This is a genomic window from Myroides profundi, from assembly GCF_000833025.1.
Classification (GTDB): domain Bacteria; phylum Bacteroidota; class Bacteroidia; order Flavobacteriales; family Flavobacteriaceae; genus Flavobacterium; species Flavobacterium profundi_A.
This window is the reverse complement of sequence record NZ_CP010817.1, coordinates 1,384,114-1,441,784: the sequence shown is the minus strand read 5'-3', so window position 1 is coordinate 1,441,784 and position 57,671 is coordinate 1,384,114. Positions and strand designations below refer to the sequence as shown.

The following is a 57,671-nucleotide window of genomic DNA, read 5'->3' as shown; positions in this document are numbered from 1 at the left end:
AGTAATAGTATCTTTTAATATACTTAACTCTATAGCTCCTTCATTTTTTTTTTGTGAGTATCCCGTAAAAATAGTAAACACAGTGATTACTAAAATAAACATTTTATTCATTTTAAAAACTCCAATTATTATCATCAAACTGTTTTTTAAAATTTAAATAAGTGGTATTATAATTTATAATACCTCCCCATATTTGCTCCAATTCATAAGCTTTTACTTCAGTAATAGCTAATGAAGCCTCTTTTCCATAAGCATTAAACCACTTTTGTCTGGCTCCTGATACAATATCTATTACATGACTAAATTCATGTAATATAGTTAAAGCGGTCTGTCTATATGTATTAAAAATCGTTGTATTTATTTTAATTATCCCATTATAAGTATACACTCCATTTTCACTTATCAAACTACCTTGTACTTGTCCATCTAAAGCCTGTCCACCCTTTGTTACTAAGTTTTCAGTAATAACTAATTCTGGCCCATTAGCTGCTTCATAGTATTCAGGTAACACTTTTTTCGCAAATTCATTAACTAATTTAGAGCTTTTATCTCTAAATAAATCATAAGCTGGATCATCTGGGTTATACCCTTTCTCTTTTAATCTACTGTCTATTTTAGAAATTTCTATTTGTTCTGTTATTAAATGAGCTACATGATTCAACCCACTAGTAATTAATCCCTGTTGCATTCCTTTCCAAAAATCCCCTCCTGCTATAGAAGAAGATATTCCTCCTGATACCCCACCTGCAACCAACATGGTAGCTTTTAACTGTTGTTTATTTAATTTAATATTACTAGTAGGCTTTCCAAGTTTCTCTACTCCACTTGATATTAATGAACTAACAATTCCACTTGCTAAACCTGTAATAAACTTCCCTCCTTGTATCTCACTCATCGCACCACTAGTTACTCCATGAAGCCCAGCTTGTACAATTGAATTAGTAACTAAACTTCCTATTCCAAACGATATAGCTCCACTAATACCTCCCATTACACCAGCTTTTCCTGCTCCATAAAAGAAAGGTACTTTATTAACAGAATTCATAATTCCATTCATCACGATTCCGACACCAATACCAATTAAAATTGGAATAATCTCTCCACTTGGATCTGTATAAAGTAAAGGATTATTTAATACATACCCATATCTATTATAACTTTGAGTATTAGTATTATCCTGTACAAAATTATCAGGAGACATAAACCTTCTTAATTGAGGATCATATATTCTCCCATTCATATGAATCAGTCCTACTGTATATAAATGTTCATGACCTGTATATCCTCTATCTAATAATAGGCTAGTAGCCCAACCAAATTGATTTATCTTTACATCTGTTCCACCTATCTTAGCACCTTTTAAATTACCCCATGCGTCAAAAAACCTTTGCTCAACAATATTACCATTAATATCACTAATACCTATGATAGATTGTAAATTGTCTCTATGAAGGTAATAATTTTTGGGACTTGCATCTATTACTCCAGATTTTACTTCATCAATCTGAATATAATTTGCACTATAAGCATCTCCTGTTATATAAGAAACAATTTGCGTCTTATCCTTTGAAATTATAATCTCTATTGCTTTATCAGATGAATAATACTTCTGAATAGGTTGTTTATCTTTTGATTCTAAACTACCATAATAACTAGCAAACCTACCTTTTAAAATAGAAAAATCATATTCAATTTTAGTTTTCTTATCTAAAATCAATTCATATGGAGATTTAAAGGCATTGTATTTCACATTAACAAATCCTCTCGCTTGTAACATTTTACTTCCTTTTTCGTTGAAGTTTATGTTTTCAAGACGGTAATCTGTATCATTATAATTATACTTCCCTACCTCAGTATTTGAAGTAACTCTGCCTCTAAAATCATATGTATATTCATTGATTACAGATCCATTTGTTGTTTCTTTTAATAAACGGTCTAAATCATCATAAGTAAATTGTTCATTCTTTCCAAATAATTTTGAATTTCTTTGACTTAAAGTTCCTCTTTTAGCGTCGTAATTATAATCTATATCAACAATAATCTTACTTTGATATTTCTGCTTTATACTAGTTAAATAATCATTAACATCATACTGATTATCAATAACAAACCCATTACCTAAAGTCAATTTTTTACTTGCTCCAAATGCAGTTTGTTCGTTTAATCTCCAAATAGCTTTATCATTAGTAATATCCCTTTGCTCTACTAACAATCCTCCACTGTTCTTATCATAGATATTTTTAATAGTAGAACTTGCAATCCCACTTACACCTAATACATTAGTTGCTATTTTGGTTTGAGAAACCCTACCTTCTTTGTCATATACAAACGATTTTGTGTAAGTAAACTTAGGAGTTGTCTCAACTATACTTTCTATGTTATAGAACTGATTTTGATTATAATTAGTTTTATAACTAAATTTTGCACCATTATAATTTCCCTTTATCTCTGTAGGTAATTGAGTTGCTTTATCATAAACATATTCTATATCAATATTTGTTTTTTCATCACTACCACCATCTGTTTTTTCTTTTTTAAGATTACCTACTTCATCATACTCATATATAGTTTTACCACCTCTTGGTGTAGTTGTTTGAACTACTCTATTTAAATTATCATACTTATATGTATAAGTCCCTGCTGAAGGGTCAATTAATTTTATCTTGTTTCCCCATCCATCAATTTCAATCTTAGTAAAAATCCCTTCGTAATTTGATTGCTTTAAACTTCCATTTGCATGATATGAATTCTCAATAACACCTCCTTGGTCTTGAGTTTTTAAAACAAGACCTTGTGCATCTACCCACTTAGCTATTTTTTTATGTCCATCTTGAACAGTTACTTTGTTCTTTTCATACTCAGTTTTAATGGACTTTCCTCTATAATCAACAACTTCTATTGGCCTATTTAATCTATCATACAACGTATAATTCCATTTTACAGTTTCTCCTTGATAATAAGGTTGGCTTTCTCTAACTACATTACCATAAACATCGTACTCAGTACTTGTAAATACCCACTTCCCATTTAATGATTTAGTTTTAGTGCCTAAAACCCTATCTAAAACATCATAATATGTAAATGTTTGACTTCCTGTGTTACTACTTACTTCAATACTATATTTACTTCCTTGAACTAAATCTTTAGTAGATTTTGAAGTTATTATTTTATTTTTTAAATAATCAATAACCGTATTAGCATTTCCCCAGCTATCATAAATATACTTAGTCTCCCTACCAAGAGCATCTTTCTGAGTTAATACTCTACCTATAATATCATAAGTAGTACTTGTTTTTAATGCATTAGGAGCAACTGTAGAGATAACAAATCTTTTAGTCCCATCGTAAGTAAAACTTGTAACTAATGGAGAGATATTATCCGAATAAGTCTTCTCTGAAGCAATCCCGCCAAAAGGCATATAAGTATATTCTGTTGTTAAAGCTGATAATGTCCCATTACCAAACTTTTTACTAACTAATACTCCTCCTTGAGCAGAATAAGTATTTTCTTCTCTACTAGTAAAAACATCACTACCTCTTGTTGAAGTCTTTTTAATTGATTTAAACTTACCATAGAAGAACCCCCCTTCATTACCAAATTTAAATTCTGGTGTATAAGTGTACTCTTCTGTTATTTTACCTGTTAATTTATATCCTTGCCCATTATCATTAGGTGAGTAATATTCTGTATCAGATTTTGTTAGAAGAATATCTACTGATGTATCAAATGTAAAGTTTTTAATACTTTTAAACCCATTAAGATAATCTACAAATTCTTCTTTTGTTGTCTCAATGAAGTATCTATTCTTTGTTTTATCAAAACGTTTATTAGTATATAAAGTCTTTTGTAAAAAGTTACTTTCATCTAAACTTCCATATGTTGACGAGACTAAAGCATTATCCATTAAAGGATCTTTCATCTCAACAGTCCAAAAGACTCCTCTATACATATCTTTTAGTAAATGTGTCCCTTTATCTGTTTGAACACTCTCATAGATATCACTTGTAATTGTTTTTTGAAATCCCATAAATCCTTTCCCTTGTAAGTGCTGAATGGCATTATGATATCTATATTCTTTAGTTAATGTCTTACCATCAAATTTGGTATTTACCTTATGAACCAAATAATACATTCCGTTTGCCTTATGTACATAATAAGGAAAAGGCAAGTTTAAATCACTATAAGTGTAAATCTTTTCTTGAACTGTATTATAATCTTCTGAAAGTGGTCTATATTCAATAACTTGTTTAGCTCCACTATTATTATCAATCTCTGATATTTGAGTTTCTAAAAAATTATCTTGGCTAAAAATATATTTTGTTTCTAATTTGGTAACAGGATCATTTATTACCAAACCTGTTTTATACTTATTCAAATCATTATAATCTGAGCGACTATATACAAAAGAGAACAGAGAAATTTTGGTATTATATAACGAAACTGTTGTCTCTCCCCATAAATTCACATCTCCTTTTAAAGGTTGAGCTTTTACTAAAAAATCTTGATTTGAATCGTTTTTTACCTGAAAAACACGAATTCCGTCAAAAAGAGATGTCCCTTCAGAATCTTTTAATTTAGCATTTAATAAATTCTTACTTTTTAAATCATATTCGATAGCTCCCATTTTCTGGAACGAAACAATATCAGTAATTCCATCACCATCAACATCCATAGCCATAATATTAGACGCCCCATATTCAGTATAAGAATATTTGTCCATTTTCCCTGACCAAACTTTATCCCAAGTATTATACCTACGAAGTACATTTTTTTGAGACGGGTTTATATAAACTAATCTTTGCTTTGTAAAATCTTTATCTTTAACAATAAAGTTACTTCCTGTTGAAGTATAAGAATACCATAAATGCTGATGGTCTCTAATCCCATTAAAAACCTTATTAACGCCATCACTCTCAACGTCATAAACCCTTTTCGGATAGATAATATCGGTTAATCCATCACCATTAAAATCACCAAAAACTAAAGGTGTTTTTTCTGTATATCCTTTAAACTCCTTTATAGGGGTATTTAATACATTTAGAGATTTATTTTCAATATCTAATTTAGCAATACTAAACTTCCCACTGTTATTCACAAATAAAAATTCAGGAAGTCCATCTCCATCAAACTCTATAGTAAAAACCTTAGTTCCTAAGTCTTTAACTAAGTCTCCTGATACTTTTAAATTTGTTAATTGAATTGTTTGATTATTTCTCTGCTGTTTTCCAATTTCACAAAAATAGACTCCAAAAGAAGCATAGTAATTATTTGGTTGAAATATTAAAAGATCAACTAGTCCATCATTATTAAAATCACCAAAAAGATAACGTCGATTTTCTTTATCTGGAACTAAATCTTGATTATGTGGATATATGGGTATCTCATCTCTATCCATATATTCATCATCTCTAATCTTAGGTCTATCATCTACATAAATCACTCCTTCTTTAGCCTTTTTAGCTAAAGTTGTTAATTCAAATTTTATTGTCTTTTGATCACTATCAACACCGCTTTGATTACTTAAATCTTTAAAGTACAGAGTAAATCTATCTTTACCATAATTAGTATCAGCATAATCAATTCCCATTTGGATAAGAAGATCTCCTTTAGACACTACACTTTGCGTTTTACCATTTAGTGTTCTATTTACTAAAGCCTTTCCATTAAAAAGAAGTCTACTTTTTGTATAAGATGAAGAGCTACCTTTATCATTAGAAGCCCATAATGTTACTTTTTCTTTATCTTCTGTTGCTTCATTTTCAATAGATTCATATATTGGATAAAGTTGTCCATTTCCTGAGAAATCACCAATAGACACAGAACCTATTTTGAATGTTGTTTTGGGAGTGCCAATATTTTTGGATTCTATATGAGTAACTATAGTATTCTCAGAAGAATTATATTTAAATTTTAGTGGATTTAATTTCTCTTTTTTATCATTTTCTATATCAACCTGAATAAGTCTTTCTTTTGTATCTTGATGTATATAATCATAACTCAATTTATAAAGCCTATACAGTTGTAAAGATGAACCATTCTTGTACTCAATTTTAATATTATCAACAACTTTAGAACTAGTTACTTTTTGCCCACGATAATACTTACTTAACTGAACTTTGGTATTTTTATAATTTACAGACACAAAGAAAGGAGCATCTGTCTTATTTGTGCCTCCATAAGAAATCTTAGTTAAATAAATCTTATTTGATTCAACTAAATAATCGTAATACACTCTATTATTATAAGAATCACTTATTTGAGTTATCATATAGCTACCAGCTACTAGCTCTGTATACCAAGCAATTTTCCCATTAGGATACCTTACAATAAACTCTTTGTTATTCGCTAATTTTTCTATCTTAATTTTAGAAAAAAGTTGAGTAGTATAGTTTTTATTATCATCACTAAGAAGTCTTTGCCCATCTAAATAATATGGATCTTTTCCATCAAACTGTACTCCTCTTACAACGCCATCTACTTCTTCACTTTTTCCACCTACATTAATTGAAGATAGTCCAAGTAAACTCCATCCTATACCTGCAATTCCATCAGAGCTTTGACTATTATATGTTAGCCCAAGATTTGGTGAAAAATTATTAACTCCTTTTATAACATCAATTGCAATAGTATAGTTTAAACCTCCTTGACCATTTACGCTTAATTCTCCTAAAACAGAAGGTAAAGTATCTGTTGGTGAACTAGTCACTGCAGCACTAAATGCCATTGCCATTGGGCTTTTTGTTTGATTTTCTTTGTAACCTGAAGTATCCATTTGTAAAGGGATACTTTGAGTTTGTGCTTTAATTGTGATGCTGAATATAGAAAACAGCAACAGTATAATATAAGTATTCTTTAACATATTATCTCTTTAATATATTTACATTAAATGAAGTATTCGAAATCAGTTTAAACTTTACAATATAAACTCCTGTAGGATAATTTGATATATCATAACTTACACTAGTGTCCTTTTTTGTGATTATTGATGATTTAACTAAAGCTCCTGTCATACTAAACACTTCCACTTCAGCTATCTTACCTTGTATTTCCTTTTCAAAAACTACATTAAATACTCCGTCTGTAGGATTAGGATACACTATAACATGTTTCTTAATTTCCTCTATTGATAAATTATCTAAAGTCATTTGGTCATGTAATTGAGTATTTTTCATCGCCATAGCACTTGCCTTACTAGCTACATTGCAAGGTTTTGCACCTATCATATTACCTGATGTATCATACACAAAACATATTTGCTCTTTATTAAAAGTTCCCTTTGGGGTTTGCTGTATTTTGGGGATTGATGTTTTGGTTATATAATTAACTAACTCTTGAACATGCATTCCCCAATCAATATTTGCAATATTAATCCTAAAACCATTGGCTAAAGGTGTGTCTAAAATAGAGCGTATCTTTGGTAAATAACCAGAAGTAAACGGAGTCGCTTTTATCTCACTATATTTTTTATCAGCAACCAATTGAAGTGAGTTATGAGCATAGAAATTTCTATCACCTAAAACTTTATAATTCGTATCTTGATAAGCGTTACTCCATGGACTTCTTTGGGAAGTTGTTGGTTTAAACAACCAAGAAACCTGATCTACTTTTATTAAGTTTTTAGAACGATAACCAAATTTAGGATCTTTAAAATCTAAATCTAAAAACTTACTTGAATAAAGAGTTAATACTTCACCTGTATTATTAAGTATAATAGCATCTTGATAAATTATTTTAGACTCTTTCCCTTTAGTTGTAGGAAAAAAAATAGGAAAATAATTACCTATATCAGGTTTATTTTTCAAATCTCTATAAGCTAAGACTAAAAAATCTCCAGACTTAATAACTATATTTTTAGGAAATTCAAAAGCCCCCTCATCATCCATTAAAACCCAACCATCCATTGATATATCACTTGTTGTGTAATTATACAATTCAATAAACTCTCCTAAATGATGTGCTTTTTGTTTATATTTAATTGTTTTTTTTCCATTTTCTGTAACTCTTATAAGATCGAATTCTTCATCGAAAGGAGTATCGTAATAAACCTCTGTAATAGCTATTTGACCAAAAGTCTTATTAATAGTAAAAAGAAGAATTACAAAAGTTATGATAGAAAGAAAAGTAATTTTTCTCATGACTATTATGAATTTAAAAGTTTATCTCTTAATTGTAGTATACTCTTATCCTGTTCTGTATCTGATATTCTGAACTCAGAGAGTGCTTCAATAAGACTTAATAATTGATTATCATTATCTTGCTCTAGTAAATCTGATTTCAAAACAAGATTTAATGTCATAATCGAATAATGTCTCATTTTTTTATTCTCAAAATAATAGACACATTCACGTATGAATCTATCTACTTTATAAGCTTTACTTATTCCAACTAGCTCACCACCTACCTCCAACAACTTTTGTTCAGGTGATTGATTAGAAAGAACACTTAATCTAATTTCTCTGAATTTAATTTCATATTTCTCCCTATTTAGTCTACCAGAATCCTTTAATTTTTCTATTAGGTCAGCAATCTCTGAATAATTCTTTTTATTGTTTACTTCAACTCGCTTAAGTAACACATCTATTAATGAAAGTTTTGCCCAAAAAGAATTTTGATGCTTTTGATTTTCTCTTTCAATTGTTTCTAATAAATCAAACCTCTTATTTTTTTTAAGAGTTATTCGAACCAATTTAAGCCCATCAATATCTTTAGGATTTCTTGTATAGTATTGAACAGCTTGCTCTACTGAATCTTTAAACTTTTTCTCCTTTTGTAGAGTTCTAATGTATCTTTTCTCTGTAATTAATTGATCCTTTTTTCTATCTAGATTAGACATTCTTTTTTTTATTTTAGATAGTTGCTTCCTAAGCTGAGTACTATCTAATGCTGCTATCTCCTGTCTTCTTTGAATCCTTAAGTCTTTTGTTCTTTGTTTGATTTGCTTGTTAACCCTACAATCACTAGAAAAAAAGCCTAAAGAACTAAGTTCTTCTAACTTGTCTAATTGAATGCTTATTTGATTATTATCTTGATCTAGTTCTTTTGCAGATTCTAAAAACATTTTTATAGATTTCAACAAATCTTTGGGATTATTATATGGCGTAGGAAGGTCTTTTAAAACACTTTTATTTCCAGATAAAACTCTATAGTATTCTTTTGCTAATCTCTCTTTTAATAGAGCATGATTAGTTAAATTTTCAGCTCCTTGGCGATACATTTCAATAACCTTACGATTATCTTGCCCTTCTTGTAAAATAAGCTTTCGCTTACCATTATATGCCCTTATTTCAGATGGAGTGTCCTCTAAAATTTGATCATATATCGTATAAACATTAGAAACACCACTATTAGGACTAGAAAAAAACATACGCCTAGACATAAGATTCCTAGCTTTAGTACTCTCTAAACGTTTATTTCTTAAATCAGCAGCTTGTTTAAGTAGAAGATTAATATTTAAACTATTTGAAGTTTGGTAGAGCCTTGCATCTGTTAAAGTTGCAGACCTTAAAAAGTTAATTCCTAAAAAAAAAAGGAACTTGTTAGTAAGAATTTCTTTCTATTCATAATATGAAAGATTGTATAAAATAATAAAAAAAAGAGGAAGGTGGGGTTCGAACCCACATGGATTTCACACCTATATATGCAATGAATTATCTAATTTATTCGACTTCCTCTTTGTGTACAGCAAATATAGATTGACTTTTTTACATACAAATGACCGAAACACGTACTTTATAAAAATAGAAGCTTTTAACTTCATATTTGTTAAAATACAAAAAATCAATATAAGTTTACACTCCAAACAATCTAAAAATCTTACATATTCTCCAAAAAAAGACTTAACATCTATATATAACACCACTATTTAACAGTTTAAAACAACATTACATATATTAATCAATACACTACTTTTTAAAATATTCAAAAATAAAAAATGTATATCCATTATTTGTCATGAGCGGTAATATTGGTAATAATAAACCTATCAAAGAGCTTTTTCCAAAGTAACTTCTATTAATTTTATAAACGAATTCATCTAAGTACGCTTGAAGATTTAGCATTAATATTGGTATAGATTTACGTTTTGTATAGGACAAGCAAAAATATACTTTTCAAGATTAATTAATTACTTATCCTATGCAATACGACAGGTACTTCATTAATTTACTATTGCTAAAAAAACAGGTTGAATTAGATAACTTAGAGATATAGAATATGTTGTAAAAACCACTTGTTTTTTCATTGAGAATTATTCAACAAAAACAGTAATGCTTTCACTTTAATCTGTTAAAAAAACATAGTTGATTTTCGTTTGAATTATTTTGAAAAAAGTGTTGTGTAAAAGCAAGCAAAATCGGCGTAAACCCCTATGAATGCTAGGATCTGAATTATTGTATCGGAAAGTAAAAAAATAAAAGCGTTATATATCCTATAACGCTTTTATACCTTTTGTAATTCAAACATCATGCTGATCTGTTTATCTTTTAAGAAAGAAGGAGCAAATCGAAAAGCCATATTTCGAACAGAAGTGATGAGTGGATTACTAAACTGGGATACTTGTCCCATACGCCAACTATCACGAACAATCTGAATTACTTTCTCACGGCGAATAGAAGTAAATTTATGAAAGGCTTCAACTAAAGAATGCTTCTCTAATAGTTTGCTGATAATATATACATCCTCTATCGCTTGACAAGCACCTTGTCCAAGATTCGGTGTAGTAGCATGTGCAGCATCTCCTATTATACACACTTTATTCTTAGACCACTCCTGGATAAGAGGCAAATCATATATCTTATTTAAAAAGATATCAGCCTCAGCAGTCTGCATAATCATATCCTTAACTAACGGACTACAATCTTTAATAAGAACAGAAAGGTCTTGATTTTTAAGATACTTATCCTCATTGACTAGAAAATACCAATACACCTGTTTTCCTTCAAGTTTGACAAAGCCAAAGCGTTCTCCCCTTCCCCATCCTTCTAATGCAATATGGTCGTAATCCGTAGATAAATCAATATCTAATACACCACGCCAACATACCTGTTTAGCATCTCTCAAAGGATAATCACCAAATATATTTTGTCTTACTTGAGAGCGAAGACCATCAGCACCTACTACATATTCATGAGTTGCAGTACTTCCATCTGTAAACCGAAGTGTATAAAGTCCTCCTTCATCCAAACTAATATCTTCTAAGCGCTTATTTAATACAATATGCTCCATTCCCACCTCTTCTAACAAAACATGGTGCAAATCGCTTCTATGTATTGCAATATTAACCAACTGATATTTCTGTTCAAAAGCAATCAAATCTGATTGTGTCAGTATATTCAAATTCATATCCGTTAATCTCACTTTAGAAATACGCGTACCTTTCTGAGTTAATTGATCAGACACTCCTAAGTGTCTATAAACCTGCATGGCATTATTAGCGATAGCGATACCCGCTCCTACAGGCTTAATTCTCTCTGTAGACTCGTAGATAACAAAGGGAATATTAGCCTTTTTAAAAGCTATCCCCATAGTCAGTCCAGCTATACCTGCTCCTACTATTGCTACTTTCATATCTTCCATAGTTGCTTATACTTTATCTAACGAATATACAGAAACACTACTTAATTACCTCTATATACCACCTTAAAAAACAAAAGCACTGAGTTATTTCAGTGCTTTTATATATCATCTACATTTAATTCTTTTTCTCTGGTTGTTCCTTCACATACTTTGGTGGAACTGTAGAGTCTTCTCCATCTACTACACGATTTATACTATAGTGAGGAGCGACCATCTCAATATTATTTTCTGCAAAAACATCTTGTGCATGTTGACGCAAATCAGAATATACCTTTGCTGATAACTTCGCCTCTTTGATATACACATTCAATTGATAATCAACATAAAAATCCCTAAACTGATCTTGCAAGATAAATGGTTTTTGGCGTTTTAACACATGCTCTGTTCTATTTGCTACCTCATATAACATTTCATGAACCTTTTGCCATGGTACATGATAACCAGCCCCTATTGTCAAATAAAGAATCAACCCATGCTCTTTAGCTGACTGCGTATAGTTAACCGTTTGAGCAGACATAATATTAGAGTTCGGAATTGTGATTACCTCATTCTTAGGAGTCTTGATTCTTGTCACTAATGCTGTCTTTTCTAATACATCCCCAGTGAACTCACCCAACTTAATTCTATCCCCTAATTTAAAAGGTCTCATATAAGTAATCACTAGACCTGCAACTAAGTTTCCTATAACAGAAGTAGACCCTAGAGATAACATAATACCAGCAAATACAGACACCCCTTGGAATATCTGAGAGTCAGAATTTGGCAGATAAGGGAATATCAGGATAAACATAAAAATAAACAACAGTCCACTAATCAGATTATAAGTCGGAAAAGCCCAATCAGGATAAAACCCTTTTATCGTAATCTTATTAGTAGCTATCTTTTCTGCTAAAGATCTAACGAACTTCTGCACATACTTAAATATTGCAACAATAACGATAATAGTAAACAGTTTTGGCATATAAGCCTTAACACTCTTTCCTACTGCCTTTAGAGGAGTTAATACATATTCTAACAATTGATCAGAAATATGTTTGGTATACGGGAATAACTTAAATACTGCTAACAGACCAATATATAAGAAAATCAACACTACAATTAGCTTAATAACTTTCGCTATTGAGATAGTCGTTAGCATTGCTCTTTGGTCATCTATGATACCAAATATTCCTTTTATTTTCTTACCTCTCTGTCTCCAGATAGCTACTTTGCAACGTCTATATACATATCGTATCCCTTTAAGAATAAAATACTCTACAATGATAATAGCTATTGTCCCCGCTACTTGTATTAAGATTTGCTGCCAACTAGTATTGTGTTGTTGTAATTCTACAGCAGAGATAATCTGCTTTTTATAGTACTGCGCAGCTTCTAATTTACTTTTGCTTTCTTGGGCTGCTTGTATACTATCCACACTCATCAGAATCTCATTTTGATACATCAGATTAAGATAGTTTCCAGTATCAGCTAATTTGATAGAATCTCCTTCGAATAAATAATCTTCAGCTAACATAGCGATCTTTCCTTCTATTGATTTAGCACGTTGCTTAGAAGTAAAAGAACCTATATTACCATAAACATTAAATAAAGTATCATTAAAGTTAATCACTGGTGTTTTCTCCATCACTACGACAACAGTACGAACAGTCTCGACTGGTTCAGGAGTTTTAGAAGAGGGCTTCTTATTTTTAGCCCAAGTAGACCCACCCATAATAAGGGCTGTCAATAGTATAAACAAGCGAATGTTCATCATATAAAATCGCATAAAAACAATCTATAAAAGTTAAAGTAAATTTAACTTTTAAAATAACAAAAACTATACCGTAGCGAAAATATTGTTTTCTTTATTTTAATAACAAAAAGAGTACTCCTAACAAAAAAGTTAACTGAACAAAAAAAGGATGCTCTACAGCATCCTTACTAGTATATCTATCTACACTTATTTATTCTTTTTTCTCTTTAGAAATTAATTTGACTAACACATATTCAAAATTAGTATCCATCAACTCTTTATTATGAGTTCTTGTAATATCTAATACGTACATATATCCTTCTTCATATTTAAATCCTTCTATAGATGGTGTATAATCTAAAATCTCACCAGACATGGTATATAATATTAAATGCTCCACATCTTGCCCTTTAAAAGGCTCTATAGGTTTCATCATAGTATAAGATTCTACTTTTACACGTTTATTCTCTCTTGTGATAGATGAATTATCATCATTGCTACAAGCAGCCAAAAAGCTCATCAATAAAGTACATATCGCAAAATACTGTACTATTTTCTTTAATTTCATTTTTTAATAATTAGTTGATTGGGTTTCGGCTAAAATAAACAATTTACTAAAGAATAGGATTCCTTATTTTTACACAGCATAATTCAGAATAACAATGGAGTTCGAACAACAGTATAGCCTAGACAAACATATAAAAGAGTACCAAAGTGGAAAGAAATCTAAATACATCTTCTTTTGGGGACATCAGAAAAGCAAAAGTGGAGAGATTACAGCAGCGTGCTTTAGCCAATGGTGGCCTAGTCGATTTGAGGTCAATGGACAGTCTTATGCTTCGACAGAACATTGGATGATGGCACAAAAAGCATTGTTGTTCAATGATCAAGAAATCTATAAACGCATTATGAATGCCAAAAGTCCTATGGAGATGAAAGCCCTAGGAAGAGAAGTACGAGGTTTTCGAGAAGATATTTGGGTAACTAATCGTTATCGTATCGTGGTAGAAGGTAACTATCATAAATTCAGTCAAAACAAAGAACTTCAAACCTTTCTAATCAATACTAAAAAAAGAGTATTAGTAGAAGCTAGTCCAGTAGATTCCATATGGGGAGTAGGTTTAGCAGCGGATAATGAAAAAATAAATATTCCTGTCAAATGGAATGGACTAAACTTACTCGGTTTTGCCTTAATGGAAGTAAGAGAAATGATAATGAGTAAATAAAATAACAAAGGATGCTGTATAGCATCCTTTGTTATTAATATCTCCACGCTAAAATGCGGCTTATCTTATTTCCTTGTTCCATATTTATAATACGAACCTCTTTAGTTTCACTTCGTTTTAATAATGACTGTAGAGGTTTAAGGTTATCTTTATTAGACACTAAAGTGGTGAACCATACTGCCTGTCTTTTAAAATGCTTACTCTCATAAATGTAATTAGTGATAAAGGCAAGTTCTCCACCATCACACCACAACTCGTTGTTCTGCCCACTGAAGTTCTGTACTGGTTTACCCACCACTTCTTTACCTAGGTTTCTCAACTTCTGTGTAGTCTTAGCCAACACCTCAGCTCTTGACTTAAAGAAAGGAGGGTTACATATCACTACATCGAAGTATTCCTTCTCTCCTATTATATTCTTTAATATATTTCGCTTAGTAGGTTGCTGACGGATACTGATATGACTCTTTAGATGAGGGTTGTTCTCTACGATATGACTAGCCGTCTTCACAGACACTACATCTACTTCAGACCCCACAAATTCCCATCCATACTCAGCCACCCCTATAATAGGATATATCACATTAGCTCCTATTCCTAGATCTAATATCTTCACTCCCTTACCTATAGGTACTTTTCCATTGTTTCCCTCTGCTAGTAGATCTGCTATATAGTGGATATAATCAGCTCTTCCTGGGATAGGAGGACATAGATTCGTCTTAGGCATCTCCCAATACGTCATCTTATAGTCCTTCATCAGAATAGCTTTATTCAATAAAACAACTGCTTCAGGTTTTGCAAAATCAATTGTATCTATCCCTGACGGATTCTTGATAATAAAAGTTGCCAACTCAGGCACCACTTGTTTTAACTTATCAAAGTCATATAAATCCTGATGTTTATTACGTGGGTGTAGTTTCTTCTGCGTTTTCTTTGCTTCTTTCATTATCTTGATATTTCATGCAAAATTAGGGTATTTAAGTGGGTTCTACTACATAAAATCTCAATACTCTAAACTTTATTAAACTTGTCATTTTAGCTTTCTTCATTCTCTTTGGTACAGTCTCTATTGTTCTTCCTTTTTCTAAACTAACTATATCGTAAAAACACTATAATCTTTTATAAACATAAAAACTATGTATTAATAACATTAAACCAATAACATAGCATTATTACATAAATTTTATTCAATTTAGTTAGTTATTTCTAACAAATGACTTTAATTTTACCCTTCATTTAAATTAGTAAAGATTATGAAAGTCGGAATAGATAGTATTGCATACTTTATCCCTAAAATTCACTTACCTATAGAAACATTAGCTATCGAGCGAAATATCGAACCTTTAAAATTAACTAAGGGGCTTGGATTACAAAAGATGGCTTTATTAGATACTTACCAAGATGTAATCACAATGGCTGCTAATGCTGCGTATAGCTTACTAAAAGACAATCCTGCTATCGCTCCTCAAGACATTGCTAAAATATACGTAGGTACAGAGAGCGGATTAGACAACTCTAAACCTATTGCTTCTTATGCCTTAGGATTATTAGAGCAAATCTATGGACAAGGTACTTTTAAAAACTGTGATGCTGTAGATCATACTTTCGCTTGTATAGGTGCAGTAGATGCTATGCAGAATGCTATTGACTTCATAAAAGCTAATCCTACAAAAAAAGCTATTGTTATCGCAACAGACTACGCTAAGTATGACTTAGCTTCTACAGGAGAATACACACAAGGAGCTGGAGCTATTGCTTTATTAATTAGTGCTAATCCACGTATGCTAGCTTTCACAGGGCAGACTGGAGTAGCTACAGAAAGTGTATTTGACTTCTTTAAACCGCATCGTTCGATAGAGAAACAAAGCATTACAGGAAGCTCTACTAATGAGGCATGGCATGGTATAGAAGAAGCTGAAATTTCTATACACAAAGATCAACCTGTATTCGAAGGACAATACTCTAACGAATGCTATATCAATAGAATCACAGAAGCGTACACTCACTTCAAAGAGTTAAACAATAAAAAAGACAAGAAAGTATACCAAGATTGGAAAGCTGTCTTAATGCATTTACCTTATTGCTTCCAAGGACGTAGAACTTTCCATGAAATAGTATTACAAGAGAATCCTGAACTAGTAGATAAAACAGCTGCTGATGCAAAAGACCAAATCAAAGCATTTGCTAAGTCAGAAGCGTATATGGAATTAGTGAATAATAAGATTGCTCCATCAGAGATAGCTTCTGGTGAAGTAGGTAATATCTATACAGGATCTATATTCTTAGGTTTGTTATCGACCCTATCTCATTTTAACGATACAAAAGAAAGTTTAGTAGATACTACACTAGGATTTATTGCTTATGGTTCAGGGTCTAAATCTAAAGTATTCGAAGCTGAGGTACAGAGTACATGGCAAGAAGGTATGCCTAAAGTATCTATCTTCGAAACTTTAAAACAATCTACAGCGATAGACTTCGATACTTACATTGCCCTTCATAAGAAAGAGCAAAAAACACCCGTACTGCCTGCTAATAATGAATTTATAATAGACTATATCGAGTCGTCAATACCTCATCTAATAGGAGCACGCTACTATAAGTTTGTAAAATAATATGATAACAAATGACTTTCATTGTTAATGAAAGTCATTTTTATTTTAACCCAAAATCGCAAATGACTTTACAGTATTTGGTTAATGCGATTGGGTTTACTCCCACTCCGCTATAGTTGTAATACCACTCTGAGCGATATCTCCTAACTTTACTTTAATCTTAGCATCCAAAGGTAATAGTAGATCAACTCTAGAGCCGAACTTAATAAATCCCATTTCCTCACTTTGTTTAGCGATCTTACCTATCGTAAGATAATTGACAATACGGTTGGCTAAGGCACCTGCTATCTGTTTAGCCAAGACCTCTCTTCCACTCTTATGCTTATACACCACAGTATGACGTTCATTAGCTGTTGAAGACTTCGGATGCCAAGCCACTAGGTGTTTCCCTTTGTGGTACATACTATATAACACCTCCCCTTCTATTGGGTTTCTATTGACATGTACATTCAATACACTCATAAAAATAGAAACTTGAATACGCTTATCTTTAAAATACTCATCTGCTTCTACTTCTTCTATTACAACCACTTTTCCATCACAAGGAGCTAAGACCAAATTGTCGTCTTGTATCAACACTCTCGACGGGATTCTAAAGAAAGAAATAACCAATGTTATAAGAATTAATGTGACTATAAAAATAACTAATTGCAGAAACCAAAAACGAGGACTAATCAATTCATAAGACAGTATATTAATCATAATAAAAGTACAGACCCCTATCAGGATAGACCCTTTCCCTTCTTTGTGTATTTTCATAAGTATATTGATTTTTAGAATTGATATAATTATTTTTTTTATAAAAAGTACTTGACTACCCAACACTGTAGTCAAGTACATAACTTCACTTGCGATTAGTAATAATAAAGTTGTAAAGAAAAAGATGAGATAGTTATCCCTTTAAAAAAATCATCTTATTTATGCTAGTAAACTGTTTTTAAATAAATACACCTTCATTCCACAAGTAAAATTCAATAATCAGAGAACTAGTATTGTACTAGTCACAACATAACTAATTCACTAATTGACAAAACATGTTCTATTATTGAGTTGAGGTTCTGACTGGATTCGAACCAATCTAATGACTATTGCGTAGTCATGCCTATCCTCTCGGCCACAGAACCTTTTGTTTAACCTCTTATATTGAGGTTCCGACTGGATTCGAACCAATCTAATGACTATTGCGTAGTCATGCCTATCCTCTCGGCCACAGAACCTTTTGTTTATCCTCTTATATTGAGGTTCTGACTGGATTCGAACCAATCTAATGACTATTGCGTAGTCATGCCTATCCTCTCGGCCACAGAACCTTTTGTTTATCGTCTTATATTGAGGTTCCGACTGGATTCGAACCAATCTAATGACCATTGCGTAGTCATGCCTATCCTCTCGGCCACAGAACCTTTGATACTATCTAAGTATTTTATTTTCTCTTTAATTTTTCAACTACTCCTAATACTCCTTCAATTATAAATACTAATTCTTCGTCAGTCAACTCCGTATGTATAGGTAATGACAACACCCTAGAAGTTAAATATTCGGTATTAGGTAGATTATACTCTCTATCCTTTAATCCTTTAAACATCTCTTGTTCATGACAAGGTACAGGATAGTATATCATACTAGGAATACCTAACCTTGCTAATTCTTCATGAACCTCATCTCTATTCACCCCTTCTAGAATCATCGTATATTGATGAAAAACATGGTGACTATAATCTGGTACATAAGGGGTAATGATATTAGAACTCGCCTTAAAAGCTTGGTTATAATAAGCAGCTACTTCTCTCCTTTTATTGCAGTAGTCATCTAGATACTTTAATTTCACATTTAGAACTGCTGCCTGAATAGAGTCTAAACGACTATTCACCCCTACTATTTCATGATAATAACGTCTCTCTGATCCATGATTACAAATCTTACGCATAGTATGAGCTAAAGAATCATCATTAGTCATAATCACTCCACCATCACCGTAAGCACCTAAGTTTTTAGAAGGGAAAAAAGAAATACAACTGATTGTTCCCATTGTTCCTGTTTTATAAGAAGTATTTTCTTTTTTATAACTTCCTCCTATACTCTGAGCGTTATCCTCTATCACCGCAAGATTATACTTATCTGCTATCGGCATAATCTCTCCCATATTAGAACATTGGCCATACAGATGAACAGGTATAATAGCTTTCGTTCTCTCAGTTATCGCTCCTTCCAAGCTCTCTTTATTGATGGTAAATGTATCTTTATCTACATCTACGAATACTGGTGTTAATCCTAATAGAGCAACTACTTCTACCGTTGCAACAAAAGTAAAAGAAGGTGTTATTACTTCGTCACCAGGCTTTAACCCTAATGCCATCAGGGCGATTTGTAATGCATCTGTACCATTAGCACACGGGATTACATGCTTCACACCTGTATAAGTTGCCAGATTATCTGTAAACTCTTTCACAGCTGGGCCATTGATAAAAGTACTAGTTCTAATCACTTGCTCAATTCCCTTATCTATCTCTCCCTTTATTTTTTCATATTGACGTTGTAAGTCAACCATTTGTATAGCATTCATACTTATCTTCTTACAGCTCTTATCCTAATTTTCTTCATTAGGATTCTAAGTCTTATTCTGTGATACAAATGTATATTGATAATAACAGATCCACCTAGTCCAGTTTTTATAAATACTCCCTATATTCTATCTCTTTGTTTCTATAGAGTTTTAGGCTAGATGACCCGTCCTAAAAAAACTGTACAGTTTTTAAAACATTAAAAGATGGGAAGAGAACCAAAAAACAAAGAGCGTTATCATTTAAAATTCATAGAACAAATAGTTCAAGAAATAGAGAATGGAGCAAGTCAAAATTCGGTAATTCGCGAGTATAGCCTAAATAAATCTACGCTAAATCGTTGGGTTAAGAAATATGCAAGTCCCGAGTATCATGCTACACGTAAGAATAAAGTTTATTCAGAAAGCCTTAAACGTCAAGTAGTTCATAGTATTACAGAACACCATATGACAGCACAAGAAGCCTGTATAATGTATGGTGTAGAAAGTATAAGTACAATAAATAACTGGTTGTTAGTTAATTATAATAAAAACATAGATATTTGTAATGAAATTGTTATTCCGTCACTTATGGAAGAAAAAACATCCAATACAGAATCTTTAGAAATTAAAGCTTTAAAAAAGGCTTTATCAGAGGCACAATTTAAGATAGTAGCTTTAAATACATTGATAGATGTAGCAGAGAAAAGTTTGGATATTGATATCAGAAAAAAGTCTGGTTCCAAGCAGTTGAAGAAGTAAAACTCTTATACCCTAATAAGGGAATAAAAAAAATATGTCAACTGTTTGGTAAAACTCGAAGTGCTTATTATCAGTCAATAGACAGATACGCAAGTCAATCTATTAAAGATGAGATTATTCTTCAAGAAGTTTTAAATATTAGAGCTACTCTACCAAGAGTAGGTACTCGAAAACTTCAACATATGTTACAAGAACGCTTAGGTTCGCACAATATAAGCGTAGGAAGAGATTATCTGTTTGATTTATTAGACAGTCATAAAATGTTGGTTAGGCAACGAAGGCGCAAAGCATATACAACAGACTCCAGAGCTTGGAGAGGACAGTATTTAGACTTGTATAATGGAGTAAAAGTTACTAGACCAGAACAATTTTGGGTAAGTGACATCACCTATATCAGGTTAAATAATACTTGGGGCTATTTAAGTTTAATCACAGATGCTTATTCTCATAAAATAATGGGCTATAGTTTTAGTTTAGATTTAACTACTAATGGATGCTTACAAGCCTTGAAAATGGCATTAAAGAACAGGATTTATACAGAGAAACTTATTCATCATTCAGATCGAGGATGTCAATACTGCAGTAGTGTTTATACTAAAATACTGATAGAAAACAACATATCTATTAGTACAACACAAGGTGGTGAACCAAGAGATAATGCAATAGCTGAGCGTGTAAATGGTATAATTAAAGGTGAATTTGATTTAAACTATTCAAGTTTAGGTTATCAAAAAACGATTGATAAAATTAAGAATAGTATAGAAGCTTATAACCAAATTAGACCTCATGATAGTTGTGATAGGTTAACTCCAAATCAAGCTCATTTAAAGACAGGTATTCTAACTAAGAGATGGAAGAATTATTACAAGACTAATAAACAAAAACAACAACCTGTACAGTAATAAAAGGATTAATAAAAATCTGTACAGTATTAAGTAGGATTATTAACTATAACTGTACAGTTATAGTAGGACGAGACAAGGACGAGACAGGATAAGTCCGTAGTGAGTCCGTTATGAGTCCGTAGTAAGTCCGTTATTTTGTTTAAAATAACGGACTATGTACTGATTCATCTCTTTACCAATTCACTATTATACAAAACAATACTTCTGCAAAATACTAACAACACAGAATCATCGAATGACTACTGTCGACCTCATCTACTTAGCGTAAGCATCAATATTCTGATACTACACCACTTTACTTTACCTACTTCCTTACATAAAAACCTAATTTGATTACAATTCTTCAAAGCTTAATTACACTCTATCTCCTTCTCATTGGATAATAACAAATCTTTGTCTTGTTAATTCTAAATCTTTAATGATGGCTACTACCAACAATATAAGTTCTATTTGGGTGAATAATCGTGATAAAAGAACTCTACTAGATTTCTTTATGTTCTGGAAAAAAAGACCTTGTCCTCATGTGAAACTCCCTACTCCTCTACACCTGATAGAATCGTGTAAAGGGTTAGTGTTAAACAATGTGAAGGTCAAGTCCATTCTATTTTCTACAGATATTGCCTTAATAGAGAACAATGATGCAGATGCTATTCTTGCTGTGTACCCATTTGCTCCTTCACAGAACATTATTAAAACTCTAATTGAATTCTCTAAGAAACCTGTTATTTGTGGAATCGGTGGAGGTATTACCCAAGGGGACTTTGCCATTACAATGGCTAAAAAAGCAGAAGCTTTAGGCGCTGCTGCTGTCATAGTCAATCAGCCGTTTAAAAATGAAGATATCGCTGAGGTAAAGAAGCATATCAGTATACCTATCATATCTAGCGTATCAACGCTTAATTTTGATTTTAAATCACGTATTGAGGCAGGGGTTAGCTGTTTTAATGTGACAGGTGGACCAGATACTCTAAAAATAGTAGATTATATTAAAACGAACTACCCTAATATAGCTGTAATCTCTACTGGAGGGAAAACAAATGAATCACTTCAAAATATAGCACAAAAAAAGGTCAATGCCATCATTCTTACTCCACCATCTAATGGAGAGTTATTTCGCTCTATTATGGATGGTTATAGAGAACAGTGATTATTGTGATAGATGAAGTACATAGACCTGTTCTCCGTCTTTTACTACACCTGTATTGATAAAGCCACAAGAAGTATACAGTTGGATTGCTCTCACATTGCTCTCATCTAATCCGAGATAAAGCTCTTGGACATGCTCTCTAAGTCGCATTTGTTGTAAAAAAGCTTCAAACGCTTTCTTCCCATATCCCTTACCTTGATATTGGTAATCAATCATAAATCGCATGATCCAATAATTGTCATGGTCACGATCATAAGGTCCTGACATAATAAAACCTATTAACTCTTCATCGCTATAAATAGCTTGTGGCTCTAAATTAGGGTAAAACTTAGACTCTGCCATAGATACAGCATTGCCACAGATATACTCCTCATCGAAGGTAGGTTTACCGTCTTTATTAGTCGTTAGCAGGCCTACTTCATAGTAGTTATCTGCTGTTATTTCTCTTAATATGATTCGCATATATATGGTCTTCTATACTGTAATTATTCCTTCACTAAAGATGACAGCACAACTCTTAATAATCACTTTGTCCTCTGTCAATTCTACTTCCATACTTCCAGTTCTTTCAGAACACTGGAATGCTTTCAATACCTTTTTGTCTAATCGGATGTACCAATACGGTGCTAAAAAACTCTGAACAGCCCCAGTCACAGGATCTTCATCTGTACCTGACCATGGCCAGAAATATCTATACTCATAATCATATCCCTCTATACAAGAGCTCGCAGTGACTACCACTCCATTAATCCCTGTATCAATATTTCTTAATCTATTAAAATCAGGAGACAAGGCTGCTAGTTCTACACCATCTTGTATCTCTACCATAACGATATTATGTTCTTTATTATATCCACAGCTCAACACTTCTTTTATACCTAGTGCATCTACTACCTCTTTTGATAAAGTCGTGTTCTCTACCTCTAGAAGCGGAAAAGACATTTCTATATTCACTCCTTGCTTGCGCACTTCTACTGTATAGCCTGAGTGTGTATTAAATATGATCGTATGTAACTGCTCTTCTCCACTAAAAAGAGCCTTAGCAGAAGCCATAGTGGCATGTCCACACAATGGAATCTCCATCTTAGGAGAAAAATAACGAATGCTATACTTATTATCTGTAAGAGGCATTACAAATGCCGTCTCTGAAAAACCAAATTCTTTAGCGATAAGGATCATTTTTTCCTCAGAAATAGGCTGTTCTAATAAACATACTCCAGCTTGGTTTCCTTTAAAAAGTTCTGTTGTAAATGCGTCTACTATAAATGATTTTATTTTCATGAATATTGTACTTTCGATAATTAACTTAAAAAGAGGCAGTAGAGATAAAACGCTTCTCTAAGCTCCTTTCTCCAATAACGCTCATTATACAACGAAAGTATAAAGTTTCTATTATTCTATATACTAAAAGCTACTGAGTCAACTAAAAAGCTGATTCAATAAGCTTATTGAGTACCTCAAAAAGTCAAAAGTCAAGCAGAGATAACAGGAATAGTCTTGTTATAGAAACAAAGTTCATTAACCTCAACTCTTTCTATACTCATTAGGTGTCTGCCCGATATATCGTTTAAAGTATCTACAGAACAAGGATGCATCTGCAAATTCTAACTGATCACTAATCTGTTTAACAGATAGAGAAGTAGTGTTTAAATACTCTTTAGCTTTGTTTATAACTGTAAAACCTATCCATGACTTAACTGACTTACCCGTTCTCTTCTTGATTAGTGAACTTAGATATTGTGGTGTTAGGTGTAGATGTGTGGCATAAAAAGAAACATTGCGCTCTACCACTCCATATTCATCGAGAAGTTCAAAAAAACAATCCATAATATCATTGACTCTATTCTTCTGTAAGTTTTCTTTTAATGTCAAGGAATAATATGACTTTGACACTACTGTAATCAAGGAGTAAATAAGGTACTGTAGCATCTGTTCTAACAAGTAAGTCTTAGGTAGACTATACTGTTTTCTGATCAGTAAAGACAACTCTTCGATCAGTTCACTATCTTGTTTATTAGGATAAATAATAGGCGTATCTAGGACCTCTGTATTACTAATAAACTCAGGTAGTATAGTATACTTCTCTATAAAGTCATAGTCCATCACAAAAACTATTACTTCACAATCTTCACTATATGATATAGGTTCAATCCACATCTCTGGCAATATAGTAAGTGTAGCTCCTTTAGATACACTATACGGTAGATTATTAATCTTAAGATGTAACTCACCACTTTTACAGAATAATAAAGTCAACCCACCAAACTGATGTTTTAATTGAAAGTAGGAACTATACATAGGATCGGTAATATCCATAATCAATAATCCTCCCATACGGATAGGATAATCAACTTTATATTCTCTCTGAAAATCAGCAACCCTAAAGAAGTCCATTGTTTTTTCTTGTAAAAATATAAAACCAATAGGACTGTATCAGTTAAATAGAGAAGATAATTTATAGAATATTTAAAATGGAATATAAAAGCCTTAAAATGGAATATCACTACTCTACTTCGAAACTCTAATTTCGCTCCAAACAATAATATCGTACCGTATATCATGTCATCAATTACTAAACACACACGCAACAGAATGAGGCTCGCTATAGCGTTATTCTTTTTCGCTCATGGGCTAATACTGTCCTCTTGGGCGAGTAGAATCCCTTCTATCAAGACGTATCTAAGCATATCAGAAGCAGAACTAGGTACTTTATTACTCCTTATGCCTATTGGTCAGATAAGCACCATGCCTACAGCAGCCAAACTAGTGAACCGCCTTGGAAGTAAAAAAGTAGTTCAATACGGCTTTCTCTTCTATCCACTTATTTTACTACTTATAGGAGTATCAACTACCTATATACAACTAGCGGTTTGCTTATTTCTTTTTGGAGTAGCAGGTAATCTATGTAATATTTCTATCAACACTCAAGGTGTAGAACTAGAATCTATCATGAATAAGCCTATGATGTCTTCCTTTCATGGAGCGTGGAGTATATCAGGTTTTGCAGGGGCCTTATTAGGACTTCTTGTACTAAGTCTAAATATGACTACTTCTATTCACTTTCTTATTGTATTTGTTCTGATTCTTATTATTTGGTTGTTTAATACTAAACTGCTAATTCCTACTATCACCAATCAACAAAAAGACAAAGAAAAAGGCTCTATCTTTAAACACCTTGACAAAACACTAATCCAGTTAGGCATAATAGGCTTTATGAGCATGGCTATTGAAGGAGCTATGTTTGACTGGAGTGGCGTCTATTTTCAAGAGATAGTAAAAGCCCCAGAACAATTTGTTATTCTAGGATACACATCCTTTGTATTAATGATGGCAATAGGAAGGTTCTTAGGTGATTATCTTATTGTCAAATTAGGTAGAAAAAGAGTAGTTCAGCTCTCAGGCTTATTGATGAGTAGTGGCCTAATTATCGCAGTACTCTTTCCTAATCTCTGGGTATGTACACTTTCATTTATGATTGTAGGTTTAGGAGGTTCATGTAGTGTACCTACAGTATTTGGAGTAGCAGGTAAGCATGGCCAAGTAAGTCCTAGTATATCTTTGACCTTAATCTCTACAATCGCCTTTTTAGGCTTCTTGATAGGTCCGCCTGTTATTGGTTTTATAGCAGAGGTTTTTGACTTGAGGTATTCTTATTTATTATTCTCTGTATTTGGGATCATTATGGTCGTTCTAGCTAGTCGATCTAAAATTTTAAAAGATCATTAAAAGAAAAAATTACCAAGGGGTTATAAGAAACCTCCTTGGTGATTACTCCTCTTTATAAATCAAATTACGACTTTACTATTGATAATTTGTACTTTGCTATCACTCTCTAATCTTTTTAAGGTACGAATAACTGTTTCTACTCTTAACCCAGTCAAATCTGCAATTTGTTGCCTTGTCAGATCAATGGTCAGTGGACTAGATGTTTCTTCTACAGCTTGTTGATGAGACTTTAGATAGTTTAGCAATGTCATAATACGATTATCAGGGTCTTGTGAAGCGATATCAGGTGCCATAATAGACTTATAATATAAGCGTCTAGACAAGCTCTTATTCATAGCTAAAGACACCTCATTATTTTGTCTCATCATTTCATAAAAATCACCTTTAGGCAATTGAATAATCTTCGCATTACTCACAGCTATTGCATTGGCAGGATAGCGTTCTTCTATAAATAGAGGTGGCTCTCCGAAACTCTGTCCAGATGTAAAAATATTCTGTATAAACTCCCTCCCATCAGCACTAAAGTTATTCATCTTTACTTTACCTGAAACAACTTGATAATAGTGGCTAGGGTAATTCCCTTCTTGAAAGATAATTTCATTCTTCTTCACTTCTCTTATTTCAGCTCCATATTTCGTTAACAATTCTATCGTAATCATATTGCCTTTTAAATATCTACCTTATATACGTATATTGATATCCAAAGCTACTAATAAACTATAGATGCAAACGCTAAAAAAAAGCGAAAATACACTTAGTATTTTCGCTTAAAAAAATATAGACTTACATCCAATATTGTCAATCAAGTATTTCGGGTTAAACAGATGCTGGTGTAAACTCTTCATAGAAGATCTGATCTGCACTGATATTTAGAGCTTTTAAATCACGAAGTTGTTTCTCTAAGAAAGGATGTGGTCCACATAAGTAGTAATCAGCCTCATTCGTAAACTCATATCCCTTAATCGTAGATAAGTCAACAATACCTTGATAAGCTTCTATATCTTCAGCGACTTGATCTAGACTGTCATAAAAGAAGATTGGTTTCACCTGAGAACAGTTATTCGTGATATAACTTAGTTTATTTCTAAATGCCTGTACCTCTTGATTTCTACACCCATGAATCCATACAATATTATGATTTACTACTCCACTTAATTCTAATGCCTCTAGCATCGATAATAAAGGTGTCTGCCCTATTCCTCCACTGATAAACACTTTATCTCTCTGGTTCTCTTTTAGCACAAAGTTTCCTGACGGAGAACTAATTTCTACTGTATCACCTTCATTAATATGGTCATGCAGATGATTACTAATCATACCATTCATATCAATCTCTTTCCCTAGTTCACGTTTGATAGATATTCTATAGTACTCGTTGTTAGGAGCACATGATATAGAATATTGTCTGATCTGCTCTAGGCCTATTCGTTCTAGAAAGACTTTAATACTGATATATTGTCCTGGTTGATGCTGTACGACAGCACTCCCATCAGCTGGTACCAAATAAAAAGAAGTGATTTCTCCAGACTCTACTACCTTGCTCTTCACAGTGAATGCTTTCCATCCTGTCCAGTTATTCGCTTCATTCTCCTTTGCTTGATAAATCTTATGTTCGTGCCCTATCATAATATCTGCCAATTGTTGATAAGCCACTGCCCAGGCTTGTACGATATCCTCTGTCGCTGCCTCACCTAGCACTTCTTTTATAGATGCTAGTAGATGAGTCCCTACTATTTCATACTGTTCTGGCTGTATTGATAAGCTGGCGTGCTTATGTCCTATTAGATCCACTACGGGCATTAATCGCTCTGGCTGTGAAATATTTTCTGCATAGCCAAGTACTGCCATTGCTAAAGCCATTTGTTGTTTGCCAGCACGTTGATTCCCCATATTAAATACATTCTTTAATTCTGGGTGATATTCGAACATTCTCAAATAAAAATGTTTTGTCAGTTCTAATCCCTTCTCTCTTAGCAAAGGTACTGTTGCCAAGATTAATTGTTTTTGCTCACCTGTTAACATGTCTTCGTTGTTTTATAATGTTACAGCCAAATATAGAAGCTTACCTACTACGCATTTTATGACTGCAGTCATAAGAAATAGAGTTTATTCTTTATCTTCTAAAAATAGAGTTGGTAGAGAATATTTAAAGAATGAATAGTATATAATCTATGGTTAATCCCTACTCATTTGACATAAAAAGACAATAGCGACTCATTTTTATGAATTATTTAATTTACAAAGCCATATAATAGAATAATTCTAAATAATATAACTTTATTTAGAATCACTATAATTAAATAGCTATATATTAATTATTCATCCCTCAAATTAGTTAAGGAAAACAACACTACTAACTATCAACACATTAACCAAAAGACGCACAGCCCTGCTATTTAACTAAATTTTATATACTGATATAATATATACATTTGCACCACTATTTAAATTAAGTCCAAATAATGAAACTACTATCTAATGTAGAAAAGTCGCTCTCACATCACTTTATCTACATATTTCTTCTTTTACTAGCAGGAAATAGTGTCGCCCAGAGTTCTAAAATATTTAAAGGAACTGTTGTTGATTCTAATAATCAACCTTTAGAATTCGCTACAGTTATATTAGATAACAATGAAGTTTACTACACGAATAATCAAGGAACATTCTCTTTTTCTACTAAAAAAGACTTTGAGCCATTCACGATTAACTACGCCAATAAGAAGTCTATTTACATTAAAGACCTCAAAACTTTTACTACTTACAATAATCGTTTTCTATTAGTTGATTTATCTATTACACTAGACGAGATTAATATAACAGCACCTATACTTAAAGCACAGTCTGGATCGAACTCAGCAATAGTAATAGACAAAGAAAAAATTAGTGAAGTACAAGCGTTCAGTTTAAAAGATGTATTAAATACATTACCTGGTCATGCTACTGTAGCACCAAACCTGAATACCGCACAGACTATAAACCTTAGAGGAGCTAGCTTTGATAAATTAACAGGAGGAACACTTCAGCAAATGAATAACTCTTTTGGAGTAGCTATTATCGTAGATGATGTAACTATCTCCAACGATGCTAATATGCAAACGCGTAGTTTGAATCAATTTGGATTAACAAATTCTTCTAATACAGGTAGTATTGCGAATCTTACTTATCAAGGGGTTGACTTACGCGAAATTCCAGTAGAAAATATTGAAAGTATAGAAGTAGTACAAGGTGTTGCCTCAGCTAAATATGGGGAATTAACTGACGGAGCTATTATCATCAATAAACAAGCTGGGAAAACACCTTATAGTTTTACAACTAACATTAATAGAGGAGCCACTTCATATAGCCTATCTAAAGGTTTTGGACTTCCTAACAAATGGGGGGCTTTAAATCTATCTATGAATTACTCTAAAAGTAACAATGATCCTAGAGATAACATTAAAGAATATAATCGAATCAATCAAAGTATTCTTTGGACTAAATCATTCTCACCACGTGTCAAAAACAATTTAAGTCTAAGCTTCAGCAAACGACTAGACGGTGTTAGAGAAGATCCTGATGATCAACAAAGCCGAAAACTAAAAGCAACAGATGAGTTCTTTAGATGGTCTAATAGAACGAATATACAATTCAATTCTAGAGTTATTAAATCTCTTAACCTCAATATCAATGGTTCTTATGGAATAAGTAATACTTACAACCAAGAAAGAATAAACAAAGGACCTTTTCCTATAGCCAACAGAGATACTACAGGTGTGTATGAAGGCTACTATGTAGATGGTAGATATATTGCTATTGAAGAAATACAAGGAAGACCTCTTAGTTTAGGATCTACCTTAAACATATCCTCTGATGCTTTTGGAAACAAATTTGAACACTTAATTACAGCAGGGGTATCTATTAACTATCATGATAACTTGGGTAAAGGAACTATTTATAAAGCTGATCAGCCTAGATGGTTTCAAAATAACAACCAGAACGAACGTCCTTATGATTTCAGAAAAAATGAAGGTCAAGCTAACTATGGAGCCTACATTATGGACAACTTTAAATGGTATTTATTCGATAAACCATTAGAAGGGAATCTTGGATTCCGTATGGATGTACAAAATAGCAAAGCTAGTTATCAACCTAGAATAAACTTAGCATATCAAGTTTCTCCTAACAGCAGAATTACAATGGGATATGGAATAGCTACTAAGGCACCATCTCTAGCGCACCGCTATCCTGCTCCAATCTGGTTAGACTTCCCGCTGTTAAACTTCTTTGATGATTCTAATATCAACAATAGTTTATACTTGGTTAAAACAGTAAAAATAGAAAATAATAACAATCACCTTAAACCATCACAGTCTACACAGTTCGAATTAGGATATACCTTTAGTAATAAATTCTTAACCAATAGCTTCTTTGGGTATTTTAAGGATAATAAAAATGGTTTTGGAGTTAAAAAGGAATACTTCCCTATCGATGTACCTGAATACAAAATAATTGGAGAATTAGAGAAAGGAAAACCTATTCAATATGAAGCTACAGGAAACTATAAAACCTTAACAAACTATAGTGTCCGTCATATGACTAATAGCGTACGCTCTAAGTCTTATGGTTTTGATTGGACTATTGCGACTCAAAAGATCAAACCCTTAAATATGTATTTGTCTTTATCTAACAGTCTTTCTTATAGTGAGTATTATGATCAAAACCCAACTTACAACGAAGTCTCTGAAGAAAGCTACCAACAAGATTATGGAGTATATTACACTGTTTTTTATCCTGCGAAAACAAAATCGCTATCCTTAATGAGCAAATTAAGGTTGACTTACCACATTCCTAAAATAGGTTTTATAGTAACGATGAACAGTGATATTTTCTGGTTTAGGAAAAGCTTAAATACAGAACAAAAATACGCTAATGAATATTTAGACATTGCTATGCAACCTATCCAAGTAGAGCTACCTGAAGATATTAAACAGACTATTTCTACTGCTGGTAGCAACTATGAACAGCCTACATTTTATGTGATTAATCTAAATGCTACAAAAGAAATACGCAAAAACATAAGAATAGGAATCAATACCTATAACTTCTTTAATATCAGAATCAATAAAGAAAAAAAGTTATCTGATGGAACAAGGTCTATTATTAACTATAACGCTCCATTCAGTATAACAGGATCGATATCAATTAAATTTTAAACAAAATGAGAAATACTTTACTTTTAATCATCTCCTTAATCTGCACCCTATTCACAGTTGGCTGTAGTAAAGATGACAACTCTAGTGACTTTGCTAATACTCTTAATGTTAAATTTGTCGCTTCAGTATCACAAGAAAACACCAATCTTAATATTCCTTTAGAAGGTACTACAATAGAGTTTACCAATAGAGCTAATGGGAATAAAAACACAGTAACACTAGACAATCAAGGTATTGCAACAGCAAACTTAAGAGTAGGAAATTATAACATCATCGCTAAACTAACGATGAGTAAACAAGCATATAATCAATTAATCGACTCTTCTCAAAGCAATGAGGAAAAAATAGAAGAAGATTCTATTACTTTCACTGCTAATATTGATAATCTAGCAGTAACTGATACTAACGATATCAAAATAGAATTACAGATGAACAAGACCAGTCAATCTGGTCTAATCTTTAAACAAATATTCTACGCTGGTTCAAGTTTACAAGATGGCTCTGGATATAGAGATCAATTTTTAGAAATCTATAATAACAGTACCGAAACCTTATATGCTGATGGAATATTATTAGTAATGCTTCACAATACTACTAACAGTCAAGCTACAGGTCCTGATGATTCAAGCTACTTACCTTCTCGTCAATACGACTGGACAAAAGCAGCTGAAAACACAGGAAAAGGAGATTTAAACAAGGACTATGTATATGCTAAAAAAGTACTTCAATTTCCTGGAGGAGGTTCTCAATATCCTATAGAGCCAGGTAAAAGTATGATTATTGCTTCTACAGCTATTGACCACACTAAAAACTTCATCATTGGTAAGCCATCAGAGTTTGTAGATCCTAATAAAACTGTAGATTTAAGCAAGGCTGATTTTGATGTTTATGTTTTAGATTATTTACAAAAAGAATATGGCATTGATATTACACAAGCGAAGTATCGCTATAATCTTAATACTATAGGTATTGCTAAAATGAAAGTCATTAAAGCTCAAAATAGTGACTTAGCTATGCGTTTTGCTACTGATGATGGAATATTACTAGTACAGTTACCAAAAGATATAGCAGTAGAATCATTCCCTACAGTCAAAGCTCCTAAAAAGAATGACTCGACACAGTGCCTAAGAATTCCTGTTGAATACATTATTGACGGAGTACAGGTTAGACACTCTAAAGACAGTCGTGTAGCTCCACGTAAAGTACCTGAATCTGTAGATAAAGGAAGTACTTTCGTACCAAACGGAACTTACTCTAGTCAATCTTTATTGAGAAAAACGAGATATAAATTAAAGAATGGTCGTCGTGTACTGCAAGACACTGATAACTCTACAGAAGATTTCGTAGTGATAGAAAAACCAATAGTATCTAAAGGAGAAGACTCTTTTACTAATTAATCCCATGAGAAAATTATCAATCTTTATAAGTCTATTTTTTAGTCAGATTTTAAGTGCTCAGAATCATTCTGAGCACTTAGATCTTTGGTATATTCAGAAGAATCAACGTGCTTATGTCCCTAAACACATACTTTTCTTAAATAATCAAGCAGAAGAATTTGGAAAGTTAGCCTTAGACTACAACAAGACAAAAGGTGACTATAGAAAAAGTCAAGAAGCAGAAGATAGTAAAGACTTTAAGTTCTCAGCAGAAGGATTTACAGATATTCATAGATTTAAAGTATATGGCAACTTTGCTTATGGCAAAAATTTTGAAAATCACTTAGCGAATGACCTTAGGGGAAAAAAAGAAGGGTTTAATCCCTTTTACTTCTACGCTAATCACCCTAATAATTTTCAGAATCAACAGTATTTAGCCAATACAATGATGAGCTATGAACTAGTCAGACAAAAACTATTCATTGGGTTTGGATTAGACTTTGATTACAATTGGACTACAGGTAATAATGACCCTAGACCAGATGTAGTGAACTATTTTATTCGTTATAAAGCGGATATAGCTTGGCACCTACACAAACATGCTTTTGGTATGGGTCTCTCTTATGGAAAGATGACAGAGGAGAACAATATCATGTATAAAAACAATGAATACAAGAGTAGTAACAAATACAAAGAACGCTTTCTTAATATCAGTTTAGGATATGGAGATATTGTACTTAGTGATCAGAATCTTCTGTTAGATCGAAAAGCAAAAGAAAATATTTACAAGTTTGCTTATCAATATTCTGGGGAAAAAGTAAAAATAGCAGCATTAGCCCAAAAAAGTTATTATGACGAGAATGCAGAGCTTAATAAATATAAACAAGGGTTTAATGTAACAAATAGATTTAAACAAGAGCAATTACTTCTACAAGGAATGTTAACTTATACTGCTTCAGTTAAAAATCAGTATCAAGTCAATCTAAAATACAATAACTATGATGGAAAAAACTTGAGGCGAATAGAAGGGCTAAATTACAAAGTAGATCACTACAATATCAATGCTCAATTTATAGGTTCATTCTCTAATCTTTGGAAAGATACAGATTTACAAGTAGGATTAGATCACACATTATACACTACAGTCCGTAAAGACTATGCTATCGGTGTCTATAGAGATGAGAAACAATTATTAAACAAGGTAATACTAAACACCATATTCAATCAACACAAACATTTCTATCAAGTTAATATTAGCCCTTTATACAGATTCAAACTAACCAATGACTTAACCATCCCCGATACACAACACACTAATTTTACAGATCAGGTAATCATTCCTGATTATCACTATTACAATAATAATGCTTGGGGAGTACAAGGAGAATTAGGCTATGGAAATAGAACCTTGTTGAACCAATACAGTTTATATTTTGCTATTTCAGGTCACTTTTTAAAATCAAATGACAGAGATCGTAACAGTATTAATCTAAGTTTAAAATTATATTTATAATGAATAAGGCTATCTATCTAGCTACACTACTACTGACTATTTTATTCTTAAGTTTTCATCGTTTAGACACATCATCTTCTACTTACCACTCTATTGAAGAGTTGCGTCATGCTTATGAGCGTCATGCTTCTCTTTGGCCCACTCCTACTCTTGACAGTACAGCTGTATTTACAGAACTAGGTGCTCTCCTACCCCCTCCTCTGATTGATAAAAAAGATCAAAATAAAGTCGAGTTAGGGAAACTTCTTTTTTATGACCCTAGACTATCTTCTTCTAATAAAATAGCCTGTGCTACCTGCCATATAGATTCGGAACATTGGGCAGATAAAGAAACTTTAGCTATAGGCCATGAAGGATTAGTCGGAACTAGAAATACTCCTACTATAGAAAATGTATGGATACAAAAAGAACTGTTTTGGGATGGAAGAGCTAATAGTTTACAAGAACAACAGATGATGTCTATTGAGAATCATGTTGAAATGTTTCAAGACATAGACTCTTTGCCTGTCAAAATAGCAACTATAAAAGGATATCAAAAATATTTTAAGAAAGCCTATGGTACAACCGTTATCACTAAAGACAGAATATTGGATGCTATTGCTCTATTTCAAAAGACTATTGTTTCTACCCCGACACCCTTTGACAACTTTGTAAATGGTGATTATAAAAGTTTATCTGACCAACAAGTACGTGGATTACATCTATTTCGAACCAAAGCAAGATGTATTAATTGTCACAATGGACCATACTTTACAGATTTACAATACCACAATGAAGGTTTTACTTTTTATAAGAGAAAAAGAGAAGATTTAGGGAGGTACAATGTAACTCATAAAGCTGCTGATGTTGGTAAGCTGAAAACACCTGGTCTTCGCAATGTCTTACATACAGGACCTTGGTTTCATCAAGGTATATTTCCTACTATAGAGAGTTTGATAGGAATGTATAATGCTGGAATGAATACTCCCTACAGAAGAGAAGAATACAAGAATGACTCATTATTCCCTATTACATCCCCTTTAATCAAAAGATTAGGATTGACGAAAGAAGAACAACTTGCCATCATCTCATTTTTAGAAGCCTTATCTTCCAAACCTATGTTGATAGAGAAACCTAAATTACCTGAGAAATAGATTTTATTTTTTCATTATCTCAATAAATCAATATCCCTACAACAGCTGTAACAAAAAGAATAAGGATTGGATGTATTTTAAACCTGATAGAACAAATAAGAGCCAAAATAAACAAGCCTATACTGTAATAATCAGAGAAACTCTCTCGATCTATTAGTGATACAGCTGCTAGGGCAATCAAAGCTATACTCAATGGCTTAATCCCCATTAAGGCATATGAAAAATACTTATTAGATCGAAACTTTAAATAGAAATATGAAATCAAACAAATCATCATAAAAGAAGGTAGACAAAGGGCAATAGTAGCAATGACAGACCCGAGTATAGCTACCATAGGAGGATATCCCACACCATGTAATGCACTATAACCAACATAAGTAGCCGAATTAATCCCTATAGGACCAGGTGTCATCTGAGAGACAGCTATAAGGTCTGTAAACTCTCCTCTACTGATCCACTGATTCTTTTCTACTACTTCTTCCTGAATAAGAGATAACATAGCATATCCTCCACCAAACCCAAAAGTGCCTATTTTTATGAATACCCAAAACAATTTTAAAAATATCATATCTTATGCTTTACTCTTTTCTTTTATACTATAATATATGATCCCTCCCACACAACCTCCTATTACAATCCAAATAGGGGACACACCTAATCCCCACATCATGCCTAGAGCTACTAAGGGAAACATCAACGTCTTTGCTGTCATTTTATTGGCTTGAATAGCAGTATAACACGGTGCCGAGATGAGAGCTACTACTACAGGTCTGAGCGCTTTAAACGCCTTTATCACATAAACATTTTCTTGAAATCGACTAAAAAAAACTGCTATGAGAAGTATAATAGTAAAGGGAGCTAATATAGTGCCTAAAGCAGCGACTACTCCCCCTTTTACTCCGCTAATCTTAAACCCCACTAAGGCAGCTATATTTGTAGCAAACACACCAGGAAGAGACTCGGTTATAGCTAAGAGTTCATAGAACTCATCTTGGGTTAACCAGTCTCGAGAAACTATTTCTTTTTCGATCAGCGGAATTACGGCATACCCTCCACCAATGGTAAAAAGTCCTATTTTAGTAAAGAGATAAAATAATTTGAAAAGCATAGTAGCAAATAAGTATTTTTAATGCGAAAAACTAAACATACAAGATACAAAATCTCTCCTTTTTGACCTAATTAAACAGTCCTAAATCTATTCTAAAAACCACATTTATTTAAGAAACAATTCCTTTTTATTACCTTAAATACAGAATAATGACATCCTTCCTATTCTGTGTATAAAGTGTAAAAAACACAACATAAAAGCCATTCATCAAAATAAAATTACAGTTTACAGTATTTTTAAGCATATTGCTAAAATTTGACATTTCTTATTTTGAAATTTTTCGTAATTTGCCGACAAACAAAAGAACACATGAAAACACACTTCCATTATATACTATTTTTTATTTTATTAAGTGTTGGTACCTATGCCCAAAAGCTTGAGTTATATACCAATGATGGTAAAGAAGAATATCTAGGTTGCCTAAACTGTGATGCCAAAGAAGCTAACTCGATATGGAATACTTATGGAACGTATGGAAACTTATACAGCCAAAAGTCTATCTGGAATAAATATGGTATCTACGGAGACCAGACTAGTAGCTATTCTCCTTGGAATATACATGCAGATAAACCTCCTATCGTAAAAAAAGACGGAATCGTAAATGGATATTTTACTACGAATAAACACTTTATAGGCAAACGCGTAGAAGTAGAGCTAACCAAAATGCTCTATGAATACTACCTAGACTTAAAAGAAGACCCATCTAAATGGACAAAAGCTAAAGAAGTAGTAAAGTCTAAAGAAGTACAAACGCAAAAAGAAATTACCAAGAAATAACAAAAAAGCGATGAAGATATCTTCATCGCTTTTTTGTTTTAATTTCTCTCTTATATTATCTAATTCTCCTTTACCTAAAAGCTAAATATGAATACAAACAAAGAACACTGCTTTAAACACAATTAATCAAACAAATATTTACCTCCTAGTAACCTCTACATAACAACAAATTAACACGTCAGCTTTTAATCATCTACACACTGACTGTATATTTATATATATCCATCTGATATACTATACTTTATATAATAATTTAAGTTAATACATGTTTGTTATGGTTAAAAAATTATTTTCTCTGTTGTGCATTCTACTGTGCCTTTTTTCACAACGTTCTTATAGTAATATCTATTCAAAACTGGATAATTCCTCCTCCCAAACAAATAACTCTAATAACAAATATTACAATTTCGTTTTTAAAGAAAAAACTGTTACCTATACAGGAGAGACTTTTTATCATGAACCAACTAATGTTCCTCATAATATAACAGTTAAATACGATAAGAATGGCTTCGTTAATGCTGGTTCATATATGGTAAAAGCTTACTTCTATAATGAAAATAATATCTTAATTACAACAAAGTCTGCTAGACTAAATATTACAAAAGCTAGAATTACAGGTATTACTTTACGAAAAAAAGAAGTTGTATATGATGGCACTAAACATTCTCTTGAAATAATTGGAGAATTACCTGTAGGTGTTACTGCTACTTACAAAAACAACTCTCATACCAATGCGGGAATATATAAAATGAGTGTACGACTAGCAGGTAAAAATCATATTACTAGTACTCGTTCAAACACTCTTACCATACTCCCTATAGATATATCAAATAAATATACCCTAACTAGTCAAATGTTTGTTTATGATGGACAACCAAAGTCTATTTTTCTAAACCAAAATCTCCCTTCTGGTCTTTCAATATCTTATAAAGGTAATAATCAATCAGAAATAGGTTTCCATTTAGTAACTGCTACAATAACAGGTAGTAAAAACTACACACCTATTCCTCTAGAAATCAAAGCAACAATAACAATTACTAAAGAGGAAATATCAGAAGAACTTCCAACTATAGAAAATATCACTTTTGAAAACCTTACTACCCCATATACTGGATCAGCTATACCCATATTAGCTAACAATATACCTAATAATATTACTGTAAAATACAGTAAAAACGACTATCAAGAAGTTGGTAACTATCAAATAAAAGCTTCTTTTTACTATAAAAATATTCTTATTGGTACCAAAACTGCTTTTCTAACAATCGAAAAGGCGCGAATTACAGGAGTTACATTTAATAAAACATCTGTTTTATATAATGGCGAACCACATACACTATTACTAAAAGGAGAACTACCTAAAGGAGTGACTGCTATTTACTCTAATAATAAACATACCAATGCTGGTACTTATAAAGCTACTGTAAAACTTACAGGAGACAATTATATTACAAGTACGAGATCAAACACCTTAACAATCTCTCCTATTGACTTAACCCAAATTATTGAATTTAAAAGTCAAACATTTAAATATGATGGAATTATTAGATTTTTAAAAATCACCTCTCCTTTACCTAAGGAATTAAAAGTATCTTATAAAAATAATGGGCAAAATACTATAGGAAACCATAAAGTTGAAGCTACTATTACAGGTAGTGATAACTATGCTCCGATGCCATATAGAGTATCTGCAACTTTGTCTATTACTGAAGGACAAGAAGAACTACCACCCCTAGATAATGTAATCTTTGAACACAAAACTGAAACGTACACTGGAGATATTATTTCAATCGAAGCAACGAACCTTCCTAACTTAGTTACTGTAAAATACAATCAAAATGAGTACATCAACACTGGTATTTACCAAGTCATAGCTTCATTCTATTTCAAGGATATCTTATTAGGTACAAAATCAGCAACTCTTACGATTGAAAAAGCACGTATCACAGGAGTCAAGTTTAGTAAGAAAGAAGTAACTTATAATGGCAAAGAGCACGAACTTCTACTAGAGGGCGAATTACCTCTAGGCGTAACCGCTACTTATAAAAACAATATCCATAAGAATGCTGGTACTTATAAAGCTTCAGTTACCTTAGCAGGAGACAACTATATCACAAGTACTAGATCAAATGAGCTAATCATATTACCTGCTGATATCACTCAACTTGTTGTGCTAAAAAGTGAGTCATTTATATATGATGTAAACCGAAATCACTAGCCATTACAGGCGAAGTACCTCAAGAACTAACGCTTACTTATGCTAACAATACACATACAGAAGTAGGTAATCACACAGTAACAGCAACATTAAGTGGTAGTTCAAACTATACACCAATGCCTTATACACTATCCGCAACTTTGTCTATTACTAAGAAGCAAGAAGAGTTACCTTCTTTAGACAAAGTAATCTTTGAACACAAAACAGAAACATATACAGGAGAGGTCATCTCAATAGAAGCAACAAACCTTCCTAATAACGTAAGAGTAACTTACGATAAGAATCAATATACTGATGCTGGTGTTTACCAAGTCATAGCATCATTCTATTTCAAGGATATTTTGCTAGGTACTAAGTCTGCTACACTAACTATCGAGAAAGCACGCATCACTGGAGTTAAGTTTAATAAAAAAGAAGTAACCTATGATGGTAAAGAACATGAGTTACTATTAGAGGGTGAACTACCTCTAGGAGTAACCGCTACTTATAAAAACAATAGAGCGACTAACGCAGGTATTTATAAAGCTTCAGTTACCTTAACCGATGACAACTATATCACAAGTACCAGATCAAATGAGTTAATAATACTTCCCGCTGATATCACTCAATTAGTGGAACTAAAAAGTGAGTCGTTTATATATGACGGTAAGCCAAAGTCATTAGCCATTACAGGTGAAGTACCTAAAGAACTTACACTTACTTATACTAACAATACACACACAGCAATAGGGAACCATAAAGTAACAGCGACATTAAGTGGTAGTAGTAATTATACACCAATGCCTTATACCCTATCTGCTACACTATCCATTACTAAAAAGCAAGAAGAATTACCATTACTTGATAATGTATTATTTGAACACAAAACAGAGACGTATACAGGAGACATCATCTCAATTGAAGCTACTAACCTTCCTAATAACGTAAAAGTCTCTTATGATAAAAACCAATATACTGATGCTGGTGTTTACCAAATCATAGCATCATTCTATTTCAAGGATATTTTGCTAGGTACAAAGTCTGCAACTCTTACGATTGAAAAAGCACGTATCACGGGAGTCAAGTTTAGTAAGAAAGAAGTAACTTATAATGGCAAAGAACATAAACTTCTATTAGAAGGAGAACTGCCTTTAGGTATAACCGCAACTTATAAGAACAATACTGGAACTAACGCAGGTACTTATAAAACTTCAGTAAAATTAGAAGGAGACAATTATATCACAAGTACCAGATCAAATGAGCTAATCATACTACCTGCCGATATCACTCAATTAGTCGAACTAAAAAGCCATTCGTTTATATATGATGGTAAGCCAAAGTCATTAGCCATTACAGGTGAAGTCCCTCAAGAACTAACACTTACTTATACTAATAATACACATACAGAGGTAGGCAATCATAAAGTAACAGCAACATTAAGTGGTAGTAGTAATTATACACCAATGCCTTATACCCTATCCGCAACTTTGTCTATTACTAAGAAGCAAGAAGAGTTACCATCACTTGATAAAGTATTATTTGAACATAAAACAGAAACCTATACAGGAGAGGTTATTTCAATAGAAGCAACAAACCTACCTAATAACGTAAAAGTCTCTTATGATAAGAACCAGTATACTGATGCTGGTGTTTACCAAGTCATAGCGTCATTCTATTTCAAGGACATCCTACTAGGAACTAAATCCGCTACACTAACTATCGAAAAAGCACGTATCACTGGAGTCAAGTTTAGTAAGAAGGAAGTAACCTACAATGGCAAGGAGCATGAACTACTACTAGAAGGAGAACTGCCTCTAGGCGTAACAGCAACTTATAAGAACAATACTGGAACTAACGCAGGTACTTCAATCAAAATGAGTACATCAACACTGGTATTTACCAAGTCATAGCTTCATTCTATTTCAAGGATATCTTATTAGGTACAAAAGGTTATTTCAATAGAAGCAACAAACCTACCTAATAACGTAAAAGTCTCTTATGATAAGAACCAGTATACTGATGCTGGTGTTTACCAAGTCATAGCGTCATTCTATTTCAAGGACATCCTACTAGGAACTAAATCCGCTACACTAACTATCGAAAAAGCACGTATTTAGTAAGAAAGAAGTAACTTATAATGGCAAAGAGCACGAACTTCTACTAGAGGGCGAATTACCTCTAGGCGTAACCGCTACTTATAAAAACAATCACCGATGCCTTATACACTATCCGCAACTTTGTCTATCACTAAGAAGCAAGAAGAATTACCTTCTTTAGACAAAGTAATCTTTGAATATAAAACAGAAACCTATACAGGAGAGGTTATTTCAATTGAAGCAACAAACCTGCCTAATAACGTAAGAGTAACTTATGATAAAAACCAATATACTGATGCTGGTATTTACCAAGTCATAGCGTCATTCTACTTTAAAGATATCCTACTAGGAACTAAGTCTGCTACACTGACTATCGAGAAAGCACGTATCACAGGGGTCAAGTTTAGTAAAAAAGAAGTAACTTATGATGGTAAAGAACATGAACTTCTATTAGAAGGAGAACTACCTATAGGGGTAACCGCTACTTATAAAAACAATATCCATAAGAATGCAGGTACTTATAAAGTTTCTGTAAAATTAGAAGGAGAGAACTATATCACAAGTACCAGATCAAACGAGCTAATCATACTTCCTGCTGATATCACAAAACTTGTCGAGCTAAAGAGTCAATCGTTTATATATGACGGTAAGCCGAAATCACTAGCTATTATAGGTGAAGTCCCTAAAGAGCTAACACTTACTTATACTAATAATACACACACAGAAGTAGGGAACCACACGGTAACAGCAACACTTAGTGGTAGTTCCAACTACACACCAATACCATATACTCTATCTGCTACGCTATCAATTACACAAAAAGAGGAAGAATTACCATCACTTGATAATGTGATCTTTGAACACAAGACTGAAACCTATACAGGAGAATTCATCTCGATTGACGCAACAAACCTGCCTAATAACGTAAGAGTAACTTATGATAAAAACCAATATACTGACGCTGGTATTTACCAAGTCATAGCTTCCTTCTACTTTAAAGATATCTTATTAGGTACAAAATCAGCAACTCTTACGATTGAAAAAGCACGTATCACTGGAGTCAAGTTTAGTAAGAAGGAAGTAACCTACGTAGGGAACCATAAAGTAACAGCGACATTAAGTGGTAGTAGTAATTATACACCGATGCATAACAGCAACTTATAAGAACAATACTGGAACTAACGCAGGTACTTATAAAGCTTCAGTTACCTTAGCAGGAGACAATTATATCACAAGTACAAGATCAAATGAGCTAATCATACTTCCTGCTGATATCACAAAACTTGTCGAGCTAAAGAGTCAATCGTTTATATATGACGGTAAGCCAAAGTCACTAGCCATTACAGGCGAAATACCACAAGAGCTAACACTTACTTATACTGCAACTCTTACGATTGAAAAAGCACGTATCACTGGAGTCAAGTTTAGTAAGAAGGAAGTAACCTACGTAGGGAACCATAAAGTAACAGCGACATTAAGTGGTAGTAGTAATTATACACCGATGCATAACAGCAACTTATAAGAACAATACTGGAACTAACGCAGGTACTTATAAAGCTTCAGTTACCTTAGCAGGAGACAATTATATCACAAGTACAAGATCAAATGAGCTAATCATACTTCCTGCTGATATCACAAAACTTGTCGAGCTAAAGAGTCAATCGTTTATATATGACGGTAAGCCAAAGTCACTAGCCATTACAGGCGAAATACCACAAGAGCTAACACTTACTTATACTGCAACTCTTACGATTGAAAAAGCACGTATCACTGGAGTCAAGTTTAGTAAGAAGGAAGTAACCTACGTAGGGAACCATAAAGTAACAGCGACATTAAGTGGTAGTAGTAATTATACACCGATGCATAACAGCAACTTATAAGAACAATACTGGAACTAACGCAGGTACTTATAAAGCTTCAGTTACCTTAGCAGGAGACAATTATATCACAAGTACAAGATCAAATGAGCTAATCATACTTCCTGCTGATATCACAAAACTTGTCGAGCTAAAGAGTCAATCGTTTATATATGACGGTAAGCCAAAGTCACTAGCCATTACAGGCGAAATACCACAAGAGCTAACACTTACTTATACTGCAACTCTTACGATTGAAAAAGCACGTATCACTGGAGTCAAGTTTAGTAAGAAGGAAGTAACCTACGTAGGGAACCATAAAGTAACAGCGACATTAAGTGGTAGTAGTAATTATACACCGATGCCTTATACACTATCCGCAACTTTGTCTATCACTAAGAAGCAAGAAGAATTACCTTCTTTAGACAACGTGATATTTGAGCACAAAACAGAGACGTATACAGGAGAGGTTATCTCGATTGAAGCTACTAATTTACCTAACTTAGTTACTGTAAAATACAATCAAAATGAGTACATCAACACTGGTGTTTACCAAGTCATAGCGTCATTCTATTTCAAGGATATCTTATTAGGTACAAAATCAGCAACTCTTACGATTGAAAAAGCACGTATCACTGGAGTCAAGTTTAGTAAGAAAGAAGTAACTTATAATGGCAAAGAACATGAACTTCTATTAGAAGGAGAATTACCTCTAGGCTTAACAGCAACTTATAAAAATAACAGAGCTACTTACGCAGGTACTTACAAAGCTTCTGTAAAATTAGAGGGAGACAATTATATCACAAGTACAAGATCAAATGAGCTAATCATATTACCTGCTGATATCACCAAACTTGTCGAGCTAAAAAGTAAGTCGTTTATATATGATGGTAAGCCAAAGTCACTAGCCGTTACAGGCGAAGTACCTCAAGAACTAACGCTTACTTATACTAATAATACACATACAGCAATAGGAAACCATGGTAAAGAACATGAACTTCTATTAGAAGGAGAACTGCCTCTAGGCGAATATACTGATGCTGGTATTTACCAAGTCATAGCGTCATTCTATTTCAAGGATATCTTATTAGGTACAAAATCAGCAACTCTTACGATTGAAAAAGCACGTATCACTGGAGTCAAGTTTAGTAAGAAGGAAGTAACCTACAATGGCAAGGAGCATGAACTACTACTAGAAGGAGAACTGCCTTTAGGTGTAACGGGTACCTATAAAAACAACAGAGCTACTAACGCAGGTACTTATAAAGCTTCTGTAAAATTAGAGGGAGACAATTATATCACAAGTACAAGATCAAATGAGCTAATCATATTACCTGCTGATATCACCAAACTTGTCGAGCTAAAAAATAAGTCGTTTATATATGATGGTAAGCCAAAGTCACTAGCCGTTACAGGCGAAGTACCTCAAGAACTAACGCTTACTTATACTAATAATACACATACAGCAATAGGAAACCATGGTAAAGAACATGAACTTCTATTAGAAGGAGAACTGCCTCTAGGCGAATATACTGATGCTGGTATTTACCAAGTCATAGCGTCATTCTATTTCAAGGATATCTTATTAGGTACAAAATCAGCAACTCTTACGATTGAAAAAGCACGTATCACTGGAGTCAAGTTTAGTAAGAAGGAAGTAACCTACAATGGCAAGGAGCATGAACTACTACTAGAAGGAGAACTGCCTTTAGGTGTAACGGGTACCTATAAAAACAACAGAGCTACTAACGCAGGTACTTATAAAGCTTCTGTAAAATTAGAGGGAGACAACTATATCACAAGTACCAGGTCAAATGAGCTTAAGAATTACCTTCTCTTGATAATGTAATCTTTGAACACAAAACTGAAACGTACACTGGAGATATTATTTCAATCGAAGCAACGAACCTTCCTAATCTAGTTACTGTAAAATACAACCAAAATGAATACATCAACACCGGTGCTTACCACATCATAGCGTCATTCTACTTTAAAGATATCCTACTAGGAACTAAGTCTGCTACACTGACTATCGAGAAAGCACGTATCACTGGAGTCAAGTTTAGTAAGAAAGAAGTAACCTACGACGGTAAGGAACATGAGTTACTATTAGAAGGAGAACTACCTATAGGGGTAACCGCTACTTATAAAAACAATATCCATAAGAATGCAGGTACTTATAAAGTTTCTGTAAAATTAGAAGGAGAGAACTATATCACAAGTACCAGATCAAACGAGCTAATCATATTACCTGCTGATATCACCAAGCTTGTTGAGCTAAAAAGTGAGTCGTTTATATATGATGGTAAAGCGAAGTCACTAATAATTATAGGTAAAGTCCCTCAGGAACTAACGCTTACTTATGCTAACAATACACATACAGCAATAGGGAACCACAAAGTAACAGCAACACTTAGTGGTAGCTCTAACTATACACCAATGCCTTATACCCTTTCAGCGACTTTATCCATTACACAAAAAGAGGAAGAATTACCATCACTTGATAAAGTATTATTTGAACATAAAACAGAAACCTATACAGGAGAGGTTATTTCAATAGAAGCAACAAACCTACCTAATAACGTAAAAGTCTTTTATGATAAGAACCAGTATACTGATGCTGGTGTTTACCAAGTCATAGCGTCATTCTATTTCAAGGACATCCTACTAGGAACTAAATCAGCTACACTAACTATCGAGAAAGCACGTATCACTAGAGTCAAGTTTAGTAAGAAGGAAGTAACCTACAATGGCAAGGAGCATGAACTACTACTAGAAGGAGAACTGCCTTTAGGTGTAACGGTTACCTATAAAAACAACAGAGCTACTAACGCAGGTACGTATAAAGCATCTGTAAAATTAGAAGGAGATAACTATATCACAAGTACCAGATCAAACGAACTAATCATATTACCTGCTGATATCACCAAACTTGTCGAGCTAAAAAGTAAGTCGTTTATATATGATGGTAAGCCAAAGTCACTAGCCGTTACAGGCGAAGTACCTCAAGAACTAACGCTTACTTATACTAATAATACACATACAGCAATAGGGAATCACACAGTAACAGCAACACTTAGTGGTAGTTCAAATTATACTCCAATACCTTATACCCTGTCTGCGACTTTATCCATTACTAAAAAGCAAGAAGAACTACCTTCTTTAGACAAAGTAATCTTTGAACATAAAACTGAAACCTATACAGGAGACATCATCTCAATTGACGCAACAAATTTGCCTAATAACGTAAGAGTAACTTATGATAAAAACCAATATACTGATGCTGGTGTTTACCAAGTAATAGCGTCATTCTATTTCAAGGAAATTTTACTAGGAACTAAGTCAGCTACACTAACTATCGAGAAAGCACGTATCACTGGAGTCAAGTTTAGTAAGAAAGAAGTAACCTATGATGGCGAAGAGCATGAACTACTACTAGAAGGAGAACTGCCTCTAGGCGTAACAGCAGTTTATAAAAACAACAGAGCTACTAACGCAGGTACTTATAAAGCTTCTGTAAAATTAGAGGGAGACAACTATATCACAAGTACCAGGTCAAATGAGCTTATCATACTACCAGCTGATATCACAAAGCTTGTCGAGCTAAAAAGTGAGTCGTTTATATATGATGGTAAGCCAAAGTCACTAGCCGTTACAGGTGAAGTCCCTCAAGAACTAACACTTAATTATACTAATAATACGCATACAGCAATAGGAAACCATAAAGTAACAGCTACACTTAGTGGCAGTACTAACTATACACCGATGCCTTATACAATATCAGCAACTTTGTCCATTACTGAAGAACAGGAAGAGCTCCCTTCATTAGATAAAGTAATTTTTAAAGATATAATTGCTATTTACAGTGGTCAACCATACAAAATTATTGCTACAAACCTTCCTAAGGATGTAACTGTAAAGTACAGTGATAACTCCTTTACTAATTCAGGTATTTATGTCATCACTGCAGACTTCTATTATCAAGAGATTTTATTAGGACATAAAAGAGCAACGCTTACTATAGAGAAAGCCACCATCACAGGTGTACAGTTCAGTAAAAAAGAAGTTAGCTATACTGGTACAGCCCATCAGCTTTTATTAGAAGGAGATTTACCTCAAGGGGTAAAAGCAACCTATCAAAACAATAAACACATTGACGCAGGAAAATATAAAGCTTCTGTAAAACTAGAAGGAGACAATTATATCACGAGTACTCGTACAAATCTATTGATCATTAGACCAGCAGATCTTACTAGATTAGTGAGCTTAAAGAATCAATCGTTCAAATACGATGGACAGCCAAAATCTTTAAATATAGAAGGTCATATACCTCAAGGACTACGTATTACTTATCTAAACAATACGCATACAGACATTGGTCACTATATGGTTACAGCCACATTAGAGGGAAGTAGTAACTACACTCCTATGCCTCATACAATGACAGCGATATTGTCAATAAGCCACGAAGGCGAAACCCTACCAAACTTAGACAACGTTATTTTTGAAGATAAATCTGTTATTTACAATGGTAATTCTCATAAACTAGAAGCATACAATATTCCTAATGAAGTCAATGTAGAATATGACAGAAACTACTATGACAACGCAGGAGAATATAGTATAAAAGCTTCTTTCTATTATAAATCAATACTTATTGGTACCAAAACAGCCAAGTTAACAATAGAGAAAGCTAAACTAACCAATATCACATTTAGCAAACTTACAGTGGATTATACAGGTAAACCTCAGAAGATCTTAATCAAAGGAAAACTGCCTAAAGGCGTAACTGCCACTTACGAAAATAATATCCATACAGAAGCAGGGATTTATAAAGCTAGTGTTACACTAGAAGGCGATAATTATATCACTAGCAAACGTACAGCTAATCTTACCATCAAGCCACTTGATATACACAAATTCATTTCATTTCCTAACCAAGCTTTTGTATATGACGGACAACCTAAAACACTTACCTTGACAGGAAACTTACCCCATCCTCTAAAAGTGACTTATGAAAACAATACACATACAGAGATAGGGAAATATCAAGTAAAAGCTACCATTGAAGGAAGTAGTAATTATGCTCCAATGCCTTATGTAATAACAGCAACTTTGGTCATCAGAAGTGATGATGAAGCAGCCGATATAGTTGAACTATCTATTAATGAACAAGTATTTAAAAACCCAACTAGTAAGATAACATACATCTTGCCTTGTGGAGAAAAATATGCTCGAATAGAATTTAATGAATTAAGTGCAGGAGCTTTTATCACTAACAACATAAAAGAGGAATACTTATTACATTATTCAGGTACGTTTACAATTCCCGTAACAGTTAAATCTGAATCACAGACACTTACTAGAGAATACACAATAGAACTAATCAGACCTGTACCTTTCGAAAAAGTAGCGATAATGAAGCCAGATAATTCTTTTGTCATAAATATGAACTCAGCCACAAATGGAGGTTTTAACTTCACCTCATTTAATTGGTATAGAGATGATATGCTAGTGAGTACAAATAACTATTATATAGCAGGAGCGCACAGTGATATCAATAACAATAATCAAGTCCAACATCACTTAATACTGACAACGGATAAAGGAGAAAAAGTCTATACCTGTAAACAAATTATAGAGATCAATAATACAAACAAGGTCAAACTATTCCCAAATCCAGTAGATCAAAACAAAATAGTCAATATTGTTTTTGATATGGAAAGAACCTCTTTTAGTCCTGCTAGGCTAGAAATATATTCTATTCTAGGAAACAAAGTATTAGAGGCTGAACTACCCAACCGAGAGAACAGTATTCACCTCCTACCTCATTTACAAAGTGGTAAATACATCGCAGTTATTCTAATCAATAACGAAAAGAAAATTATCAACTTCATCATCAAATAATTTTTCACTTTCTGTTTATACTTCCGAAAGGTTGAATCTCATCACTGAGTTCAACCTTTCTTTTTTAATAATCCTAGTAAACCCAACTCTCCAGTGCCACAGGTTTATAATTCATTACTTACACTACTACACCTCTGTTATAATTCTGAGCTTGCGAAGAATCCCCTCTCTAATTTCTCTTTTTTCCTTCTCTTATATCCACTTAGAGAAGGGCAATCTTAGTAAAAGGTTACTTTTTTCTAAATTTTTTAATTACATAAAAACATTATAGCCTGTATATCAATCATTTATTAAAAATAAGAATTATATCAACCATTTGATAAAGTCAGTAAAACTGAACCATAAGAGCCTTTTCTTGGACAATACTAGGAGAATACTAGGACTATAACGGGGTTAGTTTAACTTTTGCCCAAGAATACTCCTTTTATACTTCTTCTATTCTTCTTTTATGAAAACGATAGATGACCATACAGTATTCAAAATAAGCTCTCTAGAAGGCGAAATCATTCGCTTTGATATTCTTCATTTGATGTTCTCATTTTTATAAAGTGTGATGTACACTAGGACAACTTCTTTTATCGATTGTTTGAACAGTTAAATAATAATATATCAGCATTTTATATATTGTAACAACCAAAAAATGAGATAATCATGGCAGAAATCAAAGAAGGAATATTAGGTGCTGTAGTAGGAAAGGTAGGAACCGTAGTGGGCGTACTCTGGAGAGGTAGAAATATACTCCGTGCTAAGCCCCTAAAGTCAAGTAAAAAAGCGACAGAGGCTCAGTTAAAGCAATGGGATAAGATGAGTCTTGTATCTACCTTTGCTAGTAAATTCAAGGATTTTGTCAATGCGCATTGCCCTGCAGTGTACAATGGGGAGAAATGGATTACAGGAAAAGAACAAATGATTTCTAGGCTGATGAAACAAGGCATCACAATGCATGAAGGAGAGCAATATGTACAAATAGACAAGGTACTACTCTCTATCGGAACCCTGGCTCCTGCTGTGATAAAGAAAATAAGCACCCTCAAAACAGGTAAGCTAAAAGTACAATGGGATAATCATCTAATCAATCCCTTGACACTAGATACAGACGTACTGACGATCATGGCGTACCACGAAGAATTAGATAAATTCACGACCATCTCTACTATCGGACAACGCAAAGATAGATATACTCACTTTGCTCTACCAAAAGACTGGCAAGAGGGGAAAGTCTATCTGTGGAGTATGTGGAAAGCACAAGACGGTAGTGTACATAGCACAAGTTGTTTTCACGGGATCTTAGAAGCAGAAAATGGGGAACAGATAACCGAAAACAGAGAGCAGAAAACAGGAAATGAGGGAACGGAGAATGAGAATAAGGGAACTGGGAACCGTGGAACAAGTAACAAGGGAACGGAGAATGAGGAAACTGAGAACAGAGAAACAGATAACGTGGAAACTGGAAATGAGGGAATACTTGTGCCTGCAACGGATAGTGTAACTGAATCATCACTTCCTATCTCTCTTATGGAAGAAGAGCCCATAACTAAAAAAGAACTACCACCTGGACTCATTCGTCAAGTCAGAAAGAAAATCATAAAAGAAATAAAGTCAAGAGAGTATTCTACTAGAGATAATAAGCATGAAGGGATTATTAATGGAGCACGGTCTGTCTTAGAAGCACTGAAGGCTGAGGAGGAACAGAGAGAGTGAAATACCAGAGGTTAATTCACAACACGTTATTCTTGAAATCTAGTAGAATATATCACAATAATTTTAAGGCGCTTACGCATTATCTTAATAGCGAATATCTTTTAAATTAGTACTCGCTATTTAAACCATTCTTACATATATAAAGTCACTTATGAACTGGGAGGATAAACTAAACAAATTGGGAGGGATAGGAATACTATCCACTTTTATAAAACCGAATGATCATGCTTTGGATATAGCACAGTATATTAAAAATAATAATTTACAGTTACCTAAAGCATATCTTACATTCTCCACTCGTTATGGTTATGGTATATTTAACAATGATAGCGTTGTCAAAAGTACTGATAGAATCCCTGTAGGCTATAGCGATAATACAATCCCTATATCTTTCATTTATGGTTGGGGATCAGATGACGAATCTCTACAAAACACAAGAAAAGCATTATTAGATCAGATTGACAAACATTATTTTGTGTTTGCTGAAGGAAACCCTGGAGATTATATCTTAATCAATATGTCCAATGGAAGTATTTATTATTATGCTCATGATGATTTGCCTTCTAGTAGTTTATATCTGATAGCGAATAGTTTTGAAGACTTTATAGATAGACTTCAACTCAATACGAATACAATGCATGATGAGGATGAAGATGATGATCTAGAAGAAGAGTGGTTTGCTGATGATTTTTAAAATTACATCATATTGAATTGCTATAAATTAGATTTTGTATTAATATGATTTCTTGTTCTAATTTAGAAATCTTTATTACTAGAGGTTTTACAATCTCTCTCCTCACCTACTCCTTAAAAATCAGAAGTGACAAACTTTAACTAATTCCAGCACTTAGAGGTAGATTATTTATAAATAAGTGTCAGAGTTTATCTATAATTATTATTTATATTTGTAGCGAGTTATAACAATATGTATTAAAAAGAAATAGAATGAATACAGACGAAAAGTTTCACGACGAAATGGGAGACAACCACATCGCATCTAGTGATGCAACTCCACTTAGAAGTGATGCATTTGACCGCACAGATGACGAAAAAATAGAATTGATAAAAAAAGATGTAGAAAACATTCTTAACACTTTAGGATTAGACTTGACAGATGACAGTCTTAAGGGTACACCTAACCGTGTAGCTAAAATGTTTGTAAAAGAGATGTTTGGGGGATTAAATCCTGCTAAAAAGCCAAGTGCTTCTACATTTGACAATAAATATAAATACAACGAGATGTTGGTAGAAAAGAACATTGTAGTTTATTCTACTTGTGAACATCACTTACTACCTATCGTTGGGCGTGCTCACGTAGCGTATATATCTAATGGTACTGTAGTAGGTCTTTCTAAGATGAACCGTATCGTTGATTTTTATGCAAAGAGACCTCAGGTACAAGAGCGTTTAACTATTCAAATTGTAAATGAATTAAAACGTGTATTAAACACAGAAGATGTGGCATGTATCATCGATGCAAAACACTTATGTGTAAACTCAAGAGGAATCCGCGATATCGAAAGTAGTACTGTAACTGCTGAGTTCGGAGGAAAATTCCAAGATGAGAACGTTCGTAAAGAGTTCTTAAACTATATCCAATTAGAGACTAAGTTCTAAACATTACAAATTATATTATGCCTTTATATCAAGAACAGCAATTAAAAATGTACAACTCCATCACTGGAGAGAAAGAAGTTTTCAAACCTATCCATGAGGGTAAAGTGGGTATGTATGTATGTGGACCAACAGTCTACAACTATGTACACCTTGGGAACTGTCGTACTTTTATATCTTTTGACTTGGTATATCGTTATTTAAAACACTTAGGGTATGCTGTGCGTTACGTTCGTAATATTACTGACGTAGGACATATGGTAGACGATGTAGATGAAGGAGAAGATAAAATCGCTAAAAGAGCGCGTATTGAGCAGATAGAACCAATGGAGATTGTTCAGAAATATACTTTGAACTTTCACAATATTCTAAAACAGTTCAATAACCTACCTCCTAGCATTGAACCAACGGCTACTGGGCATATCATCGAGCAAATAGAAATCATACAAGCGATCATCAACAATGGTTTTGCTTATGAAGTAAATGGATCTGTGTACTTCGATGTAGAGAAATACAATCAGTCTCATAACTATGGAATATTAAGTGGTCGTAAGATAGAAGATATGATGTCTAATACAAGAGATTTAGATGGACAATCTGACAAGCGCAATCCATTAGACTTTGCACTTTGGAAAAATGCAGAGCCTCAGCATATCATGAGATGGCCTTCACCATGGGGAGATGGATTCCCTGGATGGCATCTAGAGTGTACTGCTATGAGTACAAAATACTTAGGTAAACACTTCGATATACACGGAGGTGGAATGGATTTAAAATTCCCTCACCATGAGTGTGAGATTGCACAGAATGAAGCTTCTACAGGTAACTCACCTGTAAACTACTGGATGCATGCTAATATGCTTACTCTAAACGGTAAGAAAATGGCTAAATCTACAGGAAATAATATTCTTCCTGATGAATTATTCTCTGGCGAGAACAATATCCTTAGCAAAGGATTTGCTCCTGCTGTAGCAAGGTTCTTTATCTTACAAGCGCACTATAGAAGTATCTTAGACTTCTCTGATGATGCTATCTTAGCGTCTGAAAGAGGATATCAAAGATTAATGGAAGCTATCAAATCTCTAAAAGATTTGAAAACTTCTAGCAACTCTTCTGTTGATATTACAAAATGGAGACAATCGTGCTATGATGCAATGAATGATGACTTTAACAGTCCGATTTTAATTGCAAACTTATTTGAAGCAGTTAAATTCATTAACCTGATTAAGGACAATAAAGAAACTATTTCGGCTACAGACTTAGACACTTTAATTCACAGTATGAACGCATTTGTATTTGATGTATTAGGTTTAGAAAACACTGAAACAGCAAGTGCTAATAACGAAAAACTAGAAGGTGTAGTCAATATGCTTATCGGAATGCGTAATGAGGCTAGAGCAAATAAAGATTTCGCAATGTCTGACCACATTCGAGATGAACTAGCTAAAATCGGTATTCAACTAAAAGATGGTAAAGAAGGTACTTCCTTCTCTCTATAAATACACAAAAGAGGTTATTCTATGAATAGCCTCTTTTTTTATGTATACCTCACCTACAATAGTTAAGTTTATTTTTTATGATTATAAAATAGTCTTGCTAAAACTAATTCCTTCTACTCATTTCTAACCTAGAATTTCTTACTTTTAGCACTATAATTAAACTCATCGTACATTTGTACACTTTCATATTTCTGTTACTATGCTAAAGAAAATATTAATATTCCCATTTGTAATATTAGTCCGTTTTTATCAGCTGGCTATTTCACCATTCTTCCCTCCTGCTTGTCGATACAGCCCTACTTGCTCACAATACACCTTAGAAGCACTAAAAAAACATGGACTTTTTAAAGGTGGTTGGTTAGCTATAAAGCGAATCGCTAGTTGTGGACCATGGGGAGGTAAAGGATATGATCCCGTGCCTTAATTATTATTTAGGTAAACTAGGAACTGGGGAACACAAAACAAGGAGCTGGTAACTGAAATAGAAAACAAAAAACAATGAAGTACTCTTGGGTGTAAACCACAATTACTCTTTTGAGAATAAAGATTATTTCATACATTTATCATCTAACAGTATAAAAAACTATGATACATTCATTACATATGATTTGGAACCCGTCAGAAGGGTTAGATTTAGGATTTATTAAACTGAGATATTACAGTCTTATGTTTGTAATCGCATTTGGTTTAGGATGGTTCTTAATGAAAAAGATATATGATCGCGAAGGACTAAGTGTTGAGAAACTAGACAAATTATTTATCTATACTGTATTAGCAACTTTAATAGGAGCTCGTCTAGGACATGTATTCTTCTACGATTGGGATTATTATAAAGATCACTTATTTGAGATTATATCACCAGTTCGTTTCACACCTAAGTTTGAAATCGTTGGTTTTAGTGGATTAGCAAGTCATGGTGCTGCTATTGCTATTATCACTGTTATGTATTTTTACAGTAAAAAGATTATTCAAAAACCTGTACTTTGGATACTAGATAGAGTAATCATCCCTGTGGCAATAGGGGGAGTTTTTGTTCGTTTAGGGAACTTCTTTAACTCAGAAATTATAGGACACGAAACTACGAATGCTTTAGGTATTCGATTTTTAAGAGATAAATTCTCTCCTAGAGAAGCAATGGAGATTACAGGAATTCCTGATTATAACCAAGCTTATGACGCGATAGCTCATAATCCACAGTTTGCAGAAGCTTTAAACCTAGTGGTAGCTAAACACCCTACTCAACTTTATGAGGCATTTGGATATATACTTGTGTTCATTATTGTTTACTATATGTATTGGAAGACAGATGCACGCAAAAAGTTAGGCTATATCTTTGGAGTATTCTTAGTACTACTGTGGATGGTAAGATTTATAGTAGAATATATGAAAGAAAGTCAAGGAGGTTTTGAAGATCAACTAGGCAATATTTTATCAACTGGACAATGGTTAAGTATTCCATTTATCATCGTAGGTATTTACTTATGGGTTACTGCCAAGAATAGAGTATACGAATCATAAATATACAGAGAGCTAATCAATCTAGATTAGCTCTCTTTTTTTATATTTCTCTCTTGAAAGTATAATAGATCCTTTGTGTTGCACTCCCCATAATACAAGGGGCTGTAGACACTAGCTCCCATCCTTGACTTCCTAGATCATTTAGTGTATCATCAGTCTCCTTCATTTCCATTTTTGCAAAGAATCCACTAGTCACTACTTCAATTGTTTTATATTCAAATCGTTTCATAATATTGTTATTAGTTCATTCTAAGATAATCAATTAAACCCAGATTATGCAACAAACATATAAACGAAAAGTAATTATACAAAATAGGTCTGAATTAGCTCTAAAAGCACACTATAATATGGTTTTAGAGCTAATGAAAGAACTATGAAGTAGAATTGCTTTGTAGTATTTGGTTAATGCATAATGTGGGTTTAACATTACACCTCGAAATAATTCACTATTGTTTTGGCTGATTCTAACGTACCCTATTTTTAACTAAGGATAAAAATGTTTTAGTTACTAACATCAATATTACTAGACATTCTTTTCTTTTTAACGAACAATTTCACAGATAAAATCACTACTTTTCTGAATGTAAACAAGGCATTCAATGGACAAGAACTATACGACTCAGGATAGAGGAAATAAAAAAGACTACCAGCAATATTTAGAAGCAATGGACATGATAGCTATCGAGAAGGTGGCTTCTGCAAGTGTGTTCTTTGAGGCAAAAGAGGGAAATGTACTAGTAGATGTAGGAATGGCCTCAGGAACGAGTACAGCTATATTAGCTCAACTATTTCCTAAACTACAAATAATAGGTATTGATATCAATCCTAAAATGGTTCAATTCGCTGAAGAAGCGTATAACCTTCCAAATCTCTCATTCCAAGAAGATGATGGCGAAAAACTATTGACTTTTGAAAAGAATACAATTAGTGGATTCTTTAATTGTTCAGCGATTCACCATATTACTTCATATAACGACTATGACAATAACAGAGCATATAATACACTTCGCAGACAAGTAGAGTTGTTGAAAGATAAAGGAGTGCTAGTTATTCGTGATTTTGTCAAAGTAGAACAACAAGAGGTTATACTAGAGCTATCTACTCTAACTAAAGAGACCACCCCTAGTGATGCAGAGTTGTTCGTTCAATTTTCTCAAACAGCTAGATCATTAGCAAAAGAAAAAGGTTTTCCGATTGAAGAAATAGAACCACTAAAACCTAATACAAGGCGATTTCATGCATTTTATACTGATGTAGTAGAGTTTATTCGTCGCAAAGATTATTATGCGAATTGGGACATTGAATTACAAGAAGAGTATGGATATTATACACAACAAGAATTTGAAACAATCTTTAAGAAACTAGGATTGCGAATCATTATATCTACTCCTATCTACAATCAATGGATCATTAATAATCGCTATAAAGACCAATTTACAATCTATAACTTAGCAGGAGAAGAAATAGGCTTTCCTCCTACGAACTATTTGATTGCAGGAGAAAAAGTATCTGGTGGAAAACAATTGCAACTAACTAGACATTTACCAAAAAACAATACACCATTCTTAACCTTATCTACCTTTAAAAATATAAACACAAATAGGTTATATGATATTGTAAAACGACCAAATAAAGTAATAGATATTATCCCTTATAGAAATAGTGATAGTGGCTTAAAGGTAATCGCTAAACATGGATATCCTCGTCCATTAGCTAATGTCAAAACAGATAGTTCTATCTTAGATAATAAACAATATAGCGGCTATATACCTGAAGGGCTTGCAATAGCTGAAACAGACAATATAAAAACAGAAATAGAGAACAGATTTAATATTAAACCTGAGGAATATGAAACTACTTATACTTCCCTAAATTACTATACATCCCCAGGTGGTATCAATGAAAAGGTAACTTCTATACTCATAGAGCTACACTCACCTGTTTCATTAAATACTCCATTAAAT

General features: G+C 33.1%; 43 protein-coding genes, 4 tRNA genes and 1 pseudogene (2 of these 48 only partly in view). 25 read left to right on the top strand and 23 right to left on the bottom strand.

Going from position 1 to position 57,671, the window contains the following annotated elements:
- The 8 genes and pseudogenes from MPR_RS06375 to MPR_RS06345 all read right to left on the bottom strand — a co-directional run.
- Positions 1–135, bottom strand: the 5' portion of a protein-coding gene (locus MPR_RS06375; protein WP_041890419.1) for a hypothetical protein. It extends 621 nt beyond the left edge of the window; the window shows 135 of its 756 coding nt (coding positions 1–135); its start codon is at positions 133–135; its stop codon lies off the left edge, out of view.
- A complete protein-coding gene (locus MPR_RS06370; protein WP_041890416.1) occupies positions 113–6,859 on the bottom strand; it encodes an RHS repeat-associated core domain-containing protein in 6,747 nt (2,248 codons plus the stop codon). Before MPR_RS06370 ends, MPR_RS06375 begins: the two co-directional genes overlap by 23 nt.
- 1 nt (position 6,860) lies before the next feature.
- Positions 6,861–8,135 carry a T9SS type A sorting domain-containing protein gene (locus MPR_RS06365; protein ID WP_041890413.1) on the bottom strand — a complete coding sequence of 425 codons (1,275 nt, stop codon included), beginning with the start codon at positions 8,133–8,135 and terminating at the stop codon, positions 6,861–6,863.
- Between the two features lie 5 nt (positions 8,136–8,140).
- Positions 8,141–9,376: a hypothetical protein gene (locus MPR_RS06360; RefSeq protein WP_139177163.1), complete on the bottom strand. Its 1,236-nt coding sequence runs from the start codon at positions 9,374–9,376 to the stop codon at positions 8,141–8,143.
- 566 nt (positions 9,377–9,942) lie between these two features.
- Positions 9,943–10,049 (bottom strand): annotated as a pseudogene (locus tag MPR_RS19025) (IS1595 family transposase); the annotation flags it as partial.
- Positions 10,050–10,437: 388 nt separating this feature from the next.
- On the bottom strand, positions 10,438–11,565 hold the full coding sequence (locus tag MPR_RS06355; protein WP_235280610.1) for an FAD-dependent monooxygenase: 1,128 nt from the start codon (positions 11,563–11,565) through the stop codon (positions 10,438–10,440).
- 124 nt (positions 11,566–11,689) lie between these two features.
- Positions 11,690–13,339 carry a mechanosensitive ion channel family protein gene (locus MPR_RS06350; RefSeq protein WP_041890406.1) on the bottom strand — a complete coding sequence of 550 codons (1,650 nt, stop codon included), beginning with the start codon at positions 13,337–13,339 and terminating at the stop codon, positions 11,690–11,692.
- Positions 13,340–13,517: 178 nt separating this feature from the next.
- Positions 13,518–13,874, bottom strand: a complete 357-nt coding sequence (locus tag MPR_RS06345) for a DUF4377 domain-containing protein (protein ID WP_041890403.1) — start codon at positions 13,872–13,874, stop codon at positions 13,518–13,520.
- 94 nt (positions 13,875–13,968) lie between these two features.
- Here MPR_RS06345 and ybiA point away from each other — a divergent pair, with 94 nt between their 5' ends.
- Positions 13,969–14,532, top strand: a complete 564-nt coding sequence (ybiA, locus tag MPR_RS06340) for a riboflavin biosynthesis intermediates N-glycosidase (RefSeq protein WP_041890400.1) — start codon at positions 13,969–13,971, stop codon at positions 14,530–14,532.
- A 34-nt stretch (positions 14,533–14,566) separates the two neighbouring features.
- Here ybiA and rlmF read toward each other — a convergent pair whose 3' ends face one another.
- Positions 14,567–15,475 (bottom strand): 23S rRNA (adenine(1618)-N(6))-methyltransferase RlmF, encoded by a 909-nt coding sequence (gene rlmF, locus MPR_RS06335; RefSeq protein ID WP_041890397.1) that lies wholly within the window; start codon positions 15,473–15,475, stop codon positions 14,567–14,569.
- 307 nt (positions 15,476–15,782) lie between these two features.
- Here rlmF and MPR_RS06330 point away from each other — a divergent pair, with 307 nt between their 5' ends.
- Entirely contained in the window at positions 15,783–17,141 is a 1,359-nt protein-coding gene (locus MPR_RS06330; RefSeq protein WP_041890394.1) for a hydroxymethylglutaryl-CoA synthase family protein, read from the top strand.
- A gap of 96 nt (positions 17,142–17,237) precedes the next feature.
- On the opposite strand, the gene MPR_RS06325 is transcribed toward MPR_RS06330, so the two are convergent.
- The 6 genes from MPR_RS06325 to MPR_RS06320 all read right to left on the bottom strand — a co-directional run bounded on the left by MPR_RS06325 (position 17,238) and on the right by MPR_RS06320 (position 19,689).
- Complete coding sequence (locus MPR_RS06325) at positions 17,238–17,900, bottom strand: phosphatidylserine decarboxylase family protein (RefSeq protein WP_041895226.1); 663 nt, start codon at positions 17,898–17,900, stop codon at positions 17,238–17,240.
- A gap of 294 nt (positions 17,901–18,194) precedes the next feature.
- Positions 18,195–18,265 (bottom strand) — tRNA-Cys (locus MPR_RS18635).
- A gap of 22 nt (positions 18,266–18,287) precedes the next feature.
- Positions 18,288–18,358, bottom strand: a tRNA-Cys gene (locus MPR_RS18630).
- Positions 18,359–18,380: 22 nt separating this feature from the next.
- Positions 18,381–18,451, bottom strand: a tRNA-Cys gene (locus MPR_RS18625).
- Positions 18,452–18,473: 22 nt separating this feature from the next.
- Positions 18,474–18,544, bottom strand: a tRNA-Cys gene (locus tag MPR_RS18620).
- Between the two features lie 20 nt (positions 18,545–18,564).
- A complete protein-coding gene (locus MPR_RS06320) occupies positions 18,565–19,689 on the bottom strand; it encodes a DegT/DnrJ/EryC1/StrS family aminotransferase (RefSeq protein WP_041895223.1) in 1,125 nt (374 codons plus the stop codon).
- A gap of 219 nt (positions 19,690–19,908) precedes the next feature.
- On the opposite strand from MPR_RS06320, the gene MPR_RS18100 reads away from it, so the two are divergent.
- The 3 genes from MPR_RS18100 to MPR_RS06305 all read left to right on the top strand — a co-directional run bounded on the left by MPR_RS18100 (position 19,909) and on the right by MPR_RS06305 (position 22,494).
- Positions 19,909–20,442 carry a transposase gene (locus tag MPR_RS18100; RefSeq protein ID WP_052472632.1) on the top strand — a complete coding sequence of 178 codons (534 nt, stop codon included), beginning with the start codon at positions 19,909–19,911 and terminating at the stop codon, positions 20,440–20,442.
- Positions 20,443–20,465: 23 nt separating this feature from the next.
- Positions 20,466–21,344 (top strand): IS3 family transposase, encoded by an 879-nt coding sequence (locus MPR_RS06310; RefSeq protein ID WP_041890391.1) that lies wholly within the window; start codon positions 20,466–20,468, stop codon positions 21,342–21,344.
- 496 nt (positions 21,345–21,840) lie between these two features.
- Entirely contained in the window at positions 21,841–22,494 is a 654-nt protein-coding gene (locus tag MPR_RS06305) for a hypothetical protein (protein WP_235280599.1), read from the top strand.
- On the opposite strand, the gene MPR_RS06300 is transcribed toward MPR_RS06305, so the two are convergent.
- From MPR_RS06300 to MPR_RS18875, 3 genes are all read right to left on the bottom strand, one after another.
- Positions 22,495–22,956: a GNAT family N-acetyltransferase gene (locus MPR_RS06300; protein ID WP_041890387.1), complete on the bottom strand. Its 462-nt coding sequence runs from the start codon at positions 22,954–22,956 to the stop codon at positions 22,495–22,497.
- 12 nt (positions 22,957–22,968) lie between these two features.
- Positions 22,969–23,775: a PhzF family phenazine biosynthesis protein gene (locus tag MPR_RS06295; protein ID WP_041890384.1), complete on the bottom strand. Its 807-nt coding sequence runs from the start codon at positions 23,773–23,775 to the stop codon at positions 22,969–22,971.
- 243 nt (positions 23,776–24,018) lie between these two features.
- Positions 24,019–24,888, bottom strand: a complete 870-nt coding sequence (locus tag MPR_RS18875) for a helix-turn-helix domain-containing protein (RefSeq protein ID WP_041890381.1) — start codon at positions 24,886–24,888, stop codon at positions 24,019–24,021.
- A 198-nt stretch (positions 24,889–25,086) separates the two neighbouring features.
- On the opposite strand from MPR_RS18875, the gene MPR_RS06285 reads away from it, so the two are divergent.
- Positions 25,087–26,220 (top strand): MFS transporter, encoded by a 1,134-nt coding sequence (locus MPR_RS06285; protein ID WP_041895219.1) that lies wholly within the window; start codon positions 25,087–25,089, stop codon positions 26,218–26,220.
- 59 nt (positions 26,221–26,279) lie between these two features.
- Here MPR_RS06285 and MPR_RS06280 read toward each other — a convergent pair whose 3' ends face one another.
- Both MPR_RS06280 and hmpA read right to left on the bottom strand, forming a co-directional pair.
- The gene (locus tag MPR_RS06280) at positions 26,280–26,879 is read right to left on the bottom strand and encodes a Crp/Fnr family transcriptional regulator (RefSeq protein ID WP_041890378.1); all 600 of its coding nucleotides are present in this window, start codon (positions 26,877–26,879) and stop codon (positions 26,280–26,282) included.
- Positions 26,880–27,036: 157 nt separating this feature from the next.
- Positions 27,037–28,242, bottom strand: coding sequence for an NO-inducible flavohemoprotein (hmpA, locus tag MPR_RS06275; RefSeq protein ID WP_041890375.1), 1,206 nt, complete (start codon positions 28,240–28,242; stop codon positions 27,037–27,039).
- A 440-nt stretch (positions 28,243–28,682) separates the two neighbouring features.
- Between hmpA and MPR_RS06270 the strand changes: the two genes are divergently transcribed.
- Genes MPR_RS06270 through MPR_RS06255 form a run of 4 tightly spaced genes read left to right on the top strand, consistent with a single transcriptional unit; the run spans position 28,683 to position 35,434 of the window.
- The gene (locus MPR_RS06270; protein WP_041890372.1) at positions 28,683–31,412 is read left to right on the top strand and encodes a TonB-dependent receptor; all 2,730 of its coding nucleotides are present in this window, start codon (positions 28,683–28,685) and stop codon (positions 31,410–31,412) included.
- A gap of 5 nt (positions 31,413–31,417) precedes the next feature.
- A complete protein-coding gene (locus MPR_RS06265) occupies positions 31,418–32,809 on the top strand; it encodes a DUF4876 domain-containing protein (RefSeq protein ID WP_041890370.1) in 1,392 nt (463 codons plus the stop codon).
- Between the two features lie 4 nt (positions 32,810–32,813).
- A complete protein-coding gene (locus tag MPR_RS06260) occupies positions 32,814–34,301 on the top strand; it encodes a DUF6850 family outer membrane beta-barrel protein (protein ID WP_041890368.1) in 1,488 nt (495 codons plus the stop codon).
- Positions 34,301–35,434: a cytochrome-c peroxidase gene (locus MPR_RS06255; RefSeq protein ID WP_041890367.1), complete on the top strand. Its 1,134-nt coding sequence runs from the start codon at positions 34,301–34,303 to the stop codon at positions 35,432–35,434. Before MPR_RS06260 ends, MPR_RS06255 begins: the two co-directional genes overlap by 1 nt.
- 19 nt (positions 35,435–35,453) lie before the next feature.
- Here MPR_RS06255 and MPR_RS06250 read toward each other — a convergent pair whose 3' ends face one another.
- Both MPR_RS06250 and MPR_RS06245 read right to left on the bottom strand, forming a co-directional pair.
- A complete protein-coding gene (locus tag MPR_RS06250; RefSeq protein WP_041890366.1) occupies positions 35,454–36,002 on the bottom strand; it encodes a chromate transporter in 549 nt (182 codons plus the stop codon).
- Positions 36,003–36,005: 3 nt separating this feature from the next.
- A complete protein-coding gene (locus MPR_RS06245; protein ID WP_041890365.1) occupies positions 36,006–36,542 on the bottom strand; it encodes a chromate transporter in 537 nt (178 codons plus the stop codon).
- A gap of 309 nt (positions 36,543–36,851) precedes the next feature.
- On the opposite strand from MPR_RS06245, the gene MPR_RS06240 reads away from it, so the two are divergent.
- From MPR_RS06240 to lgt, 14 genes are all read left to right on the top strand, one after another.
- Positions 36,852–37,319: a hypothetical protein gene (locus tag MPR_RS06240; protein ID WP_041890362.1), complete on the top strand. Its 468-nt coding sequence runs from the start codon at positions 36,852–36,854 to the stop codon at positions 37,317–37,319.
- 274 nt (positions 37,320–37,593) lie between these two features.
- A complete protein-coding gene (locus MPR_RS06235) occupies positions 37,594–39,537 on the top strand; it encodes an MBG domain-containing protein (protein ID WP_139177172.1) in 1,944 nt (647 codons plus the stop codon).
- A 116-nt stretch (positions 39,538–39,653) separates the two neighbouring features.
- The gene (locus MPR_RS06230; RefSeq protein ID WP_041890356.1) at positions 39,654–41,426 is read left to right on the top strand and encodes an MBG domain-containing protein; all 1,773 of its coding nucleotides are present in this window, start codon (positions 39,654–39,656) and stop codon (positions 41,424–41,426) included.
- Between the two features lie 303 nt (positions 41,427–41,729).
- A complete protein-coding gene (locus tag MPR_RS06225) occupies positions 41,730–42,776 on the top strand; it encodes an MBG domain-containing protein (RefSeq protein WP_041890353.1) in 1,047 nt (348 codons plus the stop codon).
- Complete coding sequence (locus MPR_RS06220) at positions 42,733–43,134, top strand: MBG domain-containing protein (RefSeq protein WP_041890349.1); 402 nt, start codon at positions 42,733–42,735, stop codon at positions 43,132–43,134. Before MPR_RS06225 ends, MPR_RS06220 begins: the two co-directional genes overlap by 44 nt.
- On the top strand, positions 43,091–43,492 hold the full coding sequence (locus tag MPR_RS06215) for an MBG domain-containing protein (protein ID WP_041890349.1): 402 nt from the start codon (positions 43,091–43,093) through the stop codon (positions 43,490–43,492). The genes MPR_RS06220 and MPR_RS06215 overlap by 44 nt, the downstream gene beginning before the upstream one ends.
- Complete coding sequence (locus MPR_RS06210; RefSeq protein WP_041890346.1) at positions 43,449–45,317, top strand: hypothetical protein; 1,869 nt, start codon at positions 43,449–43,451, stop codon at positions 45,315–45,317. The genes MPR_RS06215 and MPR_RS06210 overlap by 44 nt, the downstream gene beginning before the upstream one ends.
- 590 nt (positions 45,318–45,907) lie before the next feature.
- Positions 45,908–49,375: a T9SS type A sorting domain-containing protein gene (locus MPR_RS06205; RefSeq protein WP_041890344.1), complete on the top strand. Its 3,468-nt coding sequence runs from the start codon at positions 45,908–45,910 to the stop codon at positions 49,373–49,375.
- 651 nt (positions 49,376–50,026) lie between these two features.
- Positions 50,027–51,076: a DUF6266 family protein gene (locus tag MPR_RS06200; protein WP_041890341.1), complete on the top strand. Its 1,050-nt coding sequence runs from the start codon at positions 50,027–50,029 to the stop codon at positions 51,074–51,076.
- A gap of 151 nt (positions 51,077–51,227) precedes the next feature.
- Positions 51,228–51,770, top strand: coding sequence for an SMI1/KNR4 family protein (locus MPR_RS06195; RefSeq protein WP_041890338.1), 543 nt, complete (start codon positions 51,228–51,230; stop codon positions 51,768–51,770).
- A 251-nt stretch (positions 51,771–52,021) separates the two neighbouring features.
- The gene (gene folE, locus MPR_RS06190) at positions 52,022–52,693 is read left to right on the top strand and encodes a GTP cyclohydrolase I FolE (RefSeq protein ID WP_006259271.1); all 672 of its coding nucleotides are present in this window, start codon (positions 52,022–52,024) and stop codon (positions 52,691–52,693) included.
- 17 nt (positions 52,694–52,710) lie between these two features.
- Positions 52,711–54,189, top strand: a complete 1,479-nt coding sequence (gene cysS / locus MPR_RS06185; protein ID WP_041890335.1) for a cysteine--tRNA ligase — start codon at positions 52,711–52,713, stop codon at positions 54,187–54,189.
- Between the two features lie 199 nt (positions 54,190–54,388).
- Positions 54,389–54,613 (top strand): membrane protein insertion efficiency factor YidD, encoded by a 225-nt coding sequence (yidD, locus tag MPR_RS06180; protein WP_006259273.1) that lies wholly within the window; start codon positions 54,389–54,391, stop codon positions 54,611–54,613.
- A gap of 161 nt (positions 54,614–54,774) precedes the next feature.
- Positions 54,775–55,707: a prolipoprotein diacylglyceryl transferase gene (gene lgt / locus MPR_RS06175; RefSeq protein ID WP_006259274.1), complete on the top strand. Its 933-nt coding sequence runs from the start codon at positions 54,775–54,777 to the stop codon at positions 55,705–55,707.
- A gap of 40 nt (positions 55,708–55,747) precedes the next feature.
- On the opposite strand, the gene MPR_RS06170 is transcribed toward lgt, so the two are convergent.
- On the bottom strand, positions 55,748–55,936 hold the full coding sequence (locus MPR_RS06170) for a DUF4177 domain-containing protein (protein ID WP_041890332.1): 189 nt from the start codon (positions 55,934–55,936) through the stop codon (positions 55,748–55,750).
- A gap of 370 nt (positions 55,937–56,306) precedes the next feature.
- Here MPR_RS06170 and MPR_RS06165 point away from each other — a divergent pair, with 370 nt between their 5' ends.
- Positions 56,307–57,671: the 5' portion of a class I SAM-dependent methyltransferase gene (locus MPR_RS06165; protein WP_041890330.1), read on the top strand. The gene runs 768 nt beyond the window's last position; the window shows 1,365 of its 2,133 coding nt (coding positions 1–1,365); its start codon is at positions 56,307–56,309; its stop codon lies beyond the right edge, outside the window.

Bases quoted from the DNA above. Each gene is read 5' to 3' on its own strand.
- MPR_RS06225 (WP_041890353.1), top strand. From the start codon at position 41,730: ATGCCTTATACACTATCCGCAACTTTGTCTATCACTAAGAAGCAAGAA.
- MPR_RS06330 (WP_041890394.1), top strand. From the start codon at position 15,783: ATGAAAGTCGGAATAGATAGTATTGCATACTTTATCCCTAAAATTCAC.
- MPR_RS06305 (WP_235280599.1), top strand. From the start codon at position 21,841: ATGTTCTGGAAAAAAAGACCTTGTCCTCATGTGAAACTCCCTACTCCT.
- MPR_RS06260 (WP_041890368.1), top strand. From the start codon at position 32,814: ATGAGAAAATTATCAATCTTTATAAGTCTATTTTTTAGTCAGATTTTA.
- MPR_RS06265 (WP_041890370.1), top strand. From the start codon at position 31,418: ATGAGAAATACTTTACTTTTAATCATCTCCTTAATCTGCACCCTATTC.
- MPR_RS06205 (WP_041890344.1), top strand. From the start codon at position 45,908: ATGCCTTATACCCTTTCAGCGACTTTATCCATTACACAAAAAGAGGAA.
- ybiA (WP_041890400.1), top strand. From the start codon at position 13,969: ATGGAGTTCGAACAACAGTATAGCCTAGACAAACATATAAAAGAGTAC.
- MPR_RS06345 (WP_041890403.1), bottom strand. From the start codon at position 13,874: ATGAAATTAAAGAAAATAGTACAGTATTTTGCGATATGTACTTTATTG.
- MPR_RS18100 (WP_052472632.1), top strand. From the start codon at position 19,909: ATGGGAAGAGAACCAAAAAACAAAGAGCGTTATCATTTAAAATTCATA.
- MPR_RS06360 (WP_139177163.1), bottom strand. From the start codon at position 9,376: ATGTCTAGGCGTATGTTTTTTTCTAGTCCTAATAGTGGTGTTTCTAAT.
- MPR_RS06195 (WP_041890338.1), top strand. From the start codon at position 51,228: ATGAACTGGGAGGATAAACTAAACAAATTGGGAGGGATAGGAATACTA.
- MPR_RS06280 (WP_041890378.1), bottom strand. From the start codon at position 26,879: ATGATTACGATAGAATTGTTAACGAAATATGGAGCTGAAATAAGAGAA.
- MPR_RS06295 (WP_041890384.1), bottom strand. From the start codon at position 23,775: ATGAAAATAAAATCATTTATAGTAGACGCATTTACAACAGAACTTTTT.
- MPR_RS06320 (WP_041895223.1), bottom strand. From the start codon at position 19,689: ATGGTTGACTTACAACGTCAATATGAAAAAATAAAGGGAGAGATAGAT.
- hmpA (WP_041890375.1), bottom strand. From the start codon at position 28,242: ATGTTAACAGGTGAGCAAAAACAATTAATCTTGGCAACAGTACCTTTG.
- yidD (WP_006259273.1), top strand. From the start codon at position 54,389: ATGCTAAAGAAAATATTAATATTCCCATTTGTAATATTAGTCCGTTTT.
- cysS (WP_041890335.1), top strand. From the start codon at position 52,711: ATGCCTTTATATCAAGAACAGCAATTAAAAATGTACAACTCCATCACT.
- rlmF (WP_041890397.1), bottom strand. From the start codon at position 15,475: ATGAAAGAAGCAAAGAAAACGCAGAAGAAACTACACCCACGTAATAAA.
- MPR_RS06370 (WP_041890416.1), bottom strand. From the start codon at position 6,859: ATGTTAAAGAATACTTATATTATACTGTTGCTGTTTTCTATATTCAGC.
- MPR_RS06325 (WP_041895226.1), bottom strand. From the start codon at position 17,900: ATGAAAATACACAAAGAAGGGAAAGGGTCTATCCTGATAGGGGTCTGT.
- MPR_RS06365 (WP_041890413.1), bottom strand. From the start codon at position 8,135: ATGAGAAAAATTACTTTTCTTTCTATCATAACTTTTGTAATTCTTCTT.
- MPR_RS06170 (WP_041890332.1), bottom strand. From the start codon at position 55,936: ATGAAACGATTTGAATATAAAACAATTGAAGTAGTGACTAGTGGATTC.
- MPR_RS06355 (WP_235280610.1), bottom strand. From the start codon at position 11,565: ATGAAAGTAGCAATAGTAGGAGCAGGTATAGCTGGACTGACTATGGGG.
- MPR_RS06300 (WP_041890387.1), bottom strand. From the start codon at position 22,956: ATGCGAATCATATTAAGAGAAATAACAGCAGATAACTACTATGAAGTA.
- MPR_RS06285 (WP_041895219.1), top strand. From the start codon at position 25,087: ATGAGGCTCGCTATAGCGTTATTCTTTTTCGCTCATGGGCTAATACTG.
- MPR_RS06350 (WP_041890406.1), bottom strand. From the start codon at position 13,339: ATGCGATTTTATATGATGAACATTCGCTTGTTTATACTATTGACAGCC.
- lgt (WP_006259274.1), top strand. From the start codon at position 54,775: ATGATACATTCATTACATATGATTTGGAACCCGTCAGAAGGGTTAGAT.
- MPR_RS06255 (WP_041890367.1), top strand. From the start codon at position 34,301: ATGAATAAGGCTATCTATCTAGCTACACTACTACTGACTATTTTATTC.
- MPR_RS06240 (WP_041890362.1), top strand. From the start codon at position 36,852: ATGAAAACACACTTCCATTATATACTATTTTTTATTTTATTAAGTGTT.
- MPR_RS06250 (WP_041890366.1), bottom strand. From the start codon at position 36,002: ATGATATTTTTAAAATTGTTTTGGGTATTCATAAAAATAGGCACTTTT.
- MPR_RS06270 (WP_041890372.1), top strand. From the start codon at position 28,683: ATGAAACTACTATCTAATGTAGAAAAGTCGCTCTCACATCACTTTATC.
- MPR_RS18875 (WP_041890381.1), bottom strand. From the start codon at position 24,888: ATGGACTTCTTTAGGGTTGCTGATTTTCAGAGAGAATATAAAGTTGAT.
- MPR_RS06235 (WP_139177172.1), top strand. From the start codon at position 37,594: ATGGTTAAAAAATTATTTTCTCTGTTGTGCATTCTACTGTGCCTTTTT.
- MPR_RS06230 (WP_041890356.1), top strand. From the start codon at position 39,654: ATGCCTTATACACTATCCGCAACTTTGTCTATTACTAAGAAGCAAGAA.
- MPR_RS06245 (WP_041890365.1), bottom strand. From the start codon at position 36,542: ATGCTTTTCAAATTATTTTATCTCTTTACTAAAATAGGACTTTTTACC.
- MPR_RS06200 (WP_041890341.1), top strand. From the start codon at position 50,027: ATGGCAGAAATCAAAGAAGGAATATTAGGTGCTGTAGTAGGAAAGGTA.
- folE (WP_006259271.1), top strand. From the start codon at position 52,022: ATGAATACAGACGAAAAGTTTCACGACGAAATGGGAGACAACCACATC.